The following is a 56098-nucleotide window of genomic DNA, read 5'->3' as shown; positions in this document are numbered from 1 at the left end:
GACCCGGGCGGCGCGGTCGGCAGCGACGCGTCGGACTGGTTGGCCCAGAACCGGTGGTGCACGTTGCGGACCGCCTTCTCGCCGTAGCCGGCGACGTAGGACTGGTTCAGCGGGTTGCGGCCCAGCAGGTAGTCGAGGGCCTGGAACGCGCCGGCACGGTACTTGGCGAGGCCGGTGAAGTCGTGCGCGAGGCCGAGGACGGCGGCGTTGTTGGCGATCTGCCCGTCGGAGCCCCAGTTGTAGGTGGTGCCGCCGTTCGGCGCCGGGTAGCCCTGCGCCGCCATCTGGCTCAGCAGGCCGTCGGCGAACGACGCGAACCTCGCCCGGGTCGCCGCGATGTCCGCGGCGGGCAGGCCGTTCGGGACGAGCGCGAGGGTGGTGTCGCCGAGCCCGGCGACCCAGCCCCAGTCGTAGCCGCGCTGGTTGAACCCGGCGCCCTTGTACAGGGCCGATCCGGTCACGTCGGTGCGGTAGGACGCGCCGCCGGTCGTCGTGTACAGCTCCGCCGCCGCCCAGTAGAACTCGTCGGTGACTCCTGCGTCGTCGTACGCGCCGCCGCCGGTGCTGTCGGTGCCGCTGGCGAGGCGGTTCGGGTTCGCCTTCGCCGCCGCGTACGCCTTCTGGGCCGCGGTCAGCGCGCGGGCGGAGAACGCCGGGTCGATGGTGCGCCAGATCCGGGCCGCCTGCGCGGCGACGGCGGCGAGGTTGAGGGTGGCGGCGGTGCTCACCGGCGACAGCAGGCGCCGCTGCGGGTCGGCCTCCGGGCGCATCGGCAGCCCGGTCCAGTTCTCGTCGTGGATCTTGTGGTGGACCATGCCGGCGTCGGTACGCCCGTCCGGCACCTGCATCCGCAGCAGGAACTCGACCTCCCACCGCGCCTCGTCCAGCACGTCCGGGACGCCGTTGGCGCGCTCCGGGATGGCGAGGGTGCCGTCGCCGAGCGCCGCGGGGTCGCTGCTGCGCTCGTAGATGTTCAGCAGCTGCCATGCCGCGATGCCACCGTTGACGACGTACTTGCCGTGGTCGCCCGCGTCGTACCAGCCGCCGCGCACGTCCAGGGAGTAGCCGCAGTTCGTGCGGCACGGCACGGACGTGTCGCCCTGGTTCGGCGCGACGCCGACGTGCCCGGCGGGCCGGGCGTAGCGGCTGCCGACGTACTGCGACTCGATCGCGATGCCGCTGCGCTGGTGGTAGAAGAACGCGAGCGAGTCGTAGCGCAGCTGCTTGACCGGCGCGGCGGAGATGTCGAACGGGTAGCTGTCCGCGCCGCCGGCCGACAGCACGTAACCACTGCCCGGGGTGTCGTAGCCGGAGAAGTCCGCGACGTGCACGGTGTCGCCGGACAGCGCGTCGGCGCCCTTCACGCTCGTCTGTCCACTTGCGACGGTCGCGCCCGCGCTGTTGCGCAACGTCCAGGCGATCGGCGCGGTGGCGGCGCTGACCACGGTCGCCTGCTTCGGCAGCCCCGGCACGTAGGCGACCTGGTTGACCTTGACCGGCGACCCCGGGTCCGGTGCGGCGGCGGCCGGTGGCACGGACACGGCCAACCCCAGCAGCGCCCCGGCCGCGACGATCGCCACGGTACGGCGTGAGCTTCGGCTCATCGAGCATCCTCCTGCGGAGACGGTGCCGGCGCTGGCGGGCACCGGCGTGCCGGACCGTAGGCGGGGCCTCGACACGCTGTAAAGCTCGCTCGATATTGCGAAGCGTCGAACGGGCCAGGGCCATGTAACTTACGGTCGGGGGGTCGGATGCGGATCGCGAGCTACAACGTCGAGAACCTGTTCAACCGGGCCAAGGCCCTCGACCAGCGCACCTGGGCGGCCGGCCGACCGACCCTGGAGGCGTTCCAGCAGGTGTGCGAGCTGCTGGAGGAGCCGGTGTACACCGACGAGGTCAAGCACGACATCCTGCGCGAGCTGCACCGGCTGGGGCTGCGCAACGGCGACACGGCGAAGTTCGCGCGGCTGCGGCAGAACCGTGGCCGGCTCGTGGTGCGCCGCCGCACCGGCGTCGTCGAGGTTGTCGCCGGCGGGCGGGCCGACTGGATCGGCTGGGTGGAGCTGACCACCGACCGGGTCGACGAGCTGGCGCTGCTGAACACCGCGCGGGTCATCCTCGACGTGGACGCCGACATCCTCGGCGTCATCGAGGCGGAGAGCCGCCTGGCGTTGAAGCGGTTCGCCGAGGGCGGCCTCAACGGCGTCTACGAGCACTTCATGGTCGTGGACGGCAACGACGAGCGCGGCATCGACGTCGGCGTCATGTCCACGCGGGCGTTCCCGCCGATCGGGCAGCGGACCCACGTCGACGACGCCGACGAGCACGGCCGCATCTTCAGCCGCGACTGCGCCGAGTACCACTTCCGGCTCCCCGGCGGGCAGGTCCTCGCGGTGCTGGTCAACCACCTCAAGAGCAAGGGCTACGGCGGGAAGGTCGCCTCCGACGCGCGCCGCCGCCGGCAGGCCGCCCGGGTCGCGGACATCTACCGCGCCCAGGACACCGCGTTCGTCGCCGTGGTCGGCGACCTCAACGACACCCCGGCGAGCGAGCCCCTCGCCCCGCTGCTGACCGGCACCGACCTGCGCGACGTGAGCACCCACCCGGGCTTCGAGGACGGCGGGCGCCCCGGCACGTACGGATACTGCACCGCCCTGAACAAGCTGGACTACGTGCTGCTGTCCCCCGCCCTGTTCGCCGCGACGACGGGCGGCGGCATCCTGCGCAAGGGCGTGTGGGGCGGTCGCCGCGGCGGGCTGTGGCCGATCTACGAGACCATGACGAAGCCCGTGCACGCCGGCTCCGACCACGCCGCCATCTACGCCGACATCGACCTGGCCCGGCTCCGCTGACCAGCAGCCCGGCAACAACGTGCACATCCAGGTCTTAATTCAAGTCTCGTATTGACGCACTATCCGCGTGGGCATAGCCTGCGGTGGATCTGTTAAGAGACCTCACAGATCGGTCGCCCTGCCGTCCCCACCCGGCCGGCAGGCGAGGTTCCCGCCCGCCACGGAACCCCCACCCCCAGCATCCGACGTGGTCCATGGCGGGTTACATTCGCCCAGAAGGGACCTGCATTGCGCAAACTCAAGACCTTGGCCGCCGCCGTGGTCGCCGCCACGGCCATCGCGGCCGGTGTGGTCGTCGTGTCCAGCCAGATCGCCGCGGAGGCCGCGGTGGTCTGGGCCGAGGAGTTCAACGGCGCGGCCAGACAGGGCGTCGACACCTCGCGGTGGAACTTCGACACCGGTGGCGGTGGCTTCGGCAACCAGGAGCTCCAGTACTACAACAGCGGCACCAGCAATGTGTACCAGGACGGCCAGGGCAACCTGGTGATCGAGGCCCGCCGGGAGAGCGGCGGCCGCACCTGCTGGTACGGCACGTGCCAGTGGACGTCCGGCCGGATCCAGACCGCCGGGAAGTTCACCCAGCAGTACGGTCGCATCGAAGCCAGGGCGCAGGTGCCGAAGGGCACCGGACTCTGGCCGGCGTTCTGGATGCTCGGCGGCGGCAACTGGCCCACCGACGGCGAGATCGACATCCTGGAGAACGTCGGACGCGACCCGAACACGATCTACGGCACGCTGCACGGCCCGGGCTACTCCGGTGGCAACGCGGTCGGCGGCACCCGCAACCTCGGCCAGCCGGTCGGCGACGCGTTCCACGTGTTCGCGATCGACTGGTCGCCGAACCTGATCGTCTGGACGGTCGACGGTTCGGAGTACTTCCGGGCCACCCCGGCCAGCCTGCGCGGCAACCGGTGGGTCTACGACCACCCGTTCTTCATCATCCTCAACCTGGCCGTCGGCGGGAACTTCCCCGGCAGCCCCAGCGGCAGCACCCCGTCGGTCAACCGGTTCCTGATCGACTACGTCCGCGTCAGCACGTCGGGCACGACGCCGCCGACCGGCGGCACGAACGCCCTGCGCGGCACCGGCAGCGGCCGCTGCATCGACATCCCCAGCGCCAACCCGGCAGACGGAGCCCGGCTCCAGATCTGGGACTGCAACGGCTCCGGCGCACAACAGTGGACGATCGGCTCGGACGGCACCATCCGCGCACTCGGCAAGTGCATGGACGCCGCCGCGGCCGGCACCGCCAACGGCACGGCGATCCAACTGTGGACGTGCAACGGCAGCAACGCGCAACGGTTCACCGTCAGCGCCGCCGGCGACATCGTCAACGTCGCCGCCAACAAGTGCGTCGACGTGGTCGGACGCGGCACCGCCAACGGTTCGCAACTGCAACTGTGGGACTGCTCCGGCGGGACCAACCAGAAATGGACCCGGGTCTGACCTGCTGACCTGTTCACCCTGCGGGCCCCGCGTCACTGTGACGCGGGGCCCGTGGCCTGCGCGACACGGATCGACGACTGTGCCCTGACAGGTCACCCTCGGCACCGATCGGAGGATGTCGGGCATTTCCCCGTCCCATAGATTATTTCGCGGTAGATCCGCCGCGATCAATCAGGGGGAGATCAGATTGACCAGGATCGTCGGGGTTCACGGGGTGGGGAACTTCGACAGGTACGCGTCGACCCAGGACGCGGCGGCGGACCTGGCGTGGATCTGGCAACGGGCGCTGCTGGAGCACGTGCCGGAAGGCACGGTCGACGTACGCATTGCCTACTACGCCGACCAGTTGCGAGCGACGCCGACACTGGCCGCCGCGGTCGGTCAGCAATTGGGTGACGCCAATGCCGAACAGCTGGTGGCGTGGGCCGACGCGCTCGGCGCGCCGCCCGAGGTGGCCCAGGGACACGGGACGGCGCCGCTGCGGCAGTTCGTGGATTGGCTGGCCGGGCGCAGGGGGCTCGACAACGCGCTGGTCCGGTTCTTCGTCAACAAGTTCCTGAGCGAGGTCGACCGGTACCTGGGCGACCAGGAGTCGGCGACCCGGCTCGAGGTGCGCCGCATCGTCGAGCAGACGCTGGAACAGCACCAGCCGGATGTCGTGATCGCGCACTCGCTCGGCTCCGTCGTCGCCTACGAGGCGCTGATCGCACGGCCCGACCTGCACGTCGACCTGTTCGTCACCATCGGGTCGCCGCTCGCGCTCGACACCATCGTGTACGACCGGCTGCTGCGCGACGGCGACGACACCCCGAGCCGCCGGCCGAACGTCCGCAGCTGGATCAACGTCTCCGACGTCGGCGACGTGGTGGCGGTGCCCCGCAGCTTCGCGTCCCGGTTCGACGTCGACACCGAGCACGAGGAGAGCCTCGGGCTGACGTCGATGCACGACGCCGTCGACTACCTCAGGACCAAGACGATCGGCGGGATCGTCGCGGCGGCTGGGTAAGCCCTCCGACCGGACCGGACCAGCCCCGAGCGGCGAGTTGCGGCAGCGTGACCGCACTGCGCTGGTCACCCGTTCAGGCGACCAACAACCGGTGAAAAGTCTGCGAATACCGCGCTCTTGGTAGCGGATCTGTAGCGGTACGTGACAACCTGGAAGTCGCGAAGATCAATGGGGGTCGGACGCTGCGGCGCGAGCGGGAGGAGGGGCGATGACCGCGACTGCGGCCGCGATGAACCTTGCCTCCGGCGAGCCTCCGATCAACTTCGCGGCGCATCAGCTGCGTGCCGGCAACATCGCCGGGGCGCGCGACGACTTCGAGCAGATGCTGGCGATGCTGCTCGCGGCGATCTACCCGGGTGCCCGGGCGATCACCGCCAACCCCGGCGACTGGGGCATCGACATCCTGCTCGGTGAGCTGTCCGGGCTCGTCGTCATCTGGCAGTCGAAGTACTTCTGGCCGGTCGTCGGCCGTTCGCAGCAGGGGCAGATCCGCGAGTCGTTCGACTCCGCGCTCGCCGCGGCCGACCGCAACGGCTACCGGCTCAGCCAGTGGGTGCTGTGCGTCCCGGCGAGCATGGACCCGCAGACCGCGCAGTGGTGGGACAACTGGCGGGCCCGGCGGCAGCGCGAGACCGGCGTCGCGATCGAGCTGTGGCACGAGAACGTGCTCCGCAACCACCTCATCCGGCCGGACTGCGCGCACGTGCGGCGGCACTTCTACGACCCGTACGTGCCGGCGCAGACCCAACGGGCACCGGTGCGGGACCTCGGTGCGGACGACGACGCCGACCTCGACCGGGCGCTGTTCGTGCGGCAGCTGCGTGCGGCCGGGCACGTCGAGCTCGGGGCGGCGAAACGGGAGTACTTCAACGCCGAGCTCCTCGCCCGTGAGGTGCTCGACAAGCGGATCCCGATGGAGGTCGCGGCGCTGAGCGAGGCCGACGGTGTCGTGCACGGCATCTGGGAGGCGCGCTTCAACGCGATGGCCGTCGCCGGCGACCCGCGGCTGCCCGGGCTGCACGCCGACGTCATGCGGGAGATCCGGGAGTCCGGGGTGTTCCCGATGCAGCTTCGGGCCGGGCCGGTGCACCGGTGCGGGCTGATGCACCGCGTGGTGGAGGACCGCCGCGCCGGCTGGGTCAGGCACTGGCGGGAGGTCGCGTGACGCCCGAGGACGTTTCGGTGTTCCGGCAGGCGCGGGTCCTGCTGGTGCTGCAGTGCGCCGGGGAGCCGCTGGACGTCGAGCACCTGGGCGTGTACGACTTCCTCGCCGCACATCCGCTGCTGCTGGCCCGGGCCGAGGACGACCCGGACCGCACCGCGCTGCGCCTCGCCGGGTTCGACGACCGGGCCGTCGCCTACGCCAGCCCGGCGCAGCGGTTCGTGACCGCGCAGCTGCAGCTGGCCGGCGACCTCGCCGCGCTGGTGGGGCGCGGGCTCGTCCAGGTCACGGCCACCGGCCGGGTGACTTATCAGCTGACCCCGGAGGGCGCGAGCATGGCCGCTCGATTCACTGCGATGTATGCTCAGCTGTACCGCACAGCGGCTCGCATCGTCATCCGCCGCCTCCGTCGCCTGAGCACGCGGAGGCTGCGTGAAGGCCTGCGGCAGTGGCTCCTTCCGGCTCCTTCGTCCGCGCTGAAGGACCTGACATGATTGGTTTGCGAGCACACGGCATCCGGCTCAGGCGGCTGCGCCTGCACAGCGGCGACCGGACCTATGACGTCGACTTCCGGGCCCCCGACGACGCGCCGCGCCCGCTGTCCGTGCTCGCCGGGGCGTTCAGCACCGGCAAGACCACGATCCTCGAGTTCGTCGACTACTGCCTCGGCGCGTCCGATCATCCGCGGCACCCGGAGATCATGCCGAAGGTGCGGGCGGCCACGCTCGAGGTCGAGCTGTCCGGGTCGCCGTATCTCATCGAGCGGGCGGTCGGCGAGCCGTCGATGTTCGCCTACGTGCGCGCCGGGCGCCTCGACGAGCCGGGCGCGACGCCACCGGTACGCCGGCCGCTGCGACCGGCAAGTCATCCGGAGAGCCTGTCCACGCTGCTGCTGTCGCACTGCAAACTCGAGGGCGTCCGGCTGCGCGACACGCTCGGCCAGCAGCAGCCCGGCGGCGTGGACACGGACCCGTTGAGCTTCCGCGACCTGATGTGGCTGTGCTTCCTGCCCAATGAACGCCTCGACGACAAGGACCTGCTGTTCCGCAGCGTGCCGATGAAGCACCTGAAGCTGCGGCAGGTGGTCGACGTCGTGTTCGACGTCCACGACGATCATTCCGTGGAGATCGGCCGGCGGATCCGGGCGGTGGAGTCCGAGCTGTCGGCGGCGCGGGCGGCGTACCGGGCGGCGGAGCAGATCGTCGAGGAGCAGCACGTCGGCGACCGGGACGACCTGGAGGCCCTGCACCGCACCGCGAAGGACGAGCTGGCCGCGTGCGCGCAGGCCCTCGCCGCGCTGGACGCGCAGGCCCGCGCCGACACCATGTTCGCCGAGGAGCTGCGCGAGCGGCACCGCGGCGCGGCCGTGGCGGCCCGCCGCACCGCGACGGAACTGCGGGACCGGGAGACCCAGCTGCAGCGGATGCTGACGCTGCACGGCAGCTACGCCGACGACGTCGCGAAGTGGACGATGCTGGCCGAGGCGGACCATCTGTTCGAGCCGATGCGGGTGTCGGCGTGCCCGTCGTGCCTGGCGCCGCTGGCCGGCGGGGAGGAGCGCTGCCCCGCCTGCCAGCTGCCGATCACCGACGGCGGCTCCGTCGACGTGACCGCCGAGCTGCGCTCCGCCAAGACCCGCCTCGCCGAGCTCAACCGATACGTGGAGGAGCTGCAGGAGCAGCTGCCACGGTTACGGGACGCGGCGGAACGCGCGCAGCAGGGCGAGGCCCGCGCCGCCGCGGAGGTCGACGAGGCGACGGCACACACGATCACCCCGTTCCTCGCGCAGCGCGACGCCCTTGCGCGGCGGCGGGAGGAGGCGGCCGCGACGCTGCAACGGGCGCTCAGCGGGCTGCGGCTGGTGCAGAGCCTGGAGCGGCGCGCCGCCGGCATCCTGCACCAGATGGACCAGGTCGCCGCCTACCGCGAGGAGCTCGCCGCGGCCGGCCCGCAGGCGCGCCGCGCGGACCGCACCGCCGTGGTGCGCCGGGTCAGCGCGCGGTACCGCGAGATCCTGCAGGAGTGGCGGTATCCGAAGCTCGCCGACGCGTACCTCGCCGAGGACCTGACGCCGTACATGCGCGGCGAGCCCTACACGGCGGCGTCCTCCGGCGGGCGGACCCTGATCGCGCTCGCGTGGCAGCTCGCGCTGTTCGAGGTCGCGTGGGAGTCCCGGTCGTCGCATCCGGGGTTCCTGATGCTGGACAGCCCGCAGAAGAACCTCGGCGTCGCCGGCGACCTCGCCGACAGCCTCACCATCGAACGCATCTATCAGCACCTGGAGCAGTGGCTGGCCGGCCGCGGCGTCGGCGCGCAGATCGTGGTCGCCGACAACGCCCCACCACCGGCGGCGGCCGACGACGTGGTCGTGCGGTTCTCCCGCCGGCCGGAGCAGCCGCCGTACGGCCTCATCGACGACGAGACCAGCTGAGCTCGACCTCGTCGACGGCGCCCGGTGGGGCGGCGATCTGTCTGCCGCCGCCCCACCGGATCGTCAGCGCAGGCCGGCCCGCCGGGCCACCGCGATCAGCTTCTCCGGGTCGTCGGAGATGATGCCGTCGACGCCGAGTGCGATGACCCGGTCCATCGTCACTTCGTCGTCCACGGTGTACGGAACGACCTTGAGCCCGTCCCTGCGGTGCAGCACGTCGACTGCGGGACCGTGGAAGTAGGACGGGTCCTGCCGCAGGTACCAGTCATCGGACACCACGGTGCCCTGGGCCGGGTCGTGCACCTGCCAGTTCGCCGAGACGGTCGACGCGCCGCTGGCCTTGACGAGCTTGCCGAGGTCGCGGAACTTCCACCAGTCCAGCGTGCCGGTCCAGGGGCTCTTCACCTTCGGGTCGCCGTACACGGCCTGCAGCGAGCACTCGTCGGCGAGCGTGGCGCACTCCTTCGGCCCGTACTGCCAGACCAGCGCGACCGTCTCGATGCGCGGGTCGAGCTTGCGGGACAGCTGGATCGTGCGCCAGTCGAACGACTGGATCGTGACCCGCCGCGCGAACCCGGCCCGGCCGATGGCGGTGACGAGCCGGATCGTGAACACCCAGTACGGCTCGGTGTCGGCGACCGTCGGGCTGATCTTCGTCTCGATGTTCATCCGGATGTCGTCGCGACCGCTGGACTTCACCAGCGCGAAGAGCTCGTCCAGGGTCGGGATGCGTTCGCCGGGCGCGGACGCGTTGCCGCAGTCGATCGTCTTCACCTGGGCGAGGGTCAGGTCCTTGATGTTCTTGTCCACGTACGGGTACAGCGGGTCGCCGGGGCGCACCGGCGCGGTGTCGCGGCAGTGCGCGCCGTTGATCGCCCGGTCGTGGCTGACGACGAGGACGCCGTCCCTCGTCACGCCCGTGTCGAGCTCCAGGGTGGAGATGTCGGCGTTGCCCAGCGAGTTGCGGAACGCGGCGAGGGTGTTCTCCGGCCGGGTCGCCTTGCCGCCGCGGTGCGCCTGCACGTCGAACGGCGACTTCGTCCCGCGCGGCAGCGCGAAGCCCCGCTGCGCGGCGACGGTCCGCAGCCGGTCGGGGTAGTCGGTGATGAGCCCGTCGATGCCGTCGTCGATGAGCTTGTTCATCGTCGCCGGGTCGTCGACCGTCCACGGCACGACCTTGATGCCGTTGGCGTGCGCGTGCTGCACCATGGCCTTGGTGACGTACGGCTCGTAACCGGGGTCGGTGACCTTGCCGTTCTGCGGGAAGCCGTGCACTGGCGAGAACGCGACCACGCCGAGCGTCTTGACCGCGGCGATCGGGTCGCCGCCGAAGTCGTCGATGTCGATGCCGCCCAGCCACGGCGACGCCCCCGGCTGCCCGGTCTGCAGGAAGTCACGGTTGGTCAGCGCGACCAGCCCGAGCCGCGGCTCGACCTCCCGCATCCGCTTGAGCGCGCCCCAGTCGAAGCTCTGGATGGTGACCCGGCGCAGCAGCCCGGCGGCCCGGATCTCCTTCACGGCGACCTGGACGAACTGCTCGCGGGGAGCGGTCTCCTGCGGCGCGCCGGCCTCGACCTTCGTCTCCAGGTTGAACGTGACGTCGTCGTTGCCGTACCGGGCGACGAGGTCGAACACCTCGTGCAGCAACGGGATCCGCGAGCCGGGCGTCAGCACCTGGCCGGGGAAGTCGGGCAGCGCCTTGCTGCCGCAGTCCAGCGTGCGGACCTGCGCGAGGGTGAGGTCCTTCACGAACTTGCCGACGTACGGGAACTCCGGGTCGCCCGCCGTCGCCGGTGCCGTGTCGGCGCACTTCGCCCCGGTCACCCGCCGGTCGTGGGTGACGACGGCCTGACCGTCCTCGGTGATCTGGATGTCGAGCTCGAGGGTGGTGACGCCGAGCCGCAGGGCGTTGCCGAACGAGCTCAGTGTGCTCTCGCTGCGCAGGCCGAGACCGCCGCGGTGAGCCTGGATGTCGAAGGACGCGGGCCGCCGGTGCGCCTGTGCGGCCGCCGGCCCCACGAGCGGTGCGGTGAGCAGGCCGGCACCGACCGCGGCACTGAGCGCGGCGGCCGACCATCGAGACATGGACATACCGCGCACGTTGCCAACCCGAGGCGGCGCGGACCGGGGCACCTGTTGGCGCCTTCGTGAACGCCGGGCATACAGGCAACCCGGTTCCGCCGGTCCGGCCGGCCCGCACGGTCCGGAATACTGCGTTGATGGAGGACGGCGAGGAGCCGCTGACCGGTGGCCGCATGACCGACGGCATCGTCCGTCGCGGTGACCGGCGCCGGTCCGTGCGCCGCCCCGGGCGGGCTACGCCAGCTCGCGGCGCAGGGTCTCGAGGTCCTCGTGCAGCGCGCGGAGGCGGTCGGCGCCGAGCGCGGCGGTGATGCGCTGCTCGACCTCGGGGACCAGCGCCTGCGCGATGCCGACCACCTCGCGGCCCTTGGCGGTCGGCAGGACGAGCTTGGCCCGGCGGTCGTTCGGGTCGGGGACGCGGGTGACGTATCCGTGGGTCTCCAGGTGCGCGACCAGCTCCGCCATCGCTTGCTTGGTCATCTGCGCCCGTTCGGCGAGCAGGCTGACGGTCGTGCCGGCGTCGTCGAGGTACTGGAAGACCGCGCTGTGCGACGCCCGCACGGCGCCGTGGCCGCGCTCGGCGAGCCGGTCGATCACCAGGTCGTTGAGCAGCACGAACAGCTCACGCAGCAGCACCGCGAGGTTGTCCGGCCGCGGCCGGCCGCCGGTGATCGGCACTCGGGTTGACATTCGACAGGCCACCTGTCTATCTTCGGAATATGGACAAGCTACCTGTCGATCGTGCCACAGCCGAGTGCCTGCGGATGGGCACGGACCAGATCACGATTCTCTCGACCTGCGCCCAGACCGGCGGCGCCCTGTTCGCCGTCGAGGTCCGGATGGCCCCGGGCGGCGGCCCACCGGTGATGCACCGGCACGCACCGGGCGAGGTGTACCACGTCATCGAGGGCGAGTTCACCTTCTACGTCGCCGACGGCGGCGGGCCGGCCCGCCGGGTCACGGCCGGTGCGGGTGACGTCGTCCCCCTTGCCGGCAACACCCCGCACACCGTGCGCAACGAGTCGACCGCAGACGCCGTCGCGTTCGTCGTCCACGCGCCGGGCGCGCCGATGGAAGGCTTCAGCCGCGCCGTGGCCGCGCTCGCCTCGCCGGACATGGAGACAGTGCTGAAAGTGGCCGCAGACAACGGCATCGAGCTGTTGGGCCCTATCGGCTGATCGCCTGCAGTACCCACGAAACAGCCGCCTCGGCGGTGTCGACCGTCGGGTAGGACGGCCCGTCCTCCGGACCGGCGACCGTCCAGCTGCCGACCGCGACGAGCGGCCTGCCGAGGCGCATCGCGAAGCCGATCTCGCTCAGCGTCCCCCATCCCCCGCCGACCGCGACGAGCCCGTCCACGGTCCTGGCGACGAGCCCGTTGCGCAGCTCCCCCATGCCGGTCGGCAGCGCGACCGTCAGATACGGGTTGCCGTCGGCCCGGTCCGAGCCCGGCAGCAGCCCGACGGTGAGGCCGCCGCGCTCGTGCGCGCCCCGGCAGGACGCCTGCATCACGCCGCCGCGCCCGCCGGAGACGACGACGGCGCCCGCCTCCGCCAGCAGCGCGCCGACCCGCTCCGCGACCCGCTCCTGCTTCGGCGTGGCCTGCCCGGCCCCGATCACCGCCACATACGGCCCATGCACCACCCGAAGATACCGGCGGTGCGGGCGGCGTGGTCACGGCTTCCCGAGGATCGCCGTCGTGTCACTGCTTCGTTGTGTCACTGCTTCGTTGTGTCGGCGATGAGGGCGGCGCTGAGCAGCTCGCCGATGCGCTGCTGCCACTCGTCGAGGGTCCAGCCGCAGACCTCGCTGAACTGCAGGTAGGTCTCGACGTTGCCGATGACGAACGCGATGTCGACGGCCTGCTCGACGCCCAGGCCCGGCTTGAGGGCGCCGCGGGCGGCGAGCAGCTGCACGAAGAAGCCGTGGGCGGTGCGGATCTGCTGCTGGTTGGTGTCCCACTGCGCGGCGAGCTCGGGGTCGGTGCCCGTCGCGCCGCGCACGACCCGCATGAGCGAGGCGACCCGCTCGACGATGGCGCGGCTGGTCACCATCCACAGCTCGACGATCCGCTGGGGGTCGGTCTCCCGCTGGATCTGCTCGACCCACGGCCGCTCCAGCAGCGCGACCTGCTCGTCGTCGCCGACCGCGGCCACGTCGAGCGCCTCTTTGAGCAGGGTGCGCTTGTTGCCGAAGTGGAAGAACACCGTCTGCACGGCGACACCGGCCCGCTCGGCCACCTGGTCGAGCCGGGTCGCGCCGTAGCCGAGGGCGATGAACTGCTCGGCCGCCGCCGCGATGATGCGCCGCCGGGTCGCCCGGGCCTGCTCGGCCCGCGTCGGTCGGCTGTCGGCTTTCTTCGGTTGCTTGACAGGCCCGCTCATCCGCTAGAGCCTACTCTAGTCAGTCACTAGAGCTGACTCTAGCGAAGGAAACCATCATGATCGAGAACTGCCACCTCGCCGGCGCCGACCTGGCCTACACCGACTCCGGCGGCCCCGGCGAGCCGGTCCTGCTGATCCACGCCGGCGTGTTCGCCGACTGGTTCGTGCCGATGGCCACCGCGCCGGCCCTCGACGGGCACCGCGTCATCCGCCTGATCCGCGCCGGATACACCGGCACACCGGCGCCCGCCGGGCTGACCGTCGCCGACCACGCCGGTCACGCCGCCGAACTGCTGCGCCGGCTGGACACCGGCCCGGCCCACGTCGTGGGCCACTCGTCGGGCTCGGTGATCGCGCTCCAACTCGCCCTCGACCACCCCGACCTCGTCCGCACGCTCTGCCTGAGCGAGGCACCGCTGATCGACGGCCTCACCGATCCGGCCGACCACGAGGCACTGCACGCCGCACTGGGCCCCGCGATCGGCGCGGCGATGGGCGCCACCGCCCGCGGCGACCGGCCGGCCGCGTTCGACGCCTTCATGGCCGCCGTCTGCGGCCCGGACTACCGCCGGGTGATGACCGACGCGCTCGGCGCGGACGCGGTCGAGGAGGCCGTGCGCCGCAGCGGCTACTTCTTCACCGACGAGCTGCCCGCAATGCACCCCTGGACCTTCGACCCGACGCGACTGACCGCGCCGGTGCTCCTGGTGCAGGGCGGCGCGAGCTCGCCGGCGGTACACCGGATGACCGCCTACCTGGCAGCGCTGATCCCGGATGCCACGACCACCACGATCTACGGGGTGAACCATCTGCTGCCGTTGACCGCACCGGCCGAGCTGGCCCGCGTGGTCGCCATCTTCACCCGCCGGGCCACCACCCTGGCCGCGTCGAAGTAGCCACCGCTCCGCCCGCCGTCGATGCGTATCGGCGGCGGGCGTCGTCGCTCGTTCCGGGTGCCTTGTTCGCCGCGGCGATACTCGAGGACATGGGCACGGTGGGTGTACGCCCGGGCGCCAGCCTGGTCGGGACGCTGACCGCCGCGTACCGGCGGGCGGTCCGCGACGGGCGGCCGGTGGTCAGCTCTGCGGGAGTGCTCCGCCACGGCGCGATACGGGTACCCGAGCTGCCCGGATATCCGCCGCCGTGGTCGCGTGACTGGCGGCAGGACGTGGAACCGGTGGACGACGACCCGCCGGCCCAGCGGTCCCGGCTGTTTCCCGCGTTCGACCAGCAGGTGGAGCTGTTCGCCGAGGGCGCGCTGCGGGAGGCCGCCTACCACGGCGGTCCGGGCGACTGCGCGTTCTCCCCGCTGGTCGGCCACGCGGTCTACGAGGCCGTCCACGAGGCGAGCCGCCGCGACGGGGTCCCAGCCGGGGTCCGTCACCTGCTCGGCGCGGTGTTCGCCGTGCCCGGCAACGCCGCCGCCAAGCTCGCCGGGACGATGTGGGTGACCGGCCACGGCAGCTTCCCCCTCGACCGGCGGTCGCCCGCGTACCGCGGCGGTGACGACCCACCCGACTGGGCCGTGCAGACACTGAAGGCGTTCAAGGTGCTGCCGGCGACGTCGCCTCGCGCCCTGCGACTGCCCTGGACGGCGGCCGCGGCCATGAGCACGTACTTCCTGGCACGCCGCCCGTTTCTGCGCCACGGCGCCCGCTACGGTCACCCCATCCCGATGCTGATCGAGGCCGACGCGCACGAACAGGCGGTCCGCCTCGGCCACGCCCGGACCGGCACCGCCGCGGTGCTGCTGAGCATCCTGGAACTGCACGAGCAGCTCCACGCCGCCGGCGCGGTGCTGCCGGAGCCGGTCGCCCGGCACAACACCGCCGGTCAGGTCCTGCGCGAGCACAACATCACCCTGCTCGCCGCCACCACCGCCGCGGCCCTCTCCCCCGCCGCACCGCAGGACGTCGCGGAACCGGCCGCGATACCGACCAGAGGATGGTCCTCGGCATCGAAAACCCGCCGCCTGGATCCCGGCGCCCTGTTGGCGCTGCGTTCGGCGAGCGTGCAAGCCTGGCAGGCCGGTGCACCCTTCGCCGGCACGACACACCTGCTGGCCGGCATCCTGCGAGACAGCGACGGCCCCGCCGCCCGCCTCCTGCGCGACCTCGACGCCGACCCCGACGCGATCGCCGCGCAGGTCCGCCCCGACCATGGCCGTGACGCCCGGGGATAACCGCTGGAGCGCCGGGTAGTGTCCCGCGGTGAACGCACGGAACAGCGAACCAACCGTCGGGATCACCCCGAACCTGTTCGGCATCGCGTACGGCCTGACCGGCCTGGCCGGCTGCTGGGGCTACGCCGCGCTGCTGCACTTCGCGCCCGCGCTCGTCTCCGACATCCTGTGCGTCCTGGCCGCCGTCGTCTGGCTGACGCTCCTCATCAGCTACGCCTCGCAGGTGCCGCGCCGACCAGGCGGCTGGCACGCCGAACTGACCCACCCGGTGCTGGGACCGTTCGTCTCGCTGATCCCGATCGTCGGCATGCTGCTGTCCATCGGCCTGATGCGGCACGAACGCGCGGCGGGTCAGTGGCTGTTCGGCGTATTCGCCGTCGTCACGGTCGTGCTGGCCGGGTGGCTGACCGGCCAATGGATCTCCGGCGGCCTCGACCTGGACAAGCTGCACCCCGGGTACGTGCTGCCCGCCGTCGCCGGCGGACTCATCGCCGCCATCGGCGCGTCCCTCGCCGGCTGGACCGGCCTCGCCCGGGTGTTCTTCGGCCTCGGCGTGGTGTCGTGGCTCGTCATCGAGTCGATGATCCTGGCCCGGCTGTACTTCCGCCCCCCGCTCCCACCACAGCTGCAACCCACCCTGGCGATCCAGGCGGCCCCACCCGCCCTCGCCGGCCTGGCGTACCTGGCCGTCAGCCACAACAAGGTCGACGCCGTGACCTTCGGCCTCGCCGGCTACACCCTCCTGGCCGCGCTCATCCAGCTCCGGCTCGTCGGCGTGTACCGCCACCTGCACTTCAACTCAGGATTCTGGGCGTACGCCTTCCCCTATGCTGCGGTCGCCACCTTCACGCTGCACTGGGTCGCCTACGCCCACCCGCCGGGCTACCGGATCTGGGCGTGGATCGTCATCCTGGCGATCACCGCGTTCGTCGTCGCCCTCGCCGCCGAGACGACGGCGGCCCTCGCCCGGCACCGCTTCCTGCCGCAGCTGCGCTGACCGTTTCAGCCGGTGCCGCAGCCGCCGCTGCCACAGCTGGAGTCGTTGCTGTCCTGGTAACCACTGTCGCCGCCGTATCCACCGCGCCCCTGGTGGCGTGCTGCTCCGCCACGTTCGCGGCGCCGGCGAAGGCCGGATCGGCGGTCCACAGGGCAGCGGTACCGAACAGCCCAACGGCGAGCGTGGCGGCGGCCGGCCCGTTGACGGTCAACGAGGGGTTGTGCCGGGGCGCGAGGGCGGCGTACCGGCGGCGCAGGTCGTGAACCAGCCGGTTGGCGCCCCGGGTGCGGATCTGCGCCCGGCTGGCCACCACGACGCTCAGGATCAGTGCGAGTATCGCGCAGACCAAGGTGAGCATGGTGCGCAGGTTGGCCGCCAGCGCCGCACTGTCATCGCTGGGCAGGTTCAACGCGAAGCGCGCCCCACCGAACAACGCCAGCACGAACAACGGCACCGTGGTCAGTCCCATCGCCCAGCGCCGCCCCCGCGACAGCAGCACACCCTGACCACGAAGCTGATCGGCGGCGCGGTCGAGCTCGGCACGGACAGCGGGATGGGTCGGCAGCACGGCGACCGGCATCCCGCCCTGGACCGCATGATGAATGGCGGAGGCGAGCCCGCCCGCGCCGCGTGGCAGCGGGCCGCTGGCGTAGATCTTGCCGTCGGCCGCGCGGACACTGCCGGCACTGCGCAGCGCCGTGACCGCCGCGTACACGGCCTGCCGCGGGCCGCCGGTCAGGTAGGCGACGTGCTCGGGAGCCGGTTCGCGGTCCCCGGCCCGGCCGCCCCCGCTGCGCAGCACGGCCCGCAGCAGCAGCGCGATCAGCCACGCGAGCAGCACGGCCGCCGCAGACCCACCGTCAGGGCAGGCGCAGCTCCTCGATCACCTCGGCGAGGCGGTCAACCTCGGGCGCTGGGCCGTTGTGCAGCCGGACGACAGCGACCAGGGTCTGCCAGGGCCGCAGGTGCGGCCGGGCCTCCAGCACCGAAATGAGGTCGAGCACCCGGGTGCGGAGATTGTCGCCACCGGCGTGCGAGACCGCGGTTCTCACCGGCATCGGCAGGTCCCTGATGATGCGGTCGAGGTGGCCGTGGCTGTCAATGAACGGCACGCTGAACAGCACATCCACAATGACTGCTCGCTGAGCGGCGTCCAGCGGGTCGGGTTGCTGCGAAGCGGTCAAGGGCTGGCCGCCGCTGGCTGGCCGGTGACTCGCATTGGCGTGGACGTGGTCGTCCGCCGGTCTGCGTTGGTTGGGAAGGGCGTCGTGGTCGTGGCCGTTCGGGCGGGCGATCGGTTCGGCCGTCTTGCGCTGCGGCGGCGCGCTCCGCGTCGGTGGCGACGCCGGATCGGCGAGGTACCGGGTGATAGCGCACGCGGCGAGCTTGAAGTACCACCAGGGCGCGTCCGCGTCGCTGCCATGGTCGCGTGGCACGAACATGAGCGCGCAGGCGGTCAACGCCAGCAGCCGTTCGACCCGCCAGTCGTCGCCGCGGTCGTCCGGCCCGTACCAGTCCAAACCGCCGCGGCGGACGCCGTCGATCGCACCGAGCAGCACTGGCGGCACGCCCACCGACGGTTCGCCGTCCACCAGCGCGTCGATGAGCTTGCGGCGGACCGGAGGGGTCAGTGTCGGCAGATACAGGTTGACGACCGAGAGCAACAGATGCAGCGGGTCGCGGGCCAGGGGCCCGTCGGACTCGAAGGTGGTCAGATCGATCAGGCGGAACGCCTCGACGCCTCCGGCGGTGGACGACTGGGGCACGATGACGTTGTCGACGTGCAGGTCCCCGTGGGTCAGGCCGGTTGTCAGCGGTACCCGCAGGTGCTCGACCATCGGGTGCGAGTGCAGCACCGCGATCGGGTTGACCAGCGCCTCGTCGATCTTGGGATGTGCCAGGCGCAGACCCTTTGCAGCCCAGATCGCCGGCTCTCGCTCCAGCCATTGCTGGAGGCGATGAGTGGGCCGGAGGCGATAGCCCAACAGGCGCTCGAGATGTTCGCCGGGCTTCACCGAAGTCACGTCGACCTGAGCGTGCGGCCCCGGAGCGTTCCAGCCGCCGAGTACCGAGGCAACCACGGCACGGCAGGCCGCGCCGAGCTCGGGCGCCGCGCCCCACGCACGCAGCGTTGTGTGGTCGTCGAGGCTTCCGCTGGCGATGCGCTGGAACATCAGCGAGCCGCCGTTTTGCAGCACGATCGGATCGAAGAGAAGCTCGACGAGGTGATCGGACCGGAACGGTTCTGGCGAAACGGCGAGCGCCCGATCGTGCGCGCCCGGCTCCCGGTTGGGGCCATCGGCGTCGGCCGGGCAGTACTTCAGGATCGCATTGCGCACCTGCCCGCGGTCGCGCACGCGGACCGGCACCAGGATCGCGCCACTCAGCCCACCGCTCAGCGCCGAACGGCCGATGGATTCCACCTTGCGATTGGTGGACTGCTGCCATAATGCCAGCATCGAGAAGACGGACTCACCGAGAAGCGTCCGCAGCGATGCCGTCATGCACCGGCCCTTTCCACGCCGTTTTTCCTGTTCAAATGAGGCGTCCCGACCGCACTGGCACAGCCGTCGCACGTCGGCGGCCAAGGCGCCTCGGAAATTGAACGCAAGGCGATCATAGACAATTCGAAGCGGTGAGCGGTATCGACGGGGGGCTGAACAGCATGGAGTATTATTTCCATGACCGTGGATGGAGGTTGGTCGCGCGCCGGTACGGTCGTACGATGACGAGGCATCCCGCGCGATCGCCGGAGGCAAATGTGGATCAACCCGCCGACGACACCGAGTCGCCCCTCGCGGATATCAGCTCCGAACCCCTCGACGTAATCCGCCGCCTCGACGATGCCGTGCTGGCACACAGCCTGCGGCGCATCCTCGACGAGATCGAGCACGGTCAGGAGACCACCGCCGGATTCCAGTCCAGCATCTAGGGCATCGACAATGGGCTCGGCATCCGAGACTCCGCTGCCCGACTCGAACCCGGCGAGCCGACCGGTGTCCGCATTGCGCCAGTTCATCCTGAAAATTGCAAGCCGATGCGATCTAGCGTGTGACTACTGCTACGTGTACCGCATGGCCGACTCGTCGTGGTCCAGCCAGCCGCGGACCATGAGCCCGCGCATCCTGCACCGCACCGCACAGCGGATCGGCGAGCATGCGGGGGCGCATGGCCTGGACGCGGTGTCCGTCGTCTTCCATGGCGGCGAACCGTTGCTCGCGGGAGAGGCGTACATCGCCCAGGCGGCGCGCGCCCTGCGCGCGTCGCTGCCCGACACCGTCGCCCTGGACCTGCGGGTACAGACCCACGCCGGGCTGCTTGACGAGCGGCTCCTGACCGTCCTGGCAGAGCACGGCATCGCCGTCGGGATCAGTCTGGACGGCGCGCGCGAGCACCATGACCGGCATCGACTGCGGGTTGACGGCACGGGCTCCTACGACCGGACCGCGGCGGGTCTGCGGTTGCTCACCGAGGGCGACTACCGGCACCTGTTTTCCGGCCTGCTATGTGTCGTTGACCTGGCCAACGACCCCGTAGAGGTGTACGAGGCCTTGCTCGCTTTCGCCCCGCCAGCGGTTGATTTCCTTCTGCCGCATGGCAACTGGTCGAACCCGCCGCCGGGTCGCGCACCGTCACCCGACGCCCCCTACGGTGCGTGGCTCGTCGCCGCCTTTGACCGGTGGTACAGCGCCCCACGGCAGGAAACCGCCGTCCGCCTCTTCCAGGAGGTAATTCACCTGCACCTGGGCGGGCAGAGCGTCTCCGAGCAGGTCGGCCTCAGCCCGGTCGCGTTCGTGGTTGTCGACACCGACGGGGCGCTGCAGCAGGTGGACACCCTCAAGTCGGTCCGGCCCGGGGGCCCGGCCACCGGAATGCATGTCGACACCCACACGATGGACGACGTCCTCGCCCATCCCGACATCCAGGCCCGCCAGCTCGGCCTCGCAGGTCTGTGCGGCACCTGCCGCGACTGCCGCGTCGTCCGGGTCTGCGGCGGCGGCGCGTATGTCCACCGGTACCACCCGGACAACGGGTTCGCGAACCCGTCCGTTTACTGCCTCGACCTCCAGCACCTCATCACCCACGTCATGGCCAGAGTCGACGCTGATCTGGGGCGACGCCCGTGACCGCGGTGTTCGACATCCCGTCGGCCGCGTACACCGCACTCGCCGTCGACTCGCCCGCAGCCGACTGGCTGCCCGCGACCCGGTACAGCCAACATGTCCTGCAGGTGCGGGCCCTCATGGACCTCGTCGAGCGCGAGCACCCCGATGTGGGCGTCAACGCCGGACTCGCGGCGAGTTTCGCCGTCCTCACCCGCCTGTGGCGGCGGGCACCAGCTTCGGTTGCCGCCGTCCTGCGCGACGCGCAGGCGGGTGCTTGGTCAGCCTGGTGCCTTCGTCGGCTGCTCGGCCGAGTGCGCGGCGACGTCGACCTCGCCGTCGACCTCGCCTACCTCGGCGGCTTCGCCCTTGCCGCCGCCCGGTCGGTCGGTGTGGACGCCGAGGCGGCGGTGCCGGTCCGGGCCGGCTGGATCATCGTGCCGACGCTGGGCCGCGTCCGGCTCGGCGACGCGGCCAGCTTCGGCGTGGCGAACGCGTCGCACGCGAGCGGACGGTTGCGATTCGAGTATGGCGGGCGCGTCGTTGAATTCGGGTTCGACGGAACCGCGGCGCAAGATTCGGGCTGGGAGCCGCTCTGCCGTCTCGTCGTGGACGACCCTGAGCGGTTTGCCGTCACGCTGGACGACATCAGCCCCTACCGGAGGCTGTTCGGCCGACCGCCGGCCGATCGGTTGGACGCCGTGCAGCAGCGTTGGTGGCAGGACATGCTGGCCGGGGCGTGGCAGGTGCTGAGCTACCGGCATCCCGGATGGGCGGCCGCGATCGGGTCGACCGTGACCGAACTGGTGCCCCTCGTGCCGGACAGCGCTGGCACCGGGGTGAGCGCCACGGCCCGCGACGCCGTCGGCGTCGTCGCGCTGGCCCCGCCGGCGGATCCGGCCGGATTTGCCGCCACGCTCGTGCACGAGGTGCAGCACAGCCGGATCAACGCACTGCACGACGTCACCGCCCTGTACGCGGACGCTGCGGGCCGGAGCTACTACTCGCCGTGGCGCGATGACCCCCGACCTCTCGGCGGCCTGTTGCACGGCTGCGTGGCCTTTCTCGGTGTGGCCGACTTCTGGCGCGTCGAGCGGGCCGAGCCGGAGCACAGCGAGTTCGCGGAACTCGAGTTCGCACTGCTGGCGCAGCAGGTGCGCGTCGGCTACCGGACCCTGAGCCGTGCGACGGGTGAGCTGACCCCGGCTGGCCGGCGAGTTGCCGCGTCGATCGGCCCGGTGCTGCGACGCTGGTCGGCAGAGCCGGTCGCGGAGCGGTCTCGGCGACTGGCGCGAGACCTGGTGGCCGACCATGCGATCGCCTGGCGGTTGCGCAACCTACGCCCCGATCCGAACCTCGTCGCCCGCCTCGTCGACGCCTGGACCGCCGAATCCGGCAGAGGAGCCGTCACCCGCACGGCCGGGAAACGGAACGGACAAACGCTGGCCGACGCTGGCGCGGCTGAACCGTCGACGGTACTGATGGCAGAGAGCTCGCTACGCCGGCTGGCCCGCTCGCCGCGCACGGGTTCGGCGGGTCACCTGCCGGACGGCGACGAGGCTGACCGGTATCTGGTCGACGGAGACTACCGCCGAGCCGCAGTCCTGTACGGCTTACGGATCGAGCACGACGCCGCCGACACTCGAGCCTGGATCGGACTGGCGATAAGCACAGACCGCGCGCACGATGGCGAGACGAGCCTGTCGCGCGCCCCGGAGCTGCTCGTGGCGCTGTCGCAGTTGGTGACGCCTCGCCCCGATCCGCGGGAGTTGGCGTCATGGCTGGACCGACACCTGCCCGCCGGCACCGGAAGCTAGATCGACGGCGACTCGATGTCGCAGTCGGCGCGGCTGCCGAGCCCGGCGTCGATCACATCCGGGTGCCGGTCGTAAAGGGTGTGCCTCATCCGGGCGATCGCGTCGCGGCGTAGCGCTGCCGCCTCGACATCCGCCCCAATGGACTCCAGGTCCAAGGCGTTGTTGATGGCGCAGGCGAGGGTGTACGGGTGATCGGCACCGCGGACTCGGCGAGATCGGGAAAGGCTTTCGGCGGACCGTTCCTGGGCCTCCTCGGTGTGGCCACGCGAGGCGAGAATGTTCGAGCCGTTGGCCAGGGCACACAGGGCCCACTGGTGATCCTCGCCGACGGTGCTCTTGAGGCCCTTCAGCGCGTCGTCGTTCATTGCCATGGCCTCGTCGAGCCGGGTCAGGTGCCGCAAGATGATGGCGACGTTCACCATCGCGGCCAGCGTCAGTGGGTGCCGGCCGCCGAGGTTGACCGTATACGCGTCGAGAGCCGCCTGCCCGAGCTCATACGCCCGCGGTTGGTCACCCGCAACGCGGCAGGTGTTGGCGAGGGTGAGCGTGGCGGCGAAAGTCTGTTCGTGGGTCTCGCCGAGATGGGTCTTGTGCGCGTGATAGGCGACCTCCGCGACCTCGATCGCGTTGTAGCCGTTCCTGCGCATGAGGACCGCCTCAGCGCGCCTGGCTCGCAGCAGGTCGCGGTGGCCGGGCCGCATGTCGTGCTCGTGAATGCGCAGGATGCGCTTCTGCTGGGCGAGGGCGTCTGCGTAACGTCCGAGGCCCAGCAGGTCACGGGCGACGCTGCCGTTGGCGTAGAACGTCTGGATCGAGTCGTCGCCGAACATTGCGGCCTGCCGCCGCACGATGTCGATGTCGAGCTCGTATGCCTCCTTGAACCGGCCCATGAGACGCAGGTCGACAGCCAGGTTGTTCGCTGACCGCAGCGTCGCCGGGTCGTCGTCACCGAGCGTCGCCCGGTATGCAGCCCAGTTCTCGGTGTCCAGCGCGAGCGCCTCGTTGAACCGCCCCTGCAGCCGATGATCCGCCCCAACGCTGTTGGCGGTCGCCAGGGTGTGTTCGTGCCGCTCGCCGAGCGTGCGCCGCATGCGTCCGAGCGTGTCCTGGTTGAGCTGCACGACTGTGGTGTGTTCACCCTGCTCCCGCAGCGAGTTGGCCAGGTGCCGGCTCGCGACCATCGCCATGACGTCGTCCGAGCCGAGGGTCCGAGTCCACTCGTTCACGGCCAGTTCGCCGAGCGCGCGGCTGGCAGCGTAGTCGCCGACCGCGTACAGGTACCTGATTTGGTCCAAGAAGACGGTGCGCTCTTCGGCGTCATCAGAGGAGAGAATGCCGCTGGGCACGACATGCGGGTTGATCTGCGCAAGGGCGGGCCAGTTTTGCAGGTTGTCGGGCTCGCCAGGGTTGGCGAGGGCGAGGATGCTGTGCGCCGCCTTGGTCAGCACGGCGCGCTCCTCGTCGCCGAGCTCCTCACGGAGCAGGTCGCCGACGAGGTTATGGATCTTGATGAAGTTACGACCGGCATCGAATTGCGCCAGGGCATGGCTGCCCATGTCGCGGATCGCATTGCGCCGGGTCATTTCGGTGCGCAGTTCGGTCGACAGCGGTGCCGGCAGTTGGCCGCCGCGCCCGCGGATCAGCACGGCCACCGAGATCGGCTGGGTGCTCATCATGGCGCAGACGCCGAAGAGCTGCGCCGCGGCTTCCGACTTGTTTCGCAGCTCGCGGTAGGCGACACGGAACGTGTCGGCCAGCGAGTTGGGATAGCCGGCCGGCGTGCCCTCGGCGAGTACGCGATACGGTGTCTCGCCCAGTGCCGTGAGGTACTCCTGCAGCGACATGCCGGTCTCGTTGTGCACGGCCGCAGCCTGCTCCAACGCCAGTGGCAGGTGCCCGAGCCGGGTGCCCAGCGAACGCGCCTCGGCCTCGGTCAGGCCCTTCCAGCGCTTACCGAACATCTCGACGCTCTCGTCTTCGGTAAACACGTCGACGGAGATCGTGTCGGCGTATCCGGGCCACCGGTTGGACCGCGACGTCACCAGCACGTGACCGTGGCCGGCTCGTGGCCGGTAGTTCTGGATCGCTTCCGGGTCACCCGCGTTGTCGAAGATCAGCAACCACCGCTCATGCGGCTGCCCACGGCGCAGCCCGTCGAGCACGGCGCCGATGGTGTCATCGGCGTCGGCACTTTCGGGCAAGCCAAGCCGCCGAGCGAGCGATACGAGCGAACGCCGGATGAGCCGCTCCTCATCGGCGGGCACCCACCACACCAGATCGTAATCTTCTTGGAACTGGTAGGCGTACTCAATAGCAAGGTTGGTCTTGCCGACGCCGCCAAGGCCGTGCAGCGCCTGCAACAACAGGGAAGGGCTGGACGCGGACTGCCGTGCATCGTGGATCTGCGTCAGGAGATCCTTGCGGCCGGCGAAGTTGTTGTTGCGGGGCGGCACGCCGCCCCACGTGGTCGACTGCTTGGTGGAGGCGGCCCGGTCGGCGTCCGTTACCGTAACGGTGATCATCTTGTCTCCATCTGCGGGCCGCTCCCGGCCTTGGCGGGACGTGTCCTGGACGGAAGTGTTCTGCTCACGGCGGACGCCGGCGGCGAACGAACTGTGGAGTTCGTCAACGGCTACGCGCAGTCCGGGCGCCAGGCTCAAACGCTGGTCGATCGCCTTGTGGATCAAGGTCGCTTGGCGCTGGTCCAACTGATGGCCGATCAGCTCGAGGTACAGCGAGCCAACCTCGGGCGTGGCGCCGTCCAAGCGCCGGAACGCCTCCAGTGCGTCCTGGGCGCCGGCCAGCAGCGCGGCATGAACGGCAATGGCCTCGTGCCCGACGGCGGCGGCGTGCGCTTCGAGCGGCACCTCGCGCAGCAGCGCGTCCAGGTGCTCGGACGGCGTCGCGGCCGACTCCCGGGTAGACAGCTTCGTCACGAGGTCATTGAATGCCAGGACGGGCTCCGACCTGCCCAAAACAATCCGAATTGCTATCGCCAGTCGCCCGAGTCCCTGTTCGGCCCCGACGCACGTGCTGAGGATGTCGAACGTGTTGAAGTCCGGGGTGAACCGGTCGGGTGAGAGCGCCGGGTTCTCTTTCTTGAGCTGACCCAGAATTTTCCGCCAGGTGTCGGTGTGCCCGAGCTCTGGCATGGCGTCGAGGGCGTCGCGAAGTGCGGCGAGATCCTCGAGTCGCATGTCCTCGCTGTCCATGGGGTCGCCTGCTGCGGCGTTGCGCGCAGACTGCTCCGTCACGACGCTCGCCCTATCGGATCGACGCACGGCACACCCACGTATAGCAGATTATCGAAGTATTGGGACTGTGCGCATATCGGTTCGGCCGCACGTTTCGTCCGTTCGGACATGCGCCGGCCAACCCCTCATGCTCGCACCAACAAAGAACGCCACCGACTGTGCCAGTGGCGCGGCTATTTCGCCCGTCTGCGTCCTTGATCGTGCTCGCGGAGTCACGGATCGACTCGCGCGCAATCAAGGTATGAACCGGCGCCGGAAGATCCGACGTGCCGGTCCACTGTCCCGAGATACTAGAGGTGCTCCGTTGATCCACGCGACTGGACACGCGTATGTGCTGACCGAACGGCTGAAGAGTGACTAGCCGACCGTCCCGGTCGTTCCGTGGTCGGCACCCATGATCGACAGGCGACAATCAGAACCGGCCAGCGATATTCACGGCGACGCCAAACACCAGGAGCAGGAGGAACGTTCCCGCGGCGATGCGCAGCAGGCGCACCGCACCGCGTAGCTGGCGGTAGCGGTGCCGGTGCTGCTGGATGCCGATCCAGAGTTCGGCCTGGGCGGCGGCGAGCGCGTCGGGAACGGCCTGCGCGCTCAGCGCGCCGCGGAAGTCCTCGAACGTGGCCAGTTGCTCGACAGTGTCGGTGCCGTTGAACACGAGGGCGACCGGCAGGCCATCACCGAACATGGCGCGGCTGTCGCGGCGGGTCACGAGGACATCGCCGGCGCGGACGAGACAGAGAACGACTGTGGCCGCGTTGACGAGCGCGACCAGAGTGAACGCGACGACGACCCAGCGGTTGAACGTGTCGAACCCGCCGCCGAGCACCTGGGCAAGCACGAGCGCGTTGCCGGCGGACAGGACGGCGCCGGCGCTGAGGACGACGGAGGCGCGGCTGGCCGTGGAGGCACGCAGCCGGTCATACCTGTCGAGGTGCCATTGCACAAGGCGCAGCTGGTCGCCGTCATCCGCCGTGGGCGATGTGGTCGGCGGCGGGCCCGTCGGATCGGTGGTGGGTTCCTGTTCCACGAGGTCAGTCAACTCGTCCTCCTTCGACCACATCGAGGGTATCGACGCTGTCGAACGAGAACCTCAGCACAGGCCAACGACTCAATCGCCTCGGCGTGGTGGCTGGGGAGGTCTAGGTGAAGGTGAACAGGACCTTGCCGGTGCGTTGTGGGGTCAGGGCGTGTTCGACTGCCTCGTGGTAGTCGTCCAGGCGGTAGGTGGCGTCGACCGGGACGGCGAGTTGGCCGGTGGCTACGAGGTCGTTGAGTGTGTGGTAGGTCTGTTCGATCTCGGTGCGTGGGGCGTGGCTCAGCCAGTTGCGCAGCCAGAAGCCGGTGTGGGTCACCTCGTTGAAGATCAGGTCCTGGGCTCGCACGGACGGGGTGGTTTCGGTCACGAAGGCGTAGGTGACGAGCACGCCCCGGAATCTGAGCGCTGCGGCGAGGTCGGCGACGATCGGGCCGGTCGTGGCGTCCAGGGCGAGGGCGAGCTCGGCGCCGTCCAGTGCGCCGGCGATCTGGGCGGGCAGGTCGTCGCCGGCGACGATGACGCGGTCGCCGCCGGCGTCGCGCACCGCCTGGGCGGCTGCCTCGCGCCGCACGATGTTGAGGGTTTTCAAGCCTTGCAGGCGGGCGAGGGCGATGACGCAGAGGCCGACGGCGGAGTTCGCGGCGTTCAGCGCGACCCAGTCGCCGGGAGCGAGCTTGGTGAACTTCTGCAGCAACAGGTACGCGGTCGCGGGGTTGATCGGCAGCATGGCCAGTTGCAGCGGGTCGCCGTCCTCTCGCACCGGAAGGACGTTGCGCAACGATGTTGTCACCGTGTCGGCCCAGGTGCCTTGTTCGTAGGTGGGCAGGATGACCACTCTCCGGCCGACCAGCGGCGTGCCGGCGGCACCGCCCGCGTCGATCACCCGCCCGACTCCTTCTCCGCCGACGGGGCTCGGCAGCTGCGGGTGTACCCCATAGCCACCCCGGACGAGCAGGAAGTCTGACGGGTTCACGGGCGCGGCTTCCATCTCGACGAGGATGTCGTCGGTTCCCAGCGGCGGATTGGTCGACGGCTGCAGTGACAGCGACTCGCGTGGATCGCCGTACGACGTGACGAGCAGTTGCGACATGAGATCCCCCGATCGGCGGCGCTGCGCGCTTCTCACCCTGCATCGGATGCCACGATGCCCGGCCGGCACGGCATCATGCGGCGCACGCGCGACGATTCCCGCGGTGGCACGGGGTGATGTCAGCGCGGGCGGAGGCTGTCGGTGAAGAAGCGGGTGCGGCGGTCGTAATCCTCGCGCGAGTAGGCGCGCAACGCGCGAAGGGCGAGTCCGTTGGCGACGTCGGCGTAGTACAGGTCGCCGGCGGTGAAGTCCTTGCGCAGCACGCCTGCGTCGTGACCCCGCTGGAGCAGTCGTTCGCTCATGTCGGTGGCCGCCGTGGCGAGGGCGACCAGTTGGGCGGAGTTCGGGTAGGTCATCAGCAGCGCGTCGGTGAAGGCGGGTTCGCGGTACTGCAGGTCGCGCCGGTCGCCGATGTAGGTGGCGATGGCCTCCCACGGGTCATCGACGCGGCGCGCCCTGTCCATGATCGCGTACATCTCGGTCGCGACCAGCTCGCCGATCACGGCGTCGATGAGCCCGTCCCGCCCGCCGAAGCGATTGTAGACGGTGGCCTTGCTGACGCCGGCCGCCGTGGCGATCTCCTCCAGTGGCGTGCCCAGTCCCCGTCCCCGGAATGCGGCGATGGCGGCGGCGCGGATCTGGGTGACGTTGCGGGCGGCGTCGGCGCGCAGGAGCACCCCAGGCGCGCGGTCAGCGGCCTCGCCGATCGGTGTGCTGGGGGCGCCGGAACTCACGCACTCCACGATAGCAACTTGACGGCGTAGTTAACTTCACCATAGCGTCAGGTTATCTGCCCGCCGTACTGAAGGAGCGGTCGCCGTGTCCAAGTCGATTGTCGTGCTCGGGGCCGGCCCGGGCCTCGGTCAAGCCGTCGCCCACCGGTATGCGCGGGAGGGCTACAGCGTTGTCCTCGTGGCCCGCCGCAAGGAGCCGCTCGACCAGCTCGCCGAGCAGCTGGCCGGCGACGGGGCGCGAGTGCACGCGATCGTCGCCGACCTCGCCGACACCGACGCCATCCCGGCCCTGGCCGACCGCATCCGCGCCACGACCGGCGATCCCGACGTGCTCTACTACGGCGTCTCCGCCGACGGGTTCGTTCCGGTGCTCGACCTCACGCCCCAACGCGTCCGGGACCTCATGCCGCTCGGCGTCTCCACACTGCTCGCGCTGGTGCAGGCGTTCCTGCCGGCCATGATCGCCCGCGGGGACGGCGCGATCCTGAGCGCGCAGGGAGCCAGTGCCCTGCACGGCAATCCGCACATCGCCGGCGGCGTCGTCCTGGCCGCGCAACGCAACTACCTCCAGGCGTTGCACGCCGCGGTGGCCGACAAGGGCGTCCACGTCGGTGGGCTCTTCATCGGTGCCGCGATCGAGCACACGCCCTTCCACGCCCAGATGGAGGCGGCCAGGGCGGCCGGCGACTTCGTCCCCGACATTCCGACGGTCGACCCGGCGCACCTCGCCGACCTGCTCTGGGGCATGCACAACACGACCCGCCAAGCGGAAATCACCTATCCGTAGGCGCTCCACGCCATCTGTCACCGTGACCAGCGGGCCGAGCAGTCGCCGTGGGTGAACCGTGAAGTCAACTACGCCGAGCGGATCGGCAGGCCGATCCTGCCGCTGCTACTGGCGGTGAGCCGTTCTTCCGGCTCGCGGACCTGCAGCACGACGACGTCCGGGCCGGCGGCCTGCCGTCACCGGGGTTCGTCCAGCGACGGCGGGCGTTGCTGGCGCACCCGTCACCGAAACCCCGTCAGGCTGGTTCGTGGACCTCCTCTCCGGCCACACCAGAGCGATACAGAGCGTGGCGTGGTCGCCGGACGGCCTGCACCTCGCGACGAACGAATTCCACGGCCCGGTCAGGGTCTGGAACCCGCGCACCGGCATCCGGCTGCGCCAGCTCGACCTCAATCCCACGCATGCGAACGCGATCGCCTGGTCGCCGAGCGGCCGTCAGCTCGCGGTCGGCTGCGGCGACGCACATTGCTGCTCTGGGAACCAGGTGCCGACCTCCGGACCGCACTCGCCGGCCACACCGGCGGCATCGGCGGGGTGTCCTGGTCGCCGGACGGGCGGCGCGTCGCGTCTGCCGGCGCCTACGGTGCGGTGCGGGTGTGGAATCCGACCGCCGGCACCACCGAGTTCACACCGGTGAGGGTGGCTGTGGTCAACCGGTTCGCGGGCGGAACGGGGCCAGGGTGGCGCGGATCTGGTCGGCCGCGCCCCAGTCGTCGTCGAACTGGGCCAGCACGGCCAGGTGCTGCCGCAGCTGGATGATCGGCATGCGGGCCGGCCAGTCGGCGTCGAGGGAGGTCAGCTCCGCGTAGACCGCGAAGAACCGCTGCGCCTCGGGCGGGGGCGAGGTGGACCACACGTGGGCGAGGTCGACCTCGGCCCACACGTAGGACACGGCCGGGTCGATCAGTGCGGGCGCGCCGTCCGGGGTGGCCAGGACGTTCTGCGTCCACAGGTCGCCGTGCGTCAGGCAGGCCGGCCGGGCCGGCAGCAGGTCGGGCAGCCGGTGACACAGCCGCTCCAGCGCCGCCCGGTCGCCGGGGTCGAGTGCCGCGTCGACACGGGGTTGGCCGAGCCACCGCAGCAGCCGGTGCTGGGCGAAGAACGCGAAGCCGTCGTCGTCCCAGGTGTTGACCTGCCGGCGGCGGCCCAGCCAGTTGTCGCGGTGCCAGCCGAAGCGAGGATGGGTCGTGCTCAGGTGCAGGCGGGCGAGCACGTGCGCGAACTGCTCCCAGAAGCTTTCGCTGCGCGGTCTCGGCCGCAGCATCGACAACACGAGCAGCTCCCGGTCCGCCAGGATCACCTCGGGGGTCGCCACGCCACCGAGGTCGCGCAGGGCGGCCAGGCCCTCGGCCTCCGCGACGAAGACGTCGTCGGCCGGCGGGTCGGTGAACGCCTTGACGAACACCGGCGGCGCGTCCCGGCGGGTGGCTGTGCCCGCGAGCGCCGCGAGCCCACCCGCTGCCGGCTCCACCGAGACGACGTCGCGCATCCCGGCCCGGTGCAGGCACTCCAGCAGGAACGTCGGCGAGCGCGTCACGGCGGCTCCTCGGGTCGGGGACCGGGGTCCGCCAGATCCTAGCCACGTCCCGGGGATCGGTGCTGCTTCGGTACGCTCTGCGGACCGACCCGCGAACGAGTGGTGGAGGCCGGGCGATGGCGGCAGGGCAGGGCGGCAGACCGGCCGTGGTCGACGGGCTGGTCTGCAAGGAACCGTCCGTCATGGCATGGCAGGACGGCGAGCGGGAGCGGTGGTGGTCGCGGGCGGCGGCGCTCGACCACGGGTTGGAGCGGCCCGACTGGGACGTGGCGGCGGCCCGCGCGGACCGGGTGTCGGACCTGACCCCGCCGCAGGTGTCGTGGCTGCTCGCGAAGGGCCCCGAGGCGCCGGCGCGGGCGCTGCTCGGCAAGCCGCTGCGGTTGCGGCACCGGCAACGCCTCGATCTGGGCCTGGTCTCGGTCGCGCGGTTCGAGCTGGACGCGTTGCCGTTCGCGCTCGGCGAGGTCGGGGAGAGCGCCGACCGGCTGGGCGTGCTGGTGCTGCCGTTCCGGGCGCCGGAGGCGGCCACGCTGGTCGCGGGGTGGCTGCGGCACCTCGGCTCCGCGCGGCTGTGGGCGCGGCTGTGGCTGCGGCGGCACGCCGAGACCGCGACGCGGGCGTTGATTCCGGCCGCGGCCGGGCGCCCGGGCAGGGCACGGCAGCAGGCCGAGGAGGCGTTGCGGTATCTGGCCGGTATCGGCCACGGTCCGACGATCGTCGAGGCCGCCGAGGGGTACGGGGCGCAGGCCGCCGCCGTTATCGCGGCCGGCCAGGGACCGTACGCGGTGCGCAGCGGCAAGCCGCCGGCGTGGACGCGCCCCGAGCGGCTGCCGCAGCTCCGCCTCGCCTCCGGCGGGACGATGCCGCCGGAGGAGGTCACGCGGCTGGTCGAGGCGCTGACCCGGTCGCGGCTGGCGGAGCCACCCGAGCCGGCACCCGGCGATGCGGCCCCGGACGGCGGCGGCGCGCCGCTGGTCGTGGAGTCGTCGGCGGCCGTGCAGCCGCTGGTACAGGCGGCAGACCCGGAGGCGGAGAAACGCATCGCGGACTGCGACCCGCAGAGCCTGGCCGAATTCGGGCGGGGGCTGCTGAGCGAGTGGCTCGCCGACGGGATGCCGCCGTCGGAGGCGTGGGCGGTGCTGGCGCAGGCACACGTCGGCGACGACTCCACAATGGACATTCTCGCGCCGCTGGTGCGGTCGTGGCCCGGGAGCGGCCGGTGGGCGCGTTCGCTCGACGGCCTCGCGGTGCTGGTCACGGTCGGCACCGACGTCGCGCTGCGGCACGTGCTGGCGATGGAGCAGCGCATCTCGGGCGGCCCGACGAAGGACCGGGCCGTCGACTATCTCACCCAGGCCGCCGCACGGCGCGGGCTGTCCGTGCCGCAGCTGGCGGACCGGCTGGCGGTCACCCACGGGCTCGACACCGGCATCACGCTCGACTACGGGGCGCGGACGTTCACGGTCGCCACCGACGAGCACCTCACCGCCTTCGCCGTCGGCGCCGACGGGAGACTGCTGGCGAGGCCACCGAAGCCGGGCGTGAAGGACACCAATCCCGCGGCGTACCAACAATTCCTGCGGCTGAAGCGGGACCTGCAGGTGACCGCGGCGGCGCAGACCGCGCGCCTGCAACGGGACATGTTCGCGCATCAGCTCCGGCCGGCACGTGACGTCGCGGCGGTCCTCCTGCCGCACCCGATCCTGGGTCCGATCGCCCGGCGGCTGCTCTGGGGCGAGTACGACCCGCGGCACCGGCTGGTCCGGGCGCTGCGGATCGCGGAGGACGGCAGCTTCGCCGACATCCACGACGCGTCCGCGACCGTCGACGACGACGCGCACCTCGGCATCGTGCACCCGGCGGAGCTGGGCGCGGACCTGGCCCGCTGGGTGCGGCTCTTCGCCGACTACGAGGTGCTGCAGCCGTTCCCGCAGCTGCACCGGCCGGCGGTGGCGCTCACCGAGCCGCAGCGCGCGGCGACGAGCCTGCCCGGGTTCGGGCCGGTGGCAACCGACCGGATCATGCAGCTGCTGAGCGGCGGCCGGTGGCACGGCAACGCCTTCCACATGCAGCGCCGGCTGCACACCCAGCTGGCCCACTCGCTGGCCGGCGGGCTGACGCTGCTGGTCGAACTGGACCCGGGCGTGGCGGCGTCGACCCCCAACACGGTCCACGAGCAGCGGATCACCGAGATCTGGGCCGACGACTCGGGGTCGGACCACTGGCAGCTCGCGCGGCGCATCCCTATGGGACGGTGCGACACCGCCGCGTTGTCGGAGGCGCTGGCCGAGCTGTACGAGATGAGAGACTGACATCCCGCGCTCACATGTCGGTGGAGGCCATCGTGGGGCATGTGTTCATCAGTTACAGCAGCACCGACCGGCCCTACGTGGTGCAGCTGGTGAAGCACCTGACGGCCGCCCGGCTGCCGGTCTGGTACGACCAGACCATCGAGGCCGGGGAGGACTTCGAAGCCGCGATCGCGGCCGCGGTCGAGGCCAGTTCGGTGGTGGTCCCGGTGCTGTCGCCGGCGTCCGTCGGATCGAAGTGGGTGCGCTGGGAGGTCCAGCGGGCGGGCGAGCGCGGCATCCCGGTCCTGCCGCTGCTGCTGCGGCCGTGCGACCTTGGTCCGCTGTTCACCCGCGTGAACCTGCTGGACGTGACCGCCGGGCAGATGCCGTCGACACGGTTCGTCGAGCACCTGCAGCCCGGGTCGCCGCACGGCCGGGCCGGCCCAGCGGCCGCCCCGACGCTGTCTCCGTCCAGCGGTTCAGGGCGGAGCTGCTGGCGCTGGGTGAGCATCCGGGCATCCGGGAGGCGGTGCGGGCGGCGGGCCGGCAGTCCTTCGAGTCGCTGCGCGCGCGGACGCTCGAGGCGGTCCGCGCTGCCGGGCCGACCGGGGTCAGTCGGGTTCCGTGGCAGTACGACCGGCTCCGCGAGGAAGCGCGATACCAGCTGGGCGCGACGGTGACGGCGATCGTCTCCGCCGCACTGGACGGCGTGTGCCGGGCGTATGGGGTACACCGCCAGGACGTGCCGCTGGCTCCGGTCGCCTTGCCGGAGGGCATCGCCGTGCCGCTGGCCGGTATCCACCAGCAGCTGGCGGCGGCCGGCGGGGAGGTCGCCCGATCAATGAGCGGTTCGGGCAGTACGGGCTTTGTCGGTCGGTGGGTCGATTCTGCGGCGGCGGCCACGGCGATCGTCCTTGCGCAGCAGCACCGGGCGCGGCTGCTGGAGGAGATCGCGTCGGTGCAGGTGACGGACGCCGAGATCGAGTCGACGACCGATCAGGTCATGACATCGATCCGCACGCAGCTGAGCCGGTTCGCCCGGGACGTGGACCACTGACGGACCGGGCGGGTGCGGCGGCGGGGCAGCGGTCAGCGGCGACCGGTGACCAGGGCGACGAGAAACTGGCCGCCGCCCGCGTCGACGCTCGCGGTCACCGGCAGCCCGGGCACCAGCCGGGAGAACCGGTCCACCAGCCAGTCCGCTGTCTCCCGGGCGTCCTTCTGGCTCGGACAGCGGGCGACCAGCTCGCGGCCGCCCTTGCGTTCGAGGCGCTCGGCGACGGTGATCAGCGGCGCGGGTTCCACCACGTGCAGCCGGTCCGGCCAGGCGATGACCACCTTGACCGCGCCCTTGCGGGTGTTGCAGGCGCGGTGCGCGAGCCGCTCGACGACCTTGGCCTTCCTGTCGGCGGTGCGGCTGTCGACGCTGGGACCACGCGGGTCGTTCACCGACATGCCGGCGTCGACCGGCTCGTCGCACACCCAGCATCGCCAGCCGTCACGCTTCGCCACGTCATCAAGGAGACTCATCCGAGCAAACTAGCCTGTCCAGGGCCCGCGTTGCCCGGGTAGTCGCCGAGACTGACCGAGGACAGCTGCCCTGACCCGTCCTCGCCCCACGCGTCCCAGTACACCTGCTTCCTGGAGTGCCAGTAGTAGTTGTGATATCCCAGGAGGTCGCCGTAGGTCCGGGACTCCTCGGCCCGGTCGGGTGCGCCGAACTCGGCGAGAAACCGCTCGTAGGACCGCAGGAAGCCGAAGTGTGCGAGATGGCCGCGTTCGGCGCCGTAGAGGGCGAACCCGACGACCGCCCCGTCCACGATCTTGTAGCTGAATCTGCCCGCGAAGTGCACCATGCCGGCGGTCTGCATGACGCTGTCGATCACCTCGTCGAGGGGCAGCCGCCGGTCATCCGCGCCGTAGTATTCGCTCTCGATGGCGTCGCCGGTGCGTGAGCGGTGGACGATCGGGGAGCCCGTGACCTCGGTGATCCGGTGCCGCGGGACGGCGGTGGCGGCGGTCGCGCCGAAGGGCACGCCGGAAAGGCTCAACGTCGCCGGGTCCAGGTTGCGCCGGGCGAGCACACCGAGGTCATCCAGGATCTCGATCACCGTGCCACCATAGGCGCCGGTCAGGCGGCTGTGGCGATGAGGCGGCGCAGGGCGGCGTGGGCGGGTGGTCCCCAAGTGGGCTTGCCGCCGGGGCGGCCGTGGACGCCGGCGTCGCCGATGAGGATGCCGCCGAGGGCGCGGGCCATCGCGCAGCCGCGGGCGCGGCGGACGGTGGCGGCGTCCAGCGCCGGCTGGTAGGCCGCGTAGCACTGCTCGGCGGTGTCGTCCGGGAGCAGCAGCCACGCGGCGGCGAGGTCGTATGCCGGGTCGCCCGCACAGAGGTCGCCGAAGTCGACCACGCCGCAGAGGGTGCCGCCGGCGGTGAGGACGTTGGCGGGGTGCAGGTCGGCGTGCAGCCAGAGCGCCGGGCCCGTCCATTCCGGCGCGGTGACCGCGTCGTGCCAGACCGCGCGGACGCCGTCCGGGTCGTCGATCAGGCCCAGCTCGATAGCCTCGGTGAGCCCACTTTCGAAGTGGTCGGCGCGGTCGGCCAGCGGCCCGCCGCGGCCCCGGCCCGTGGGCGCGCCGCTGGGGGCGGGCTGGTGCAGCGCCGTCAGGAACGCGGCCAGGGACCCGGCCGCGTCCGCGGCGCGCGTGACGGGGGCCAGGTCGGCGGGTGTGCCGGGGACCCAGGTGGTGATGATCCAGGGTCGAGGGAACCGCTCGGAGGGCTCGCCGAGCCGCTGCGGGACGGGGACCGGCAGCGGCAGGCGCGGGGCGAGCGTGGGCAGCCAGGAGTGCTCCTTGCGCAGCAGCGCGTCCGCGGACCCGGTCGCCCAGGGCAGCCGGACGGCGAGGTCGTCGCCGAGCCGCCACAGCTGGTTGTCCCAGCCACGCGCGCCCAGCCGGACCGGGTGGTCGGCGAGGTCGGGGTGCTGGTCACGGACCAGATCCCGGACCAGCTCCGCGGTGATCTCGAGCTCCACATGGGTCATGCGGAGCAACGCTAGTCCAGCGGCGCCGCGCGGTGTGTCTCCTGCGGCGCGGCAGGACCTGCCGAGCGCGCGAGTTCGGCGAGGCGGGTCCACGCCGGGGACGACGCGCCGACGGACGCCGCGGCGAGCTGGGTGATGGCCGGGTCGACGTCGCCGGCGGACTCGGTGGCCTGATAGCGGGCGGTGTACCAGCGGCGGGCCCGCCCGGCCAGCGCCGGCAGCCGCGGGTCGTCGGGCGGGTAGTCGAAGGCCGCGTCGTAGGCGAGGTAGATCGCCTGGAACTCGGGGTCGTCGAGGGCGTCGAGCTTGTCGGTGATCCAGCCGTCGGCCTCCTTCGGCGACACCGCGTGCAGCAGCAGCCAGATGTCGCGTTCCAGGTGCACCGTGCGGTCGCTGACGCCGAGGGCGTGCAGCCGCTCCAGGTAGTCGGCGACCTCCGCGGCGACGAAGAGCCGGTCGCCGGTGCGCAGCTGGGCGATGCGGTCCCGGCTGCGGCGGATCTTCTCCGCCTGCCGGCGCAGGTCGCGGTCGATGTCGGCGATCGCGGCGGCGAACTCCTCGGCGCCCGCGGTGAGCAGTTCCTTGACGCGGGCGAGGGGCACGCCCGCGTCCGCCAGGGTTTTGATCTTCACGAGGTCGATCGCGTGGCGGGCGTTGTACCTGCGGTACCCCGAACCGTCGCGCGGCGGCTCCGGAAGCAGGCCACGAGCGTGGTAGTGGCGCACGGCCTTGATGGTCACGCCCGCGTAGTCCGCGAGCTGGCCGATGGTGAGCAGGTGCCGCTCGTCGTTCATGGCCTGCATCCTTGTCAGCGTTCGCCGGACGCGACACGGCGGGTCATCCGGCCGCCCGAGCAGCGGTGCGTCGGCCCGGTTCCGGTGTCGCCATGATACGAGACGAGGTACTGCCGCGACGTGAGATCGAGCTCGCCGACCGGCATCCCGGCGGGCGCGAACAGGTCCCGGCCGACGGGTGCGTACCGCAGCGGAGGGACCGTGAACGGCCCGCCGACGAAACCGGTGAACGTGGCCTCCTGCACGCCGTCGGCGGGTTCGTAGGTGATCCGCTCCTCCAGCTCGCCGTCCACGACGCTGACGTCGATGCGCAGCTGGTCCGAGCGGTACGTGCCGGCGTACCGCGCCAGGTCCGGCTCCGGCGGCAGCGGGGTGATCGCGGCGACGTCGAGGCGGCCCGGCAGCAGCGACGGCAGCAGCTCGTCGTGCAGCGCGAGGGCCCGCGGGTCGTTGCCGTACGCGGCGAAGACCAGGTCGTGCTCGGGCACCACGGCGAGGACGGCCACCCCGCCGGGTGACGCGCCGGACATCGTCAGCACGGTCGTGCCACCGAACGTCGGCAGCAGCCAGCCCATGCCGACGGGCGGGAGATTCGGCGTACCCATGTCATGCGAAACGGTCCGCATCAGCTTCGTCGACGCGTCCTCGCCGAGGTGGGACCGGCCGAGGGCGAGCAGGTCGGCGATCGTGCCGATCGGCGTGCCACCCGCCGGCGCCCACGTGTCGGGCAGCATGAACATGTCGGTGCGCCGCACCTCGCCGGTGACCGGGTCGGCGAAGTGCCCGACCGCGGTGCCTCGCAGGATCGCCTCGGCCGCGGAGGTGCCCGAGCCGGTCATGCCGACCTTCTCGAACACCTCCCGCCGGAGCAGGTCGTGATACGGCGTGCCGGTGACCGCCTCGAGCAGCCGCCCGGCGACCATCATGCCGCCGTTGGAGTAGCTGACGTGCTCGCCCGGCGCGAACAGCGTGCCGCACTGCCGGGCGAGCCCGGCGAGGTAGGCCCGCAGTGCGTCCGGGCCGCTGCCCGCGGGGAAGAACAGGTCGGCGTCGATCCCACTGGTGTGGGTCAGCAGGTGGCGTACCCGGATCCGGCCGGCCGCGCCGGGTTCGGCGAGCGCGAACTCCGGCAGGTACGTGACGACCGGTTCGTCGAGGTCGACGGTGCCGCGCTCCACCTGCCGCAGCACGAGCATCGTCGTCATCACCTTGGTGATGGACCCGAACAGGAACCCGGTGTCCTCGCGCATCGGCGCGCCGGTGACGACGTTCGCCACGCCGTGCGCGAGGATGCTCTGCTGGCCGGCGCGGTGCACGCCGACGACGTAACCGGGGACCTTGGTGGTGTCGCAGAAGGCCGCGACCCGCTCGCTGATGTGCGTCATCTCGTTCATGCCGCCATCGTCGAGCCCTGCCCCAGGGTCAAGGTCAAGCCCTGTGGTTCAGCCTTGCTGCGTCGGTACGATGATGACCTCGGCGAGGTTGACCCGGGTCGGCGCGGCCGCGATGTATGCGATCGCGTCGGCGACGTCCTGCGGGGTGAGCACCTCCATGGAGTCCCGCCACTGCACCAGGGTCTCGCGCTGGCCGGGATCGAGCATGCCGTCGCCGAGTTCGGTGAGGACGAAGCCAGGTTCGACGTTCTTCACCCGGACGCCGCGCGGCCCGAGCTCGGCCCGCAGGTTGCGGGTGAGGTGCGCGACGGCGGCCTTGGTGGCCGTGTACACGCCGTAGTTCGGGAACACGGTGTGCCCGCCGACCGAGCCGACGTGCACGAGGTCCGCCCGCCGGCCGTCGGCCGCGGCGGCGAGCAGGTCGTCGATGAAGGCGCGGCCGGTGTAGAGCAGGCCGGTGAGGTTCGTGCCGATCATCTGGTCCCACTCGGCGGTCTCCGCCGACTCGAACGGCGCGGCGAGCATGACGCCGGCGTTGGCCACGACGAGGTCCACGGGGCCGAACGCCGCGCGGATGGTCTCCGCCGCGGCCCGCAGCGCGTCCAGGTTGCCGACGTCCGCGGCGACGGGCAGGGCGTTGCCGCCGATGTCGGCCGCGAGTTCCTTGAGGCGGCCCTCGCGCCGCCCGATGAGGGCGACGGACGCGCCGCCGTCGGCGAGCCGTTTCGCGGTCGCCGCGCCGATGCCGCTGGTGGCTCCGGTGACGACGGCGACCCGGCCGTTCAAAGCGTTCGTGTTGGTCATGGGTCCACCGTCGCGCCTTCGCAGGCCGGCTGCCAGGACGGCGTCTTCCTAGGGGTACGGGGGCCAGGCAATCCCCCGCAATGCCACCTAACCTGGGAGGATGCACAGCGACAACCGCCTCGGCGAGTTCCTGCGGGCGCGCCGGGAGGTGGCCCGCCCGGAGGACTTCGGCCTGCCGGAGCCCGGCCGCCGCCGCACCCCCGGGCTGCGCCGCGAGGAGGTCGCGCTGCTCGCCGGCGTCAGCGCCGACTATTACGTCCGCCTCGAACAGGGCCGGGACAAGCACCCGTCCGACCAGGTGATCGAGGCCTTGGCACGGGTGTACACGCTGAACGACGACGGCGTCACGCACCTGCGGGAACTCGCCCGGCCCGTCGCCCGTCCCCGCCGCCGAGCCCGCCAGCCGGAGCGGGTCAGCCCCGGCCTGCTGCGCCTGCTGGACCTCTGGTCGGACACGCCGGCCATGGTGGCCGGCCGCCACCTGGACGTCCTGGCCAACAACCGGCTCGCGGCCGCCGTGAACCACTGCTCGGTCAAGGGCCAGAACATGGTCCGGTCGATGTTCCTGGAGCCGGACACCCGCCGCATCTACGCCGACTGGCCCCGGGTCGCCGCCGAGACCGTGTCCAGCCTGCGCGCCAGCGCCGGCACCGACCTCGACGACCCCCGCCTCACCGACCTGGTCGGCGAGCTGTCGCTGAAGAGCGACGACTTCCGCCGCCTGTGGGCCCGCCACGACGTCGCGGCGAAGACCACCGGGTTCAAGCGTTTCGTCCACCCGATGGTCGGCGAGCTGACGCTGTCCTACGAGACGTTCACCGTCAACGGCGCCCCCGGCCAGCAGCTGGTGGTCTACCACGCCCCGCCCGGCACCCCGTCGGCCCAGGCACTGACCCTGCTGGGCAACCTCGCCGCGGACATGACCCTGCCGCACGAAGCCCGGCAGGATGCTTGAGCGACGCCACGGCCGCACAGTCCCACCGATGTTCATACGGCGACTTCGACATGCTGCGAGTGCTGCGGCTGCCTCCCGTCGTCCTGGTCGATGAGCCTCAAACCAACGTCAACGACCCTGACGATCTTCCTATCATCGGGGGGATGGCGGCACGGGCCGGGCGGATCGGCGCGGGGCACGCGGCATTGACGGCGGCGAGTCACTCCGCGGCCGTCTTCACGTCGCTGCCGGGCAGATCGAGGCCGTGCTCGGCAAGAGCTGGCCGATCGTCGAGGTCTGACGACCGCCCAGCTCAAGAAGCCGGCCTGGTGATGCGGTGCAGGGCGAGCCGGGCGTCGCCGAGCAGGGCCTGGTCGTCGCGGATGGTGCGCAGGTTGTTCCTCGCCTCGAAGTACCCGGGGTGGACGACGGTGCCGGCAAAGCGGCGGTCGGCGTCCAGGACCTGTCGCAGCAGCGGTGCCGCGGCGGATGCGGGGCGCCGATCGCGCCCAGGTGGCGGACGGCCTCGCGGACCACGGCGTCGGCGGTGCCGTCGCGCAGCGGCTGCAGCGTCGCCAGGAGCACCGGGACCGCGGCGGCCAGGTCGCCGGTGCTGCGCCACCACGCGTGGGCGGCTCGGATCCTGGTCCACGGGCCGGCGGAGTCGAACAGTTCGCGGACGTCGCCGGCGTACGCGTCGGCGTGCGGCCCCAGGTCCGCCAGGTGCGTGAGGTCCGCCCGGGCGGGCCCGCGGCGCACGGCCCGGCCGATGACGTCGAGCGCGACCGCGGGGTCGCCGGTGACCCGCCAGTGCGCCCACGCGGCGTCCTGGTCGCCGTGCCACGGCGGGGCCGGCGCGACGGCGGCGGGCGGCCGGCGTTCGCCGCGGGCGAGGTCCTCGAGCAGCCCGGCGGTGATGGCCGCGGCCGGCCCGATCGCCCCGAGGGCGCGGCATGCCGCCGCGGCGAGCCTGGTGTCCAGCAGCTCGGCGAGGTCCGGCACCGCCCCGGCGGCCGCCGGTCCCCAGGTCGCCAGGACCCGCACGTACGCGGCGACCGCGGCCACGTCGTCGGGCAGGCCGTCGGTGAACCCGGCTCCGGCCGCGTCCCGGCGCAGGGCGGCGCCCACCGGCGGCACCAGGTCCGCGGCGCGGTCGCCGAACGGCGCGAGCGTCGCGGGCAGGGCGCGGGAGCGGGCCACGTGCGGCACCCCCGTGGCGAACCATCCCAGGGCCGCCTCGGCGACCGTCGGGTCGCGCAAGCCGGCGAGCGCGACGCCCGCCGAGGCGCCGGCTTCCATGTCGGTGAGCCGGTCGCCGCCGAGCGCGGCGATGTCGCGCAGCCGCCCGGCGAACGTCGCGGTCGGTGCGGTGTCCCCAGCGGCGGCGAAGAGCGCGGCGGCCTCGTCGCGGATCGCCGGGTCGGCGAGGGACCTGCCGATCGCCTCCCAGAGTCGCGGTGGGCCGGTGCGGTGGCGGGCCAGGATCCGCCGCGCGGTGGCCGGTGCGGTCCGGCGGAACACCAGGTCCCGCGACGCGTACGCGGCGAGCGCGAACCGGAGGCCCTGCTCGGGCCGGTCGGCCAGCAGCTCCGCGAAGTCCCCGATGCTCAGCCCCGACCACGGGAACCCTTGCAGCCACCGGCGTTTCGACCGGTACAGGTCGGCGCCGGCGATCCCGGCGAGATCGACGCCGTCGCCGTCGAGGTCCGGCGGGCTCCACCTGGCGCACCCGGCGGCCGCCGCGAGCCGGACCTCCACGGTGCGGTGCGTGAGCCAGCGTGCGTACCAACCGGCCGGGAGCGCCCGGTCGCCGGTGGGGAGCCGGCCGCCGATCTCGTCGACCGCCCGGAGCTGCCCCGCGAGCGCCCCCGGGTCCGTTTCCACGGCGGCCTGCGCGCTGATGGCCGCCAGCACGGCGCCGTCGGCGGAGTCGAGCTGCCAGATCGCATACGGCGCCGCCTGCCGCACCGACGGGTCCGCGTCGGTGACGGCCCGCACCAGCGCCGGTAGCGCCTTGCGCAGCTGGTCGTGCAGGGTTTCCCGGTCCGCCGGGTCGCCGAGCCAGCGGCTCTCGACCATGATCCTGGCGAGGCGCATGACGGCGTCGGCGCGTGCGGACCGCGGCCCCCGATGCCTACGGGACCGCCACCAACCCGTCGTGGGCGCCGGTGCCGTCGAGGGTGCCAGCAGCCAGGCCAACTCCGGATCCTGGAGCCGCCGCGTCAGGTCCGCGGCCGTCGCGAGCTCGGGCCGGGATCTCAACGGGCCGCCACCTGAGACACGCCGGAATGCTATCCGAGGCCGAGCCGGAGGTCAGGGCACCTTGTGGACGTGGGCGCCGGTGTACCAGCAGCCGGCGTCGAGGGTCTGCGACGGGCGCAGGTCGTCGGGGTCGAACGGGGTGCGCCAGGTGGTGCCGTTGTCGAGGGTCAGCTCGACCTCGTGGGCCGCGACGAAACTGGCCGACGTGACGCGGACCTTCGGGGTGTCGCCGAAGGTCGCCTGCAGGCACGCCAGGGGGCGGGTCGACTCGCGGGTGAGGATGCCGGCGGGGTAGGCGATGTGCAGCTCCTGGCGCCAGGTCAGGCTGTCCTGGGTCCTGCTGACCACCTGGTAGTCGCCGGTGGTCGAGGTGGCCAGGACGGCGCGTTTCCAGTTCGGGTCGGTGAACAGCGCGACGCCGGCACCGCCGCACAGGGCGACCAGCGCGGCGACGCCGCAGAGGATCGAGACGGTGATCCGCACCGCCATGGCACGCACCAGCAGCAGCACCAGCGCGCCCGCGGTGACCGGCAGGACGGTCGCGACGACGACGGCTCCGAACAGGCCGGTGTCGAGGCTGACGAAGCCCCACGGGTTCCACCACGCGAGGACGGCCGCGCAGCACAGCGCCACGGTCGCCGCCACGATCAGCACGGCGGCGCGCTTGCGGGTGCGGCTGATCGGGGGTACCGGTGGGGCCGGCGTGGTGAACGAGCTCATGCGGCCGATAGTGGCAACGGCCCCACGGGCACCGCACGGCGTCGTCGTGATCTTGACAGAAACTCGGAGAGCGGCGTTACTCGTCGGTGACCCGCAGGTTGCTGAACACGATCTCGTTCGGGCTGCCCATGAGGGTGTAGCCGAACAGGCCCAGCGTCCCCTCGCGGTAGGCGTCGTCCTGCGCCTCGCCCAGCTTCACGCCATTGGCGAAGAACTCGAACCGCGCGCCACGGGCATGGACGCGCAACGTGTTCCGCGCGCCGTCGCCGGTGACGATGGCGGCGTTCGAGACCAGCGGCGTCACCGGCCGCATCGCGCTGACGCCCGACGACTGCAGGCTCCACTCCCCGGTGGGCAGGATCTGGAAGCAGTACGTCGTCGTGTCGGACACCCGGAATGCGATTCCGGCCAAGCCGCCGACCACCGTCCGCACGTCCACCGTGATGTCGCCGTCGGTGAACTCGATGGACGACAGGCAGGTGCCGGCGTCGCCCACGACGTGGTATCCGTCCGCCTTGAGCTGGCACACATCGGAGTTGCTCCAGCCGAATGCGGCGGTGAGGCGGTCCGACGGGCCCGCGGTGCTGCCGGCGGCCGGGCCTCCCGCGCCGAGTTCACGGCGTGCGTCGCGCCGGGACACCAGCACGATCGAGAAGACGACCAGCGCGAGGCAGGCCACCCCGGCCGTGACGACCGTCGTCCTCCTGGCCTGTTGCCGGGCCAGAAGCGCACGCTGCCGCGCCTCGGCCGCCAACCGGCTCTCGCGTTCCCTGGCCTCGCGCTGCCTCGCCTCGCGGGCCTGCACTTCGCGTTCCCTGGCCTCGCGTTCCGACGCCGCGCGTTCGTGGGCCTGGCGGGTCGACTCCTGCGCCGGCTGGTGTCGCGGGCCGGCAAGCTGGCGGTCGTATTCGGCCCGCCGTCCGGGATCGGACAGGACCGAGCGTGCCAGCACGATCTGCCGGAAGAGCCCGGCGGGTCCCCCCTCGTCGGGGTGCAGTTGCTTGGCCAGTTTCCGGTACGCCTGGCTGATCTCTTCCAGCGATGCGCCCGGTGCCACGCCGAGAATCTCATAATGATTCGGAGGGGTGTCCTTGGCCATGCGACTCAGCCCCTGCCCTCACGCTTGTGCGCTGTACGGGCCGAATCGTATAGCCGCGGACCATCGCGTCCGGGTCGATCGCACAACATGTCCCTGAAGGAGGACGGAATCCCCGCGCAGCGGTCAGGGCTCCTGCCGGTGGCGGCGCACCATGCCCGCGGCGAGCGGCGCTCCGTCGAACGCGCCGGCGGCGAGGCGGGACGCCACGGTGCGGCGGACCATCGCGTCGGCGAGGGCCGGGAAGTGCCGGGCCACGGCCATTTCGAAGCGACCGCGGCGGGTGGTGGCCACGTCGCGCGGGGCCTTGCGGGCGGTGGCTGCGCGCAGGATCGCGGCGACGACGCCCTCGACGGGTTCGAGGCGGGACACGCCCTGCAGGGACAGGCCGGCCGCGGCGGTCGTGTCGTGGATCGGGGAGGCGACCATGCTCGGGTACACCACGCTCACCCCGACGTGGCTGCCGACCTCCAGGCGCAGCGCGTCGGCGTAGGCGACGAGGGCGCGTTTGCTGACGCCGTAGGCGGCGGCCAGGGGCAGCGGCAGGACCGCCATCCGGCTGGCCACGAACACGACCCGGCCGCGGGCGGCCTCCAGGGCCGGCAGGGCCGCGGCGGTCGTGCGCCACGCGGCGAGGAGGTTGACCTCCAGCTGCCGGGCGACGACCTCGTCCGGCGGCAGCTCCGCCGGTGCGGGCCCGCCGACGCCGGCGTTGTTGACGAGCAGGTCGAGCCCGCCGAGGTGCTCGACGGCAGCGGCGACCACGGCCGGCACCGCGGGCGAGGTCAGGTCGCAGGCGAAGACCTGGACGGGCGCGTCGACGGCCACGAGGTCGAGGCCGGCCACGACCGCGCCCGCGGCGGCGAGCCGCGCGCAGAGCAGCCTGCCGAACGTACCGTTGGCGCCGGTGACCAACACCCGCCGGCCGTGCAGCGCACTCATGCCCGTTTCCGTCCAGCTGCCAGCTCGCGCGCCGCGAGGTCGAGGTAGGCGTCGAAGTCGATCCGCATCGCCGGGCGCCGGTCGCCCCACCGGTCCTGGGCGGCCCGCAGCTCGGCGGCGCACGCCGCGCGCTGCACGGCCACGGGCGGCGGCGCGTAGGTGCCGGCCAGGTGCCCGGCGACGAGCCGGGCCTGCGCCTCGACGACGGGCAGCGCGGCGCCGGTGGACTGCATCAGCCCGACGAACATGAGCCCCGGCGCGTCGAGGTGGAACACGTGCCGGTAGAGCGGCAGCCGGTCGGCGCCGTCGCCGAGCAGCGACTGGTCGAGGAACGGCAGGGCGACGCGGTACCCCGTACACCAGACGACCAGGTCGACCGGGTCGGTCCGGCCGTCGGTGAAGACGGCGTCGGCGCCGTCGAAGCGGGCGATCGCCGGGCGCACCGCGATCTCGCCGTGGGTGATCCGGGGCAGCAGCGCGTCGGACAGCGTCGGGTGGTCCTGGAGAAAGCCGTGGCTCGGTGCCGGCAGCCCGTACCGGGTGGGCGGGCCGACCGCGAGCCGCAGCATCGTCTGGCTGATGCGCTGCCGGGCCCGCCACGGCAGGCGTTTGGCGAGGGCGCCGTTGAGGGTGTCCGACGGCTTGCCGAACAGGTACTTCGGCACGATCCAGACGCCGCGGCGCACCGACAGCAGGGTCTGCGCGGCGGCATGGGAGGCGTCGACGGCGATGTCCATGGCCGAGTTGCCGCCGCCGACGACGAGGACGCGGCGGCCCTGCAGCTGCTCGGGTCCGCGGTAGTCGTGGCTGTGCAGCTGCTCGGCGGTGAGCTCGCCGGGGTAGGGCGGGTCGGGCAGCCGGGGCACGGTGTTGTGCCCGTTGGCGACCACGACCGCCTCGGCCGTCACCTCGACCGTCCCTTGTGGACCGTCGGCGGTCACCGTCCACCCGCCCGCGGGTGCCTGCTGGACCCGGGTCACCACGTGCCGGTGCCGGATCGCAGCGTCGAGGCCGAACGTGCGGGCGTAGTCGGCCAGATACGCCGCGATCGTGGTGTGCGCGGGGTAGTCGGGCCAGTCGGCGGGCATCGGGAAGTCGGCGAACTCGGTGCGGGTGCGGCTGGTGTTGAGGTGCAGCGTGCGGTACGCCGAGGAGTGCGGCCCGCCGTAGACCCACAGCCCACCGGGCCGGTCACCGGCGTCGAAGCACACCGCGGGCACGCCGGCGTCGGCGAGGGCCTTGAGCGTGGCGAGCCCGGCCGGCCCGGCGCCGATCACCACCGCCCCGTATTCCAACACGCGTTGGATTCTGGGTCACCGGTGTCGGGTGCGTCAAGGCCGCCCGTACATGCGGTCCAGCCATCGATGCACGAACGCCCGCAGCGCGAACCGGCTGTCGGCCGGGACGTCGCCGTGCAGCGCGGTGACCGCGTGCGCGTGCACGGCCCAGATGAGGCTGCGCACGGCGAGGTGCGGCTGCGGCTCGTGCAGCACGCCGGCCCTGTGCGCGGCCGCGAGGACCCGCTCCACCTGCTCGTACAGCGGTGTGGAGAACTGCTCGTCGATGCCGGCGTGCCGGTCGGGCTCCAGCCACCGCCGCAGCCACAGCCCGGTGGTCTCCGGCCGCTCCTCCAGGAAGTCGACGAACGCGTCGAGCACCCGGTGCAGTGCGGTCAGGAGGTCACCGTCCGCGGCGGCCGCGATGACCGGTTCGAGCGCGCGCCGCTCGGCCTCGAAGACCTGGGCGAAGCACGCCTGGTACAGCACCAGCTTGCCGCCGGCATGGTGGTGCACGGTGGCCACGTCGACGCCCGCCGCCTCGGCCACGGCCCTGATGCTCACCGCGTCGAAACCGTTGCGGGCGAACAGATCCGTCGCCACCCGCAGGATCACCTCGCGGGTCGGTTCGGCGTCGCCCGCGCGGGGCCGGCCGGGTCGTCGTCGCGTGCTGTTCAGATCGTCCATCGTCGCCTATTATCCATCGCACGTTGGATTCCGGGAGCGTGGTTGATGTCGCACGTCAGGCTGCCGCTGCGCGGTCTCATCCCGTTCGCGACCGGCTCCGTCGGCATGGGCGTCTGGGTCACCGTGCCCGGCCTGCTCCTGCTGTACTTCCTCACCGACGTCCTCGCCGTCCCGCCGCTGCTCGCCGGCTTCGTGCTGCTCGCGCCGAAGGTCCTCGACGTGGTGCTGCACCCGTGGGTCGGCCGGCTCTCCGACGCCGACCTGGCCCGCCGCGGCCACCGCCGGCGGCTCATGCTCGCCGGCTGCGCCCTCGCCGTCGCGTTCGCCGCGATGTTCGCCGTGCCCGGCGGCCTGCGCGGCGCCCCGGCAGGGCTGTGGGTCGCGGTCGCGTTCATCGCCGGGAACCTCCTGTTCGCCGCCTACCAGGTCCCCTACCTTGCCACCCCCGCCGACCTGAGCATCGACTACCACGAGCGGACCCGCCTGATGGGCTTCCGCATGGTGGTCCTCACCGTCGGCATCCTGCTCAGCGGCGTCGCCGCGCCCCTGATCGCCGGGCAGGACGACGCGACGGTCGGCGGGTACGCCCGCATGGGCCTCATCCTCGGCGCCGCCATGCTCGCCGCGATGCTGGTCGGCATCGCCGGCGTGCGACGGCTCACCACCGCCGCCCCACTGTCCGCTTCGTCGGAAGGCAGCCGGCACGGGCTCCTGGCGTCGCTGCGTGACCGGCAGTTCCGCACCCTGGCAGCGGCCTACCTGGCGATGTCGACCACGACCCACCTGGTCCTCGCCGCGGTGCCCTATTTCGCGGAGTACGAGCTGGGCCGGCCGAAGCTCACCACCGTCCTGGTCGCCGCCTTCGTGGCACCGGCGATCCTCGCGACCCCGGTCTGGGTCGTCGTCGCCCGCCGCATCGGCAAGCAGCGCGGGCTGCTGGTCGCGCAGGCCGCGTTCGTGGCCGGCTCGCTCGTCCTGGCGCTCGGCGCCGCGGCCGGCCTGCCGCTGATCGTCGGCGCCGTCGCCGTGCTCGGCGTCGCGTTCGCCGCCATGCAGCTGCTGCCGTTCTCGATGCTGCCCGACGTGATCGCCGCGTCCGGACCCGACGGCACGACCCGCGCGGGCGGCTACACCGGCGTCTGGACCGCGACGGAGGCGACCGGCGGCGCGCTCGGCCCCTACGTGTACGCCGCCTGCCTCGCCATCGGCGGCTTCGCGGCCAGCGCCGCCGGCGAGCACACCACGCAGTCCCCCACCGCCCTCGCCGCGGTCCGCTACGGCTTCGCCCTGGTGCCTGCCGTGCTCATGACCGTGGCCGTGCTGCTGCAGCGCCGGTACACCCTCGACACGCACCGCTGACGCCGTTTTTTCGGGCATTTGGCCGGTCTGTGCAACCCGGCGCGGGGCGATCGCGTCATGATCAGTGCGTCGGCGCGACGCGCACCATGCACCGGAGGTGGCCCCCTGTGACCGGACTGTCCCGCAGACGCCTGCTCGGCGCCGGGCTCGCCGCGACCGGCACGGCCCTCGCCGCCGGCGGCTCGGCGGGGCCGCGCCCGCGCCTGCCTGCGGACGTCCCGGTGGCGGTGACCCGTCCCGCCGCCGCGCCGACCACGTCGCCGCCCGCGCCCACGCCGGCCGCCACCGCCCTGCCGCAGCTGGACCGGCCGGTGTTCACGCTCGAGGAGTACCGCCGGCTGGTGCCCGGCCCGCCGTTCCCCGGCAACGCGGTGGCCCTGACCATCGACGACGGCCCGCACCCCACGTGGACGCCGAAGGTGCTGCGCCTGCTGGACCGGTATCACGTGCCCGCCCTGTTCTGCCTCATCGGCAACCAGGTCCTCGGCCACGAGACCGTCGCCCGGGACATCGTCGCCGCGGGGCACCACGTCGCCAACCACACGTGGAGCCACCCGGGGAAGATCGACCACTTCGCGCAGGACCGCGTACAGCAGGAAATCGACCGGGCACAGAACAAGATCTACGACACCACCGGGAAACTGCCGACCATCTTCCGCTCCCCCGGCGGCGCCGTCTCCCCCGCCGTGTTCGCGGCCGCCGCGCAGGCCCGGATGGTGCCGATCAACTGGACGAACGACCCCCGCGACTGGACCCGCCCCGGCACCGGCTCGATCACCCACCGGATGCTCGCCGCCCACCCCGGCCAGATCCTGCTCTGCCACGACGGCGGCGGCGACCGCGGCCAGACCTGCGCCGCCCTGGAGACCGTCATCCCGGCGCTGCAGGCCCGCGGCTACCAGTTCGTCGCCCTCGACGGCCTGCCCAGCTCGCACTGACGGTGCCGCCGGCGCGCGGCCGGCGCGCCGGCGACAGTGGCCGGCGGGCCAGCGGTTGAGGCCGGCGGGTCAGCGGTTGAGGAACGCGGCCAGGCCGCCGAGCTCTTCGCTGGCAATGAACACCGACCGCACGTTGAGGATGACCTCCTCGACGTGCGCGGCGCAGCCCCACGCCGAGTCGCCCCACGAGTCGGCAATCTTGATCTCGGCCGGTTCGGGGCATCCCGGGGCGCCGCCGAGCTGGCAGCCCTCGGGGTGCGGCCTGGCGGCCTGCGCGGCCGCGGCGGCACGCATGCGGACGGCGAGGTCCGCGGCGGCGGTGGCGCGCTCCTCGGCCTCGGCCCGCAGTTCCTGCTCGACGCGGACCGCCTTGGCCAGCTCGGCAAGGGCCGCCTTGGCCCGCGCCTCGGCGGCGTGCTGAGCCTGCTCGATGTGGTGGCGCTCGATGGCCAGCGCGGCGGTGCGGGTGAAGACCCGGGTCAGGGCTAGGTCGATGTCCTGCGGGACGCGCGGGGTGCGGTGGTACATCGCGAACGTGCCCAGCAGGCCGCCGTCGCGGGCCAGGATCGGCGTGGACCAGCAGGCGGCCAGCCCGGCTCGCCCGGCCAGGTCCCGGAAGTCGGCCCAGAACGGGTCGGTGGCGATGTCGGTGACGATGACCGGCTCCCGCCGGTGGGCGGCGGTGCCGCAGGAGCCGACGCCTTCGCCGGTGGCGATCCCGTCGATCGCCTGGTTGTAGAAGTCGGGCAGGCTGGGCGCGGCGCCGTGGCGCAGGTGCCGGCCGTCGGCGTCGGCGAGCAGCACCGAGACGAGCACCGTCTGCGGCGCAAGCTGCTCGATGCTGCGGGCCATCCCGTCCAGGACGTCGGCCAGGGGTGCCTGCCGGGCGATCTGCTCCAGCAGGGCACGGTGCTCGGCCATCAGCCGCTGGGCGTGCCTGACCTGGGTGGTCTCCACGCCGATCACATGGACCCCGACCACGTCGCCGCCGGCGTCCCGGCGCGGCTCGCAGGTGACGTCGAAGAACGCCTCCCGCGCGTGCGGGCCGTCGCCCACCACGACCCGGACGTCCCGGCCGGTGCAGGGCTCACCGGTGCGGTAGGCCTGGTCCAGCAGCTCGACGAAGCCTTGGCCGGTCAGCTCGGGCGCCAGCTCCACCAGCGCCACCCCGGTGTCGATCCGCGCTGCGCCGAAGGTGGCGAAGAACGCCGGGTTCGCCGCTTCCACCACGTGCGCAGGTCCCGCAAGCGACGCGAAGACGGCGACGGACTGCCCAAACAGCGCCCGCAGGTCCTCCTCCGCCCCAAGGCCTGCGACCGGCCGCTGGCCTGATACCGCTGTCATGGTGTGGTCTGCCTTCCATCGGGCTCTGTTGGGCTCCAGCGGCGTGAGGAACAGCCCGAGTTGATGGGAGGCGCCTGTCCGTCCTGCGGAACGTGTGCGCCCCATCGTGCCAGCACCGCCATCAGTTCGCTCTCCAAGTCGTATCGTCGTCGGGGGCGGCGGTGCGCCAACTGCGCGGTCGAGGAGCGCCTGCGGGCGAGCTGGGGCGTGGTTCAGAAGTCCGGGACGACGCGGAGGCGGTCGAGCTCCGCGGGTGCGTCGTCCGGGGCCGTCGACCAGCCCGGCAGGCCACCCCAGGCGATCGACGTGCGCAGGTACTCCACCAGCGTGATCGGGCCGGTCCGCCAGGTCACACCGGTCAGGAGCGGATCGGCGACGGTGCTGGGCAGGTCGATGGAGTAGGATAGGCCGCTGATGTTCGCCTTGGTCAGGTCGTCGGGCGAGAACTCGAAGTGGAACGGGCCGGGATCGCCGTACGCGTCGCGGTGGTCGTCCCAGTCCTGCCGCAGCCACTCGGCGCCCGGGATGACGAGCGGGTCGGGCAGCGGCGTGTCCTCGGGCTCGAAGTCCTCGTAGGTGATGCCGAGGACGGGGCAGTCGCCGGTGAACATCACCAGCCCGACGTGGCGCAGGCAGGCCGACAGCGCCGCCGGGAGCCCGCCGATCTCCTCGTCGAGCCGGGGCAGGTCGGCGAGCTCCTCGCCGGTCGGCGGGCAGAGCAGGGTGCGGGCCGGGACGAGGCCGAGCTCCTGCAGCGCCGCGCCGAGCCGGCGCACGTGGACGGCGACGCGGCGCATCGTCTCGTCCGCGACCGCCGTCACGTCGTCGGTGAGGTTCGCCGGGACGGCGGTGAGGGTGCCGAGCTCGGCCCAGACCTGCTCATGTTCGCCGGCCAGGAACCGGTGATGGTACGAAGTCACGGACGGCAACGTACAACATCGACCGGCGACGACCGGGTCATAGGTGCAGGTCAGAGGTCGTAGCCGCCGGAGACCTCGATGTTCTGCGCGGTGATCCAGCGGCCCTCCTCGCCCAGCAGGGTGGCGATCACCATGCCGATGTCGTCGGGTTCGCCGATGCGGCCGAGGGCGGTCTTCGCGGCGAGCATGGGGATCGCCTCCGGGAACGCGTCGAACGCCACCACCCCGGACGCGTCGGAGATCCGGGTGCGCGTCGGGCCGGGCGAGACCGCGTTGACCCGGATGCCCCGCGGCGCGAGCTCCTTCGCCAGCACGCGGGTGAACACGTTCAGGCCGCCCTTCATCGTCGCGTACGCGGAGTACCCGGCGTCGACCAGCCCGTTGGGCAGCGCCGAGTTGCTGCTGACGTTGACGATGGCGCCCCCGTCGGCGAGCAGCGGCAGCATCGTCTGGGTCAGGAAGTACGGCCCCTTCAGCAGCACCCGCAGGAACTTGTCGAACAGCTCCTCGGTGGTGTCCTCGAACATGGCCATCCCGCCGAACCCGGCGTTGTTGACCAGGTGGTCGAAGGTGTCGCGCTGCCAGGTGTCGCGCAGCGCCTCGACGACCTGCGCGCGGAACGCGGGGAACGTCTCCGTGCGGCCGACGTCCAGCCGCAGCGCGACGGCGACGCGACCTTCCTTCTCGACGGCGGTGACCGTGTCCTGTGCGCCGGCCTGGTTGCCGCTGTACGTCAGGATGACGTCCGTGCCGCGCTTGGCGAGCTGGATGGCCGCACTCTGCCCGATTCCGGAGCTCGCTCCGATGACGATCGCTACGCTCATGACTGCGCCTGCCTGTTCATTCGTGGAGCATCATCGTGCTCCCGGCGATTTCGACACCCCAATCACATCAGCTTGAGCTGGGCAAACAGTAGAACGATGCTCCTGAGCACTTGCCTGATCCTCTCCTTGCCGGGAAGAACGTCGTGCGCTGTAATCGACGGGTGGAGGAACTGCGCGCGTTGCTGGAGCGCCATGCCCGGCCCGACTGGACCACTCCCGTCGACGGCGTCCTCATCGGCCGGGCCGAACGGGCGCACGAGTCGTCGGCGTCGATGTCGGGCGTGGTGATGGCACTCATCGCGCAGGGCGCGAAGACCCTCGCACTCGGCGACCGGGTGTACGAGTACCGCGCCGGGCAGTACCTGGTCGCGTCCGTCGACCTGCCCGTGACCGGCCACTACACCGAGGCCAGCCGGGCCCGCCCGGCGCTCGGGTTCGGCCTGCGCCTGGAGCCGTCGGCGATCGCCGAGCTGCTGCTGCAGGCGCAACCCGGCGACCTCGCGCGCGCCGACGCCGGCACCCCGTCCGCACTGGCCGTCAGCGACGCTCCGGCCGAGCTCGTCGACGCCGCGGTGCGGATGCTGCGCCTGCTCGACCGGCCGCGCGACATCCCGGTGCTCGCGCCGCTGATCAAGCGGGAGATCCTGTGGCGGCTCATCACCGGCGAGCAGGGCGCCGTCGTGCGCCAGCTCGGCCTGGCCGACAGCGGCCTGTCCCACGTCGCCCACGCGGTCCGGTGGATCCGCGACAACTACCGCGAGGCGTTCCGGGTCGAGGACGTGGCGAAGATGTCCGGCATGAGCGTGTCCGCGTTCTACCGCAACTTCCAGGCGGTCACCGCGATGAGCCCGATCCAGTTCCAGAAGCAGATCCGGCTGCAGCAGGCCCGGCTGCTGCTGTCCACCCACCCGAACGACGTCACCACGGTCGGCCACCGCGTGGGCTACGACAGCCCGTCGCAGTTCAGCCGCGAATACCGCCGCCAGTTCGGCGCGCCGCCGAGCCAGGACGCCGCCCGCCTCCGGGACACCGTCCCCGCCGCGGGTGGTGCGCTCTGAGACGATCTCCGGGCGGCGCCATGCGCCACGAGGCGCTTCCGATGCGCAAATGAGAGCGTCGCAATATAGCGTGATTGAACATGGCAACCTTTCGGAGCGCGGCAGCGCTCCTTTCCACGGACGGCACCCGCACTCCAGGCACCGCCGCGCTCTTCACCGAACCCGGCAAACGCGGCGGAACCCCGCCGTGGGCGGGTGACTTCCGGCCCGCCACGGACGCCGGCGGACCGAAGAACGCGGTCGGCAAGACCTTCACCCTGGAGCTGCCCGACGGCCGGACCGGCAAAGTCGTCGTGCAGGGCATCAAGACCGGCAAGGGCGGCATCACGCTGGCCCTGATGGGCGAGGACGTCGCCCCGTTCTGACCTGCCTCGCGTGGTCCGCGACGAGCCGACGCGCACCGCTAGTGGGCGATGCCGATGACCTGTTTGATCGTCTCCGGTTGATCGAGCACGCGGAGCATGTGGTGGGCGACGTCGGCGCGTGGGACGGAGAAGCCGCCGCGGATGTTCTGCCCGTAGGCCGTCCGGTACACGCCGGTCAGGGGCTTGTCGGTCAGCTTCGGCGGTCGCGAGACGGTCCAGTCCAGGCCGCTGTCGCCGAGCATGTCCTCCATCAGCGCAAGGTCGGCGTAGTGCGCGCGGAACAGCGTGTGTGCGAACCGGGCACCCAGGTGCCGCATGAAGAACCCGTCGCCGGGGTCGTGCTTCGGCGGGTTCGGGCGGCCGGGTGACGGCACGGTGCCGACCGGCGCGGCGCTGACCACGACGACGCGCCGGACATCGCCCGCCTGCATCGCCGCCACGATGGCGCGGGTGCCGCGCGAGGCGATGCCGGCGTCGGCCCTCGGGTTGCGCGGGCCGAGCCCGGACAGCACGGCGTCGGCACCGTCGACCGCGGCCGCGAGGGCGGCCGGGTCCGGGTTCGCGAGGTCGGCGGCGACGATCCGCGCCGCTGCCGGCAGGCCCCTGGGGTTCCGGGCCACGGCGGTGACGTCGTGACCTGCGGCGAGGGCCTGTTCGAGCAGATGCCGGCCGATGCCACCGGTCGCGGCGAAGATGACGAGTCTCATGCACTGCTCCTACCGTTTCACATGTCGTACGTTACGAGACCCATACTAAATGAGTTCAGGACTCAAATAATATGAGTTACGTAACATCCGGCGGGTACCGTCACGGGCATGGACGTTCCGCCTGTCGACCTGGCCACGATCCGCCGGCTCGCCGCCGAGGTCGACACCACCGCGCTGTGCGACGCGGCCGGAGACATCCGCGTCATGTCGCCGGCGTTGCGATGCCGGTCGGCCAACCCGGTGCTGTGCGGGCCGGCGCTGACGGTGCGCTGCCGCGACGACTTCTTCGGCGTGGTCCAGGCGATCGAGCGGGCCGAGGCCGGCGACGTGCTGGTGGTCGACGGCGGCGGCCGGGAGACCGCGCTGGCCGGCGAGCTGCTCGCCCGGGCCGCCCTGGCCAAGGAGCTGGCCGGGATCATCATCGACGGCGGGTACCGGGACCTGCGGTTCATCGGCACCTGCCGCCTGCCGGTGTACAGCCGGCACGTGAACCCGAAGGCCGGCACCACGACGCGCCTGGCGGCACTGGGCGAGACGATCAGCTGTGGCGGCGTGGCCGTCCATCCGGGTGACATCGTGATCGCCGACCACGACGGCATCGTGGTGCTCGACCCGGGCGATGCCGTCGCCCAGCTCACCGCCGCCGCCGGGGTGATGGCGACCGAGTCGCGGGTCGTCGAACGGCTCGCCGCCGGCGCGACCCTCGGCGACTGCCTGAACGTGACGGAGCACGCCGACCGGCTGGCCCGCGGCGAACCGTCAAAGCTGCGCTTCACGGTCTGACCACCGCGGCAGGGCCCCTGTGGCTGCGTCGCGGTGATTGCCTTGAAGTGCGGCACCGGCCCGCCGCCCGCGCGGCACCGCGGCGGGACTGCGCGGCCGGGCGGTTTTTTGTCATACCCACGTGCGAAGGTGTGCGGGTGGTGGTCGTGTTTGATGGGCAGCTGTGGTCGTGGGACGCGAGGCGGGCCGACAGCTGGGTGTTCGTGACGCTGCCGGACGATGAGTCCGAGGAGATCCGGGGCGTGGCGGGGGGAGTGCGGCGCGGGTTCGGGTCGCTGCGGGTGCGGGTGACGGTCGGCGGCACCAGCTGGAAGACGTCGATCTTCCCGGGCAGCGGCGGGGGCGCCTATGTGCTGCCGCTGAAGCGCCCGGTCCGCAAGGCCGAGACCCTCGACGTCGGCGACGTCGCGAGGGTGACCGTCGAGCTGCTCGACGTCTGACCGCCGCGCAGTCCAGCCGCGGCCCCGCCGCCCTGCCGCTGCGCCGCGCAGTCCCGCCGCCGCGCCGTCTTGCCCTCCTGCCGCCGCGCAGCCCCGCCGCCCTGCCGCCCCGCCGCCCTGCCGCCCTGCCGCCCTGCCGCCGCGCAGTCCCGCCGCCGCGCAGTCCCGCCGCCGCGCTGCGCCGTCCGGCCGCTTCGGGCAGCGTGGCCA

Annotated in this window: 53 protein-coding genes and 1 pseudogene (1 of these 54 cut by a window edge); 26 read left to right on the top strand and 28 right to left on the bottom strand. The window is 72.0% G+C overall.

Going from position 1 to position 56098, the window contains the following annotated elements:
- Positions 1-1604, bottom strand: partial view of a glycoside hydrolase family 9 protein gene (locus tag AB0K00_RS43400; protein WP_363534042.1) — the 5' portion only. The gene continues 1093 nt to the left of window position 1, outside the view; the window shows 1604 of its 2697 coding nt (coding positions 1-1604); it begins with the start codon at positions 1602-1604; its stop codon lies off the left edge, out of view.
- 147 nt (positions 1605-1751) lie between these two features.
- Here AB0K00_RS43400 and AB0K00_RS43395 point away from each other — a divergent pair, with 147 nt between their 5' ends.
- The 6 genes from AB0K00_RS43395 to AB0K00_RS43370 all read left to right on the top strand — a co-directional run bounded on the left by AB0K00_RS43395 (position 1752) and on the right by AB0K00_RS43370 (position 8897).
- A complete protein-coding gene (locus AB0K00_RS43395; protein WP_363534039.1) occupies positions 1752-2852 on the top strand; it encodes an endonuclease/exonuclease/phosphatase family protein in 1101 nt (366 codons plus the stop codon).
- Positions 2853-3080: 228 nt separating this feature from the next.
- Positions 3081-4298, top strand: a complete 1218-nt coding sequence (locus tag AB0K00_RS43390; RefSeq protein WP_363534036.1) for a ricin-type beta-trefoil lectin domain protein — start codon at positions 3081-3083, stop codon at positions 4296-4298.
- Positions 4299-4512: 214 nt separating this feature from the next.
- Positions 4513-5304 carry a hypothetical protein gene (locus AB0K00_RS43385; RefSeq protein ID WP_363534033.1) on the top strand — a complete coding sequence of 264 codons (792 nt, stop codon included), beginning with the start codon at positions 4513-4515 and terminating at the stop codon, positions 5302-5304.
- 208 nt (positions 5305-5512) lie between these two features.
- Positions 5513-6469, top strand: a complete 957-nt coding sequence (locus AB0K00_RS43380) for a hypothetical protein (protein ID WP_363534030.1) — start codon at positions 5513-5515, stop codon at positions 6467-6469.
- Positions 6466-6960 (top strand): hypothetical protein, encoded by a 495-nt coding sequence (locus AB0K00_RS43375; RefSeq protein WP_363534027.1) that lies wholly within the window; start codon positions 6466-6468, stop codon positions 6958-6960. The genes AB0K00_RS43380 and AB0K00_RS43375 overlap by 4 nt, the downstream gene beginning before the upstream one ends.
- Positions 6957-8897 (top strand): DNA recombination protein RecN, encoded by a 1941-nt coding sequence (locus AB0K00_RS43370; RefSeq protein ID WP_363534024.1) that lies wholly within the window; start codon positions 6957-6959, stop codon positions 8895-8897. The genes AB0K00_RS43375 and AB0K00_RS43370 overlap by 4 nt, the downstream gene beginning before the upstream one ends.
- 63 nt (positions 8898-8960) lie before the next feature.
- Here AB0K00_RS43370 and AB0K00_RS43365 read toward each other — a convergent pair whose 3' ends face one another.
- A complete protein-coding gene (locus tag AB0K00_RS43365; RefSeq protein ID WP_363534021.1) occupies positions 8961-10988 on the bottom strand; it encodes a glycerophosphodiester phosphodiesterase family protein in 2028 nt (675 codons plus the stop codon).
- Positions 10989-11213: 225 nt separating this feature from the next.
- On the bottom strand, positions 11214-11669 hold the full coding sequence (locus AB0K00_RS43360; protein ID WP_363534018.1) for a MarR family transcriptional regulator: 456 nt from the start codon (positions 11667-11669) through the stop codon (positions 11214-11216).
- Positions 11670-11698: 29 nt separating this feature from the next.
- On the opposite strand from AB0K00_RS43360, the gene AB0K00_RS43355 reads away from it, so the two are divergent.
- On the top strand, positions 11699-12157 hold the full coding sequence (locus AB0K00_RS43355) for a cupin domain-containing protein (RefSeq protein WP_363534016.1): 459 nt from the start codon (positions 11699-11701) through the stop codon (positions 12155-12157).
- Here AB0K00_RS43355 and AB0K00_RS43350 read toward each other — a convergent pair.
- Both AB0K00_RS43350 and AB0K00_RS43345 read right to left on the bottom strand, forming a co-directional pair.
- Positions 12147-12620: a TIGR00725 family protein gene (locus AB0K00_RS43350; protein WP_363534013.1), complete on the bottom strand. Its 474-nt coding sequence runs from the start codon at positions 12618-12620 to the stop codon at positions 12147-12149. The genes AB0K00_RS43355 and AB0K00_RS43350 overlap by 11 nt on opposite strands.
- A 77-nt stretch (positions 12621-12697) precedes the next feature.
- Positions 12698-13363, bottom strand: a complete 666-nt coding sequence (locus AB0K00_RS43345; protein WP_363534010.1) for a TetR/AcrR family transcriptional regulator — start codon at positions 13361-13363, stop codon at positions 12698-12700.
- A gap of 56 nt (positions 13364-13419) precedes the next feature.
- Between AB0K00_RS43345 and AB0K00_RS43340 the strand changes: the two genes are divergently transcribed.
- The 3 genes from AB0K00_RS43340 to AB0K00_RS43330 all read left to right on the top strand — a co-directional run bounded on the left by AB0K00_RS43340 (position 13420) and on the right by AB0K00_RS43330 (position 16542).
- Positions 13420-14259 (top strand): alpha/beta hydrolase, encoded by an 840-nt coding sequence (locus tag AB0K00_RS43340; protein WP_363534007.1) that lies wholly within the window; start codon positions 13420-13422, stop codon positions 14257-14259.
- Positions 14260-14348: 89 nt separating this feature from the next.
- Positions 14349-15545: a Clp protease N-terminal domain-containing protein gene (locus AB0K00_RS43335; protein ID WP_363534004.1), complete on the top strand. Its 1197-nt coding sequence runs from the start codon at positions 14349-14351 to the stop codon at positions 15543-15545.
- Between the two features lie 28 nt (positions 15546-15573).
- Positions 15574-16542, top strand: coding sequence for a hypothetical protein (locus AB0K00_RS43330; RefSeq protein ID WP_363534001.1), 969 nt, complete (start codon positions 15574-15576; stop codon positions 16540-16542).
- Here AB0K00_RS43330 and AB0K00_RS43325 read toward each other — a convergent pair.
- Both AB0K00_RS43325 and AB0K00_RS43320 read right to left on the bottom strand, forming a co-directional pair.
- Complete coding sequence (locus AB0K00_RS43325) at positions 16463-17383, bottom strand: TIGR04222 domain-containing membrane protein (protein WP_363533998.1); 921 nt, start codon at positions 17381-17383, stop codon at positions 16463-16465. The two genes, AB0K00_RS43330 and AB0K00_RS43325, sit on opposite strands and share 80 nt — an antisense overlap.
- 19 nt (positions 17384-17402) lie before the next feature.
- A complete protein-coding gene (locus AB0K00_RS43320) occupies positions 17403-19046 on the bottom strand; it encodes a hypothetical protein (protein WP_363533995.1) in 1644 nt (547 codons plus the stop codon).
- Between the two features lie 257 nt (positions 19047-19303).
- Between AB0K00_RS43320 and fxsA the strand changes: the two genes are divergently transcribed.
- The 3 genes from fxsA (at position 19304) to AB0K00_RS43305 (ending at position 22462) form a co-directional block, all read left to right on the top strand.
- The gene (gene fxsA, locus AB0K00_RS43315; protein ID WP_363533992.1) at positions 19304-19474 is read left to right on the top strand and encodes an FxSxx-COOH cyclophane-containing RiPP peptide; all 171 of its coding nucleotides are present in this window, start codon (positions 19304-19306) and stop codon (positions 19472-19474) included.
- Between the two features lie 10 nt (positions 19475-19484).
- Entirely contained in the window at positions 19485-20669 is a 1185-nt protein-coding gene (locus AB0K00_RS43310; RefSeq protein WP_363533989.1) for an FxsB family cyclophane-forming radical SAM/SPASM peptide maturase, read from the top strand.
- Between the two features lie 116 nt (positions 20670-20785).
- Positions 20786-22462 (top strand): HEXXH motif domain-containing protein, encoded by a 1677-nt coding sequence (locus AB0K00_RS43305; RefSeq protein WP_363533987.1) that lies wholly within the window; start codon positions 20786-20788, stop codon positions 22460-22462.
- Here the strand turns inward: AB0K00_RS43305 and fxsT are convergent.
- The 4 genes from fxsT to AB0K00_RS43285 all read right to left on the bottom strand — a co-directional run bounded on the left by fxsT (position 22459) and on the right by AB0K00_RS43285 (position 28579).
- Positions 22459-25674 (bottom strand): FxSxx-COOH system tetratricopeptide repeat protein, encoded by a 3216-nt coding sequence (fxsT, locus tag AB0K00_RS43300; protein ID WP_363533984.1) that lies wholly within the window; start codon positions 25672-25674, stop codon positions 22459-22461. The two genes, AB0K00_RS43305 and fxsT, sit on opposite strands and share 4 nt — an antisense overlap.
- A 454-nt stretch (positions 25675-26128) precedes the next feature.
- Entirely contained in the window at positions 26129-26758 is a 630-nt protein-coding gene (locus AB0K00_RS43295; protein ID WP_363533981.1) for a hypothetical protein, read from the bottom strand.
- Between the two features lie 100 nt (positions 26759-26858).
- A complete protein-coding gene (locus AB0K00_RS43290; protein WP_363533978.1) occupies positions 26859-27845 on the bottom strand; it encodes a zinc-dependent alcohol dehydrogenase family protein in 987 nt (328 codons plus the stop codon).
- Positions 27846-27964: 119 nt separating this feature from the next.
- Entirely contained in the window at positions 27965-28579 is a 615-nt protein-coding gene (locus tag AB0K00_RS43285; protein ID WP_363533975.1) for a TetR/AcrR family transcriptional regulator, read from the bottom strand.
- An 85-nt stretch (positions 28580-28664) separates the two neighbouring features.
- Here AB0K00_RS43285 and AB0K00_RS43280 point away from each other — a divergent pair, with 85 nt between their 5' ends.
- The 3 genes and pseudogenes from AB0K00_RS43280 to AB0K00_RS43270 all read left to right on the top strand — a co-directional run bounded on the left by AB0K00_RS43280 (position 28665) and on the right by AB0K00_RS43270 (position 30125).
- Positions 28665-29366, top strand: a complete 702-nt coding sequence (locus AB0K00_RS43280) for an SDR family NAD(P)-dependent oxidoreductase (RefSeq protein ID WP_363533972.1) — start codon at positions 28665-28667, stop codon at positions 29364-29366.
- A 247-nt stretch (positions 29367-29613) separates the two neighbouring features.
- Positions 29614-29682 (top strand): annotated as a pseudogene (locus AB0K00_RS43275) (hypothetical protein); the annotation flags it as partial.
- Positions 29658-30125, top strand: coding sequence for a WD40 repeat domain-containing protein (locus AB0K00_RS43270; RefSeq protein WP_363534142.1), 468 nt, complete (start codon positions 29658-29660; stop codon positions 30123-30125). The pseudogene AB0K00_RS43275 and the gene AB0K00_RS43270, both read left to right, overlap by 25 nt.
- On the opposite strand, the gene AB0K00_RS43265 is transcribed toward AB0K00_RS43270, so the two are convergent.
- Positions 30016-30903 carry a fructosamine kinase family protein gene (locus tag AB0K00_RS43265; RefSeq protein ID WP_363533969.1) on the bottom strand — a complete coding sequence of 296 codons (888 nt, stop codon included), beginning with the start codon at positions 30901-30903 and terminating at the stop codon, positions 30016-30018. The two genes, AB0K00_RS43270 and AB0K00_RS43265, sit on opposite strands and share 110 nt — an antisense overlap.
- Before the next feature lie 116 nt (positions 30904-31019).
- Here AB0K00_RS43265 and AB0K00_RS43260 point away from each other — a divergent pair, with 116 nt between their 5' ends.
- The 3 genes from AB0K00_RS43260 to AB0K00_RS43250 all read left to right on the top strand — a co-directional run bounded on the left by AB0K00_RS43260 (position 31020) and on the right by AB0K00_RS43250 (position 34251).
- Complete coding sequence (locus tag AB0K00_RS43260) at positions 31020-33215, top strand: DUF4132 domain-containing protein (protein ID WP_363533966.1); 2196 nt, start codon at positions 31020-31022, stop codon at positions 33213-33215.
- A gap of 32 nt (positions 33216-33247) precedes the next feature.
- Positions 33248-33874, top strand: a complete 627-nt coding sequence (locus tag AB0K00_RS43255) for a toll/interleukin-1 receptor domain-containing protein (protein WP_363533963.1) — start codon at positions 33248-33250, stop codon at positions 33872-33874.
- A gap of 62 nt (positions 33875-33936) precedes the next feature.
- The gene (locus AB0K00_RS43250; protein ID WP_363533960.1) at positions 33937-34251 is read left to right on the top strand and encodes a hypothetical protein; all 315 of its coding nucleotides are present in this window, start codon (positions 33937-33939) and stop codon (positions 34249-34251) included.
- Positions 34252-34283: 32 nt separating this feature from the next.
- On the opposite strand, the gene AB0K00_RS43245 is transcribed toward AB0K00_RS43250, so the two are convergent.
- Genes AB0K00_RS43245 through AB0K00_RS43220 form a run of 6 tightly spaced genes read right to left on the bottom strand, consistent with a single transcriptional unit; the run spans position 34284 to position 39232 of the window.
- A complete protein-coding gene (locus AB0K00_RS43245) occupies positions 34284-34724 on the bottom strand; it encodes a hypothetical protein (protein ID WP_363533957.1) in 441 nt (146 codons plus the stop codon).
- Positions 34721-35305: a hypothetical protein gene (locus tag AB0K00_RS43240; RefSeq protein WP_363533954.1), complete on the bottom strand. Its 585-nt coding sequence runs from the start codon at positions 35303-35305 to the stop codon at positions 34721-34723. Before AB0K00_RS43240 ends, AB0K00_RS43245 begins: the two co-directional genes overlap by 4 nt.
- Positions 35306-35325: 20 nt before the next feature.
- Positions 35326-36240, bottom strand: a complete 915-nt coding sequence (locus AB0K00_RS43235) for an aminoglycoside phosphotransferase family protein (RefSeq protein ID WP_363533951.1) — start codon at positions 36238-36240, stop codon at positions 35326-35328.
- An 11-nt stretch (positions 36241-36251) separates the two neighbouring features.
- Positions 36252-37034 carry a MerR family transcriptional regulator gene (locus AB0K00_RS43230; protein WP_363533948.1) on the bottom strand — a complete coding sequence of 261 codons (783 nt, stop codon included), beginning with the start codon at positions 37032-37034 and terminating at the stop codon, positions 36252-36254.
- Positions 37035-37048: 14 nt separating this feature from the next.
- Positions 37049-38428, bottom strand: coding sequence for a serine hydrolase domain-containing protein (locus AB0K00_RS43225; protein WP_363533945.1), 1380 nt, complete (start codon positions 38426-38428; stop codon positions 37049-37051).
- Positions 38429-38476: 48 nt separating this feature from the next.
- Positions 38477-39232, bottom strand: a complete 756-nt coding sequence (locus AB0K00_RS43220; protein ID WP_363533942.1) for an SDR family oxidoreductase — start codon at positions 39230-39232, stop codon at positions 38477-38479.
- A 100-nt stretch (positions 39233-39332) separates the two neighbouring features.
- On the opposite strand from AB0K00_RS43220, the gene AB0K00_RS43215 reads away from it, so the two are divergent.
- Entirely contained in the window at positions 39333-40187 is an 855-nt protein-coding gene (locus AB0K00_RS43215; protein ID WP_363533939.1) for a helix-turn-helix transcriptional regulator, read from the top strand.
- Between the two features lie 216 nt (positions 40188-40403).
- Here the strand turns inward: AB0K00_RS43215 and AB0K00_RS43210 are convergent, their stop codons facing one another.
- The 6 genes from AB0K00_RS43210 to AB0K00_RS43185 form a co-directional block, all read right to left on the bottom strand.
- The gene (locus tag AB0K00_RS43210) at positions 40404-42428 is read right to left on the bottom strand and encodes a hypothetical protein (RefSeq protein ID WP_363533936.1); all 2025 of its coding nucleotides are present in this window, start codon (positions 42426-42428) and stop codon (positions 40404-40406) included.
- 51 nt (positions 42429-42479) lie between these two features.
- Positions 42480-43148 (bottom strand): hypothetical protein, encoded by a 669-nt coding sequence (locus AB0K00_RS43205; RefSeq protein WP_363533933.1) that lies wholly within the window; start codon positions 43146-43148, stop codon positions 42480-42482.
- 76 nt (positions 43149-43224) lie between these two features.
- Positions 43225-44247, bottom strand: a complete 1023-nt coding sequence (locus AB0K00_RS43200; RefSeq protein WP_363533930.1) for a DnaJ domain-containing protein — start codon at positions 44245-44247, stop codon at positions 43225-43227.
- A 123-nt stretch (positions 44248-44370) separates the two neighbouring features.
- Positions 44371-45186: an SDR family NAD(P)-dependent oxidoreductase gene (locus AB0K00_RS43195; RefSeq protein ID WP_363533927.1), complete on the bottom strand. Its 816-nt coding sequence runs from the start codon at positions 45184-45186 to the stop codon at positions 44371-44373.
- On the bottom strand, positions 45183-46484 hold the full coding sequence (locus tag AB0K00_RS43190; RefSeq protein WP_363533924.1) for an NAD(P)-binding domain-containing protein: 1302 nt from the start codon (positions 46482-46484) through the stop codon (positions 45183-45185). Before AB0K00_RS43190 ends, AB0K00_RS43195 begins: the two co-directional genes overlap by 4 nt.
- A gap of 33 nt (positions 46485-46517) precedes the next feature.
- The gene (locus AB0K00_RS43185) at positions 46518-47150 is read right to left on the bottom strand and encodes a TetR/AcrR family transcriptional regulator (RefSeq protein ID WP_363533921.1); all 633 of its coding nucleotides are present in this window, start codon (positions 47148-47150) and stop codon (positions 46518-46520) included.
- A gap of 45 nt (positions 47151-47195) precedes the next feature.
- Between AB0K00_RS43185 and AB0K00_RS43180 the strand changes: the two genes are divergently transcribed.
- Positions 47196-48509 (top strand): MFS transporter, encoded by a 1314-nt coding sequence (locus tag AB0K00_RS43180; RefSeq protein ID WP_363533918.1) that lies wholly within the window; start codon positions 47196-47198, stop codon positions 48507-48509.
- Between the two features lie 107 nt (positions 48510-48616).
- Positions 48617-49447, top strand: a complete 831-nt coding sequence (locus AB0K00_RS43175) for a polysaccharide deacetylase family protein (RefSeq protein WP_363533915.1) — start codon at positions 48617-48619, stop codon at positions 49445-49447.
- A 69-nt stretch (positions 49448-49516) separates the two neighbouring features.
- On the opposite strand, the gene AB0K00_RS43170 is transcribed toward AB0K00_RS43175, so the two are convergent.
- The 3 genes from AB0K00_RS43170 to AB0K00_RS43160 form a co-directional block, all read right to left on the bottom strand.
- Complete coding sequence (locus AB0K00_RS43170) at positions 49517-50791, bottom strand: GAF domain-containing protein (RefSeq protein ID WP_363533912.1); 1275 nt, start codon at positions 50789-50791, stop codon at positions 49517-49519.
- A 212-nt stretch (positions 50792-51003) separates the two neighbouring features.
- Complete coding sequence (locus AB0K00_RS43165; RefSeq protein WP_363533909.1) at positions 51004-51711, bottom strand: hypothetical protein; 708 nt, start codon at positions 51709-51711, stop codon at positions 51004-51006.
- Between the two features lie 50 nt (positions 51712-51761).
- Positions 51762-52535 carry an SDR family oxidoreductase gene (locus AB0K00_RS43160; RefSeq protein ID WP_363533906.1) on the bottom strand — a complete coding sequence of 258 codons (774 nt, stop codon included), beginning with the start codon at positions 52533-52535 and terminating at the stop codon, positions 51762-51764.
- A gap of 161 nt (positions 52536-52696) precedes the next feature.
- Here AB0K00_RS43160 and AB0K00_RS43155 point away from each other — a divergent pair, with 161 nt between their 5' ends.
- Positions 52697-53593, top strand: a complete 897-nt coding sequence (locus AB0K00_RS43155; protein ID WP_363533903.1) for an AraC family transcriptional regulator — start codon at positions 52697-52699, stop codon at positions 53591-53593.
- Positions 53594-53673: 80 nt separating this feature from the next.
- A complete protein-coding gene (locus AB0K00_RS43150; RefSeq protein ID WP_363533900.1) occupies positions 53674-53958 on the top strand; it encodes a hypothetical protein in 285 nt (94 codons plus the stop codon).
- A gap of 38 nt (positions 53959-53996) precedes the next feature.
- Here AB0K00_RS43150 and AB0K00_RS43145 read toward each other — a convergent pair whose 3' ends face one another.
- Entirely contained in the window at positions 53997-54665 is a 669-nt protein-coding gene (locus tag AB0K00_RS43145) for an NAD(P)H-binding protein (RefSeq protein ID WP_363533897.1), read from the bottom strand.
- 108 nt (positions 54666-54773) lie between these two features.
- Here AB0K00_RS43145 and AB0K00_RS43140 point away from each other — a divergent pair, with 108 nt between their 5' ends.
- Positions 54774-55448 carry an RraA family protein gene (locus AB0K00_RS43140; RefSeq protein WP_363533894.1) on the top strand — a complete coding sequence of 225 codons (675 nt, stop codon included), beginning with the start codon at positions 54774-54776 and terminating at the stop codon, positions 55446-55448.
- Between the two features lie 137 nt (positions 55449-55585).
- Positions 55586-55888 (top strand): DUF1905 domain-containing protein, encoded by a 303-nt coding sequence (locus AB0K00_RS43135; protein ID WP_363533891.1) that lies wholly within the window; start codon positions 55586-55588, stop codon positions 55886-55888.
- Positions 55889-56098 lie beyond the last annotated feature (210 nt).

The sequence above is a fragment of the Dactylosporangium sp. NPDC049525 genome, from assembly GCF_040676755.1.
Lineage (GTDB): Bacteria > Actinomycetota > Actinomycetes > Mycobacteriales > Micromonosporaceae > Dactylosporangium.
This window is presented reverse-complemented; position numbering and strand designations above follow the sequence as displayed.

What these genes read in the sequence shown, in the direction of transcription:
- AB0K00_RS43395 (WP_363534039.1), top strand. Translation starts at nt 1,752, where the DNA reads ATGCGGATCGCGAGCTACAACGTCGAGAACCTGTTCAACCGGGCCAAG.
- AB0K00_RS43380 (WP_363534030.1), top strand. Translation starts at nt 5,513, where the DNA reads ATGACCGCGACTGCGGCCGCGATGAACCTTGCCTCCGGCGAGCCTCCG.
- AB0K00_RS43370 (WP_363534024.1), top strand. Translation starts at nt 6,957, where the DNA reads ATGATTGGTTTGCGAGCACACGGCATCCGGCTCAGGCGGCTGCGCCTG.
- AB0K00_RS43365 (WP_363534021.1), bottom strand. Translation starts at nt 10,988, where the DNA reads ATGTCCATGTCTCGATGGTCGGCCGCCGCGCTCAGTGCCGCGGTCGGT.
- AB0K00_RS43360 (WP_363534018.1), bottom strand. Translation starts at nt 11,669, where the DNA reads ATGTCAACCCGAGTGCCGATCACCGGCGGCCGGCCGCGGCCGGACAAC.
- AB0K00_RS43355 (WP_363534016.1), top strand. Translation starts at nt 11,699, where the DNA reads ATGGACAAGCTACCTGTCGATCGTGCCACAGCCGAGTGCCTGCGGATG.
- AB0K00_RS43345 (WP_363534010.1), bottom strand. Translation starts at nt 13,363, where the DNA reads ATGAGCGGGCCTGTCAAGCAACCGAAGAAAGCCGACAGCCGACCGACG.
- AB0K00_RS43340 (WP_363534007.1), top strand. Translation starts at nt 13,420, where the DNA reads ATGATCGAGAACTGCCACCTCGCCGGCGCCGACCTGGCCTACACCGAC.
- AB0K00_RS43335 (WP_363534004.1), top strand. Translation starts at nt 14,349, where the DNA reads ATGGGCACGGTGGGTGTACGCCCGGGCGCCAGCCTGGTCGGGACGCTG.
- AB0K00_RS43320 (WP_363533995.1), bottom strand. Translation starts at nt 19,046, where the DNA reads ATGACGGCATCGCTGCGGACGCTTCTCGGTGAGTCCGTCTTCTCGATG.
- AB0K00_RS43310 (WP_363533989.1), top strand. Translation starts at nt 19,485, where the DNA reads ATGGGCTCGGCATCCGAGACTCCGCTGCCCGACTCGAACCCGGCGAGC.
- AB0K00_RS43305 (WP_363533987.1), top strand. Translation starts at nt 20,786, where the DNA reads ATGGACCTCGTCGAGCGCGAGCACCCCGATGTGGGCGTCAACGCCGGA.
- fxsT (WP_363533984.1), bottom strand. Translation starts at nt 25,674, where the DNA reads ATGGACAGCGAGGACATGCGACTCGAGGATCTCGCCGCACTTCGCGAC.
- AB0K00_RS43290 (WP_363533978.1), bottom strand. Translation starts at nt 27,845, where the DNA reads ATGTCGCAACTGCTCGTCACGTCGTACGGCGATCCACGCGAGTCGCTG.
- AB0K00_RS43260 (WP_363533966.1), top strand. Translation starts at nt 31,020, where the DNA reads ATGGCGGCAGGGCAGGGCGGCAGACCGGCCGTGGTCGACGGGCTGGTC.
- AB0K00_RS43245 (WP_363533957.1), bottom strand. Translation starts at nt 34,724, where the DNA reads ATGAGTCTCCTTGATGACGTGGCGAAGCGTGACGGCTGGCGATGCTGG.
- AB0K00_RS43235 (WP_363533951.1), bottom strand. Translation starts at nt 36,240, where the DNA reads ATGACCCATGTGGAGCTCGAGATCACCGCGGAGCTGGTCCGGGATCTG.
- AB0K00_RS43230 (WP_363533948.1), bottom strand. Translation starts at nt 37,034, where the DNA reads ATGAACGACGAGCGGCACCTGCTCACCATCGGCCAGCTCGCGGACTAC.
- AB0K00_RS43225 (WP_363533945.1), bottom strand. Translation starts at nt 38,428, where the DNA reads ATGAACGAGATGACGCACATCAGCGAGCGGGTCGCGGCCTTCTGCGAC.
- AB0K00_RS43220 (WP_363533942.1), bottom strand. Translation starts at nt 39,232, where the DNA reads ATGACCAACACGAACGCTTTGAACGGCCGGGTCGCCGTCGTCACCGGA.
- AB0K00_RS43215 (WP_363533939.1), top strand. Translation starts at nt 39,333, where the DNA reads ATGCACAGCGACAACCGCCTCGGCGAGTTCCTGCGGGCGCGCCGGGAG.
- AB0K00_RS43205 (WP_363533933.1), bottom strand. Translation starts at nt 43,148, where the DNA reads ATGAGCTCGTTCACCACGCCGGCCCCACCGGTACCCCCGATCAGCCGC.
- AB0K00_RS43200 (WP_363533930.1), bottom strand. Translation starts at nt 44,247, where the DNA reads ATGGCCAAGGACACCCCTCCGAATCATTATGAGATTCTCGGCGTGGCA.
- AB0K00_RS43195 (WP_363533927.1), bottom strand. Translation starts at nt 45,186, where the DNA reads ATGAGTGCGCTGCACGGCCGGCGGGTGTTGGTCACCGGCGCCAACGGT.
- AB0K00_RS43185 (WP_363533921.1), bottom strand. Translation starts at nt 47,150, where the DNA reads ATGGACGATCTGAACAGCACGCGACGACGACCCGGCCGGCCCCGCGCG.
- AB0K00_RS43180 (WP_363533918.1), top strand. Translation starts at nt 47,196, where the DNA reads ATGTCGCACGTCAGGCTGCCGCTGCGCGGTCTCATCCCGTTCGCGACC.
- AB0K00_RS43170 (WP_363533912.1), bottom strand. Translation starts at nt 50,791, where the DNA reads ATGACAGCGGTATCAGGCCAGCGGCCGGTCGCAGGCCTTGGGGCGGAG.
- AB0K00_RS43160 (WP_363533906.1), bottom strand. Translation starts at nt 52,535, where the DNA reads ATGAGCGTAGCGATCGTCATCGGAGCGAGCTCCGGAATCGGGCAGAGT.
- AB0K00_RS43150 (WP_363533900.1), top strand. Translation starts at nt 53,674, where the DNA reads ATGGCAACCTTTCGGAGCGCGGCAGCGCTCCTTTCCACGGACGGCACC.
- AB0K00_RS43145 (WP_363533897.1), bottom strand. Translation starts at nt 54,665, where the DNA reads ATGAGACTCGTCATCTTCGCCGCGACCGGTGGCATCGGCCGGCATCTG.
- AB0K00_RS43140 (WP_363533894.1), top strand. Translation starts at nt 54,774, where the DNA reads ATGGACGTTCCGCCTGTCGACCTGGCCACGATCCGCCGGCTCGCCGCC.